The following is a 45365-nucleotide window of genomic DNA, read 5'->3' on the forward strand; positions in this document are numbered from 1 at the left end:
GTCAAGAAAAATGCGCATTAATTATTGTTATTGAGAAAATATTGTAAAAATTAGTAACAATGAGAGTCTGATATTCTCGCGTAGACAACCTTTAGCAAAACTGGCTAAAATCCCTAGAAACTTTTTAGGAACATCCATGCTTAGTATTGCCCATAGTCCGGATGCGGACGATGTTTTTATGTTTTATGCGATCGCTTTTGGTTGGGTGGATCTGCCCAAAGCTTTTAGCCACCACGCCCTAGACATTGAAACCCTCAACACCCAAGCCCTGCAGGGCGCATATGACATCAGCGCGATCTCTTTTGGGCTCTACCCACTCATCGCCGATCAATACGCCCTCTTGGGCTGTGCGGCTAGTTTTGGGCAGGGGTATGGACCTAAGCTCATCCGCAAAGCCTCTAAAAAGCTCAAAAAACATTTTAAAGTCGCTCTAAGTGGGCGTTACACCACTAACGCCTTGCTCTTTAGGCTTTACTACCCGCATGCGCGCGTGATCTATAAAAATTTCTTAGAGATTGAGGGGGCGGTCTTGAGTGGGGAGGTAGACGCGGGGGTGCTCATTCATGAGAGTATTTTAGATTTTCACCCGGATCTAGTGGTAGAAAAGGAGATTTGGGAGGTGTGGTGTGAGCTCTCTAATTCAGAATTACCCCTGCCCTTAGGCGGGATGGTACTGCGCCGCTCCATCCCCTTAATCCAAGCCATCGCCCTAGAAAAAAAACTCACCCAAGCCATTGACCTAGCCTTAGCCCACTCTGGGCTGCTCTCTACCATGCTCATAGAAAGGGGTTTAGTACGCGTACAGGCAGACAATCTAGCCACGTATTTAACACTCTATGCCAATGCAAGTCGCTTGAGTGAGGCACAGATTCAAGGGCTCAATGCCCTTTTTGATTTGGGTTTTCAACATGGGCTCTACCCCGCCCCCTTGCGCACACAGGACTATTTGATCCCAAAGCGTTACCATAGCTTGAGGTTTTCTTAAGCCATGGTTTATAGCGCGCGCTTTAGCGCGGATCACCCCCGCTATTTGGATCTGCACTTTGATCACTATGTGCCTAATCGCCCTAAAAATGTGGCACTGATCATCGCCACAGGCATGGTGGAGCACCGCAAGCACTATACATGGCTAGCTTCTAGCCTATGTACATATGGCTATGATGTCTTTGTGCTCGATCACCGCGGGCATGGGCAAAGCGTGTTAGAAGATAGCGATGAAATTTCTTGGGGAGAAATGGGAGAAAATGGGTTTGAGCATGCCGTGTTGGATTTAGCCAAATTGGCGCGCGTGGTGCACACCACCTGCCCAAAGCATAAACGCGTGCTCTTGGGGCATAGCATGGGTTCACTCTTGGCGCGCCGTCTGATCCAACATGATTATGTCCGTTTAGACGCGCTCATTCTCACAGGCACACCCACCCCCTTTAGGGGCTTGAAATGGTGTGCGCGCCTTGCTAGGGGGTTGCACGCCCTACACTGCACGCCACGATGGAATTTAAGCGTGCTTTTCAGTCTGCACCCACGCGTACGCGCCTTTGGGCGCAGGGGCGCGTGGCTGTGTAAAGACCCTAAGGTACTCAAACGCTACCACGCAGATAAAGCAAGCCGTTTCACTTTTAGTATGAATAGCTTTGCCTGTCTGCTAGAGGGCACGCATTTGGTTTTTAGTGCCCATGCCTATGGGGATAAAAACCTGCCCATCTTATTGATGAGTGGCTTAGAAGATGTGTGCGGGGGCTTTGGGGTGGGGGTGATCAAGGCTTATAATGCCTTGTGTGCACAGGGGTTTAAACAGGTCTCTTTAGCGCTTTTAGAACAAGGGCGGCATAAAATCTTTGATGAGCCCGAAAAGCAAGAGGCTTTAGAGATTTTGCTAGCTTGGCTAGATAAGCACCAACTCTAATGTTTGTTTTTCATCTGCTCAATATGCGCCACTTGGGCAAAGACGATCGCCACCGCCTCAAAGAGCATTTTAGGGATCACCTCATCCACATCCACCTCTTTGTAAAGTTCGCGCGCTAGTTTGGGGTTTTCAATGATTTCAATATCATGTTCTCTAGCGATCGCTTTAATGCGGATAGCCAAGTGTTCGATCCCCTTAGCCACCACCACCGGGGCGACATCTTTTTCATCAAAGCGGAGCGCGACCGCGTAGTGGGTGGGGTTAGTAACCACCACATTCGCGCTAGGGATGGCTGCCATCATCTTGCTCATGGAGTTTTTGAGCATGAGCTGCTTGATTTTAGCCTTGATCTCGGGGTTACCCTCTTGTTGCTTGTATTCGTCTTTAACTTCTTGCTTGGTCATTTTGAGCGAGTTGATGTATTGGCGGCGTTTGAGCAGAAAATCCAACAGCGAAGTAACCAAAAAGAGAAAGAGCAAAACCGCGATGAGCATAAGGGCTTTGTGTTCAAACCAAAGGGCTTGGTTTCTGATGTCAATGCGCGCGATTTTAGCCAACTCCCCAATAAACAAACTCACCACCACAAAGCCCAAGACAAAGGCGATACAGACTTTAGTCGTGATGAGCAAGCCATCTAAAAGCCGCTTGAGAGAAAAGAGATTTTTAAACCCATTGATGGGGTTGATTTTAGAAAACTTGGGCACGATCGCCTTAGGGCTAAAGAGCAAGCCAAATTGTATCACATTGCCCAAGAACGCCGCCACAAACACCAAAAACAAAAAGGGCAAGAGAAGCCATGCCACATCTTTGAGCAATTGCAAAGAGAGCAGGTGTAAATTATGGGGTGTGAAGTCTAGGGCGATCCAATGCAAGGCTTCTCTAAACATGTTTTCAAAACGATCCAACCACATCCCAAAGAAGGCAAACACCCCTCCAAAGCCCGCCACCAGCCCCAAAAACCCCACCACCTCCAAACTCTTAGCGACATTGCCCTCTTCGCGCGCTTTCTCTATTTTCTTGGCTGAGGGGAGTTCGGTTTTTTCTTCTTCAGCCATGCAAGCTCCTTAGGGCATGTTGGTAATCTGCATAGGTGTTACAATTACTAAACTCAGAGCTATCTGTAACCTCTATAGCCACGCTATCCACCTGCTCTAAGAGCGCATAAATGGACGCGTTGCTTTGCAAGGCATCATCGATCGCATCTAGTACACAGGGTTGCCAACACCCCACCAAGTAAAAATGCCGCGCGCTCTTGGCATACACCACACCCGCTTTTTGGGAGTGTTCACAGAGGGCTAAAATGCTTTGGGCTGAAACTAGGGGCATGTCTATAGGGATCACAAAGATTCTTTGTTGCAACTCTTCAAGCGCGCGCCCAATCCCTAATAGGGGGTTAAAGCAGTGTGGGCTTGTGTCTAAAATGTAAGCGGCTTGCAGATCATAGGGGGTTTTAGCGCTGATATACACTTGCTCAAAGAGGCGCGCCATCTTAGCGTGTTGGTAGGCTAGAAGACTGGGTTGATCGCCAAAGCGCAACAACGCCTTATCGCGCCATTGCTCCCCCACACGCATGCGCGCGCTCTTGCCTCCTGTGAGGATCACGCAGGGGATTTTGATCATGGGCTAACCAAGCCCATTTTTTTAACCCTATGTGCAAATTCGCCAAAACGCGCGTCTAAATCCTGCTTGCGTGCAATGCAAAGATCGATGAAGGTTTTTTCTTGCTCGATGCCAATGAAGGATCGCCCCAGCAAGTTAGCCGCAATCCCCGTAGTGCCAGAGCCGCTAAAGGGATCGCCAATCAAGCTATCTTCATGGCTAGCCATCAAGATCAAGCGCAAAAGCAGACTCAAGGGCTTTTGGGTCGGGTGCTTGCCCAAATGCTTTTCCCAAGGGGCGATGGCTCTCAAAGTCCACACATCGCGCATTTGCTTGCCTTGATTGAACGCTTTCATGCGCGCGTAATTGAAGATATGGGCATGCTTGGGGCTTTTTCTAGCCCATAGGATTTGCTCGCTAGCGTGCACCAGCGTGCGGCATGAGAAATTAGGCGGGGGGTTGCTCTTATGCCAAGTGATCGTGTTTAGGAGTTTAAAGCCTAGAGTTTGCAAGGCTAGCCCTAGAGAAAAGAGATTGTGCTGAGTGGCGCTGATACAAATTGTGCCTGTGGGTTTGAGCGCGCGTTTAGCTAGAGCGATCCACTCCAAATTAAAAGCATGGATGGCTTCTATGCCCTGTGCGCGATCCCATGCCCCCTTATTCACGCTCACAATTTTACCACTCTCAATAGTCAAGCCACCATTGGAGAGAAAGTAGGGCGGATCGGCAAAGATCAAATCAAAACACCCCTCCATGCGCGCCAAAACCTCCCTACAATCCTGATGATAAAGCGTGAATTTCAAATCTTCACTCACAAAAATAGGCAAGGTATTTTTCATTTCTCTAGCCTAGCATGTCCGATTAAAACTTTGGCTGATCCGCTCTGATTCAGCCCAAATTTGCTATTTTAAGAAAAACGACAGAAAGGGTAAGTGATGTTAGTAGATGGTTTTGGGCGACAAATCACTTACCTTAGAGTTTCGCTCACCAAACAATGCAATTTTAGGTGCGCCTATTGCATGCCCACCACCCCCCTAGATTTTAGCCCTCATGAAGATGTGATCGCCCTAGATCGCATGCTAGAGTTCTTAAAAGTTGCCATAGATGAGGGGATTGAGAAAATCCGTCTGACTGGGGGCGAACCCTTGTTGCGCAAGGATTTAGTGCCCTTTATTGCGCGTTTGCATGCCTACAACCCTAAGGTTTTATTGGTGCTCACCACTAACGCGTTTCTACTAGAAAAACACGCCCACGCGCTCAAAGAGGCGGGCTTGAGTCGGGTGAATATCTCCCTGGATTCGCTCAAACCTGAGCGCGTGGTGCAAATCTCTAAAAAGGACGCGTTGGGGGCTGTTTTAAGGGGCATTGAAGCGGCGTTGCAAGCGGGTTTAATACTCAAATTCAACATGGTCGCCCTCAAGGAGATCAACTCTGATGAGATTTTAGACCTCTTAGAATTTGCCCAAGAAAAGGGCGCGCAGATTCGCTACATTGAGTTTATGGAGAACACCCATGCGAGCGCGCGCTTACAGGGCTTGAGCGCGGCACAGATTTTAGAGATTATCCAGACGCGCTATGCCATTGTGGGCGCGCCCCAAAAAGAGCTAGGACCGGCACAAATTTACACCCTAGAAAATGGCTACCAATTTGGGATCATCGCGCCCCATAAGGAGGATTTTTGCAAGAGTTGTAACCGCGTGCGCCTGAGCGCAGATGGGACTTTGTTCCCCTGTTTGTACTATCAAGATAGCGTGAACGCCAAGGAGGCGATTTTGAGTACGGAGCGCGCGCGCATGCTAGGCGCGCTCAAGCAGGCGGTGGCTAACAAGCCTGAAAAGAATCTTTGGAGCGGGGCTTATCAAATTTCTGAGCGCGCATTTTATCAAACTGGAGGATGAATGGATTTACTCACACAAGCCCTAGAGGCACAGGATTTAGACGCTTCTAGTCTGGCAAGGCTATACGATTACGATCTCTATGCGTTGGGCGAGGCCGCGCATGGGATTCGCAGCCGTTTTCATGGCGATCAAGTCTTTTTCAACACCAACCGCCATCTCAATCCTAGCAATATTTGCGCGGATAGTTGCAAGTTTTGCGCTTTTTCAGCCAGCCGTAAAAACCCTAATCCCTATGAAATGGGGCATGGAGAGATTTTAGAGCAGATCGCCCAAGCCTATGAAAATGGCATTAAAGAGGTGCATGTGGTGAGCGCGCACAACCCTAATTACACCTATGAGTGGTATTTGGAGCTCTTTAGACTCATCAAGGCGCGCATGCCCCATTTGCATTTAAAAGCGATGACGGCTGCAGAGGTGCATTTTTTAAGCACCAAATTTGACAAGCCCTATCAAGAAGTGCTAGAGGACATGTTAGAAGCGGGCGTGGATTCTATGCCCGGGGGCGGGGCGGAGATCTTTGATGAGAAGGTACGCAAACGCATTTGTGGGGGTAAGGTGAGTTCAAAAAGGTGGCTAGAAATCCACCAATATTGGCATTCTTTGGGCAGAATGAGCAACGCGACCATGCTCTTTGGGCATGTTGAAAGCAAGCAGGATCGCTTAGATCACATGTTGCGTCTCAAAGCCGCCCAAAGCCCTAACGCCCTAGAGAAAAAGGGCGGGTTTAACGCCTTTATCCCTCTACTCTATCAAAGAGAACATAATTTTCTCAAGGTGGCACGCAGCCCTAGCGCGGTGGAGATTTTAAAGACAATTGCCATCGCGCGCATTGTCTTGCAAAACATCCCCCATATCAAGGCGTATTGGGCGACTTTGGGGCTCAATCTAGCCCTAGTGGCTCAAGAATTTGGCGCAGACGACCTAGATGGCACCATTGGGGTAGAAAAGATTCAATCTGCTGGGGGCGCACAAAGCGCTAGAGGGATAGCCAAAGAGGACTTGATCGCCCAAATCAAGGACGCGCGCTTTATCCCTGTGGAGAGGGATAGTTTATATAATCCTTTAAAGGTGTGGTAACACTGCCTTAAAAAAAATAGGGATCTTAGATTGCCGAGGAGCGCATTAGACGCGCAAATTCCTTAAAGATGTAGAGTCCATCGCTAGGTCCTGGACTAGCCTCTGGGTGGTGTTGTACAGAGAGAATAGGGCGATCGTGGTAGGCAACCCCTTCGATAGTGCCATCAAAAAGATTCTTATGCGTGATAGTTGCAATGCGCGCAAGACTTTCAGGCACACAGTAGTTATGATTTTGTGCGCTAATCTCAATGCGCCCCGTAGCGCAATTGAGCACGGGATGATTGCTACCATGGTGTCCAAACTTAAGCTTATAAGTAGGGTAGCCATGCGCGAGGCTTAAAAGTTGATGTCCTAAACAAATTCCACACAAGGGAATACGCGCCTCGACTAGAGATGTAATCTCTTTAATTGCCTGCTTAAGCTTGAGCGGATCACCAGGACCATTAGAAAGCAACACACCTGTAATCACTCCTCGCTTGTAATCTTCTAAAATTGTTTCCGCCTTACTTTCATGCCCATAGAGTCGCACATTCAAACCCACGGCACCCAAGTTATTTAAAATGCTTTGTTTTACGCCAAAATCCAGAACACCAATGGTCATTTGAGAAGGCGATAAGGGTTTGTAATCCAAGTTCTTAAAATCATAACGCCCGTGTGCGGGAGGGGTTGCCTTGTTAGAGACCATAGGAATTACATTAAGATCGCGCAAACGAGGAGTATTCTTAAGGATTTTTTCCAATGCGCTTTTTTCCATAGGGGTTGTAGAGATCGCAACCTGCATTGCTCCCTCATCACGCAACATGCCCACAAGTGCACGCGTATCAAGCCCGCAAACGCCTAAAACATGGATGCGCTGTAACCATGCTCCCAAACTCTCTCTAGCCCTAAAATTAGAATGCCGTGTAGGATAATGGCGCACTAAAACGCCTGAGCAATGACTAGAGGATTCTCTATCCTGTGCATTCACCCCCACTACCCCCACTTCTGGCGCACTGAAGACAACAAACTGTCCGTAGTAGCTTGGGTCGCTGATAATTTCTTCGTACCCGCTCATGGCAGTGTTAAACACCGCCTCACCCACAACTACACCGGGAGCACCAAAGCTTTGCGCTTCTAAAAAAACTCCATTTTCAAACAGCACCGATGCCATTATAAAAAGCCCTTACGTCGCAACTCCTCTTCATACATGCGTTCGAAAACCAAATCGTAGGCATCACTGCCCACAGGAAGTTTGCGCTTATAATGTTTAATCTTTTCAGCCACTTCAAACTCAATACTTTCATAGAGTTTTGCATAAGTGTCCATGGATTTAAAAATGAGGTTGCGAATCATGTTCTCTGAAACAGAAAACATGATCAGATCTGCATCTAATACATTCTCCAAGATGGCATGGGAAATGGTGTTGCAACGATCTTCCCATGTCAGAGCAAAATCCTCTTCTGAAGCGAGTTCTTTTTTGATCATCCAAAACAAGTGCCGTTCATCCATGCGCATAAACTCAATCTCATCTAGATGATCCTCCAAAAGTTCCCGTGCGCGTTCATCGATATGTGCCTCTTGTGCTACATTCTTTTGAAGCACTTGCGCCACAATCTGCGTGAGCTCCTCTAAAGTCCCTTTTAGCTCTAGTAAGGGTGAACGCACTAAATCCTGAGCGATTTTATGGACAATATAGCTAACATGATTAGATTTTAATCTCATACGCGCATCCTTAAAACGCCATTCTAACCCATGTTAGCTCAAAGATCACTGAGAAAATTTTAAGATTTGAAGAGGTTTAAAAAAATCAAAAATGGCACCATAGTGCAAATTTAGTTTTTTGCCGCGCCATATGCGAATTTAACATAAATGGCTAGACCGATAAGTAAAACGGAAACCCCGCCTGTTAGATAAACCGCATAGACGAGTTTATTGGGTTCACTGATACTAAACTTAAGCACCAACATCAAGGCTTCAATAGCTAAAGCGATGATGATCGAGCCTAAAAAGCGAATCATGGTGCGATGGATGGCATGGTGGTTATCCCCGCTGTTTTTACCCAGTACTTCTTCTTCGAAGATCACCTTCACGAGATCGATAGTGGCTAGTGCGAGTGTGAGCAAGACGATGGGGTGAAAAACCTCTTTAACATCAAAGTTATTAAAGTGGATCAGTGCATCATAAAGCGTCGAAATACTCTTGACAAACAGCAATAAAGCGACCAATCCTAGCATTAGAGAAATAGAAAAATACATCACCACGCTACCTTCAGCGAAGATTTTATAATGTTTAGAAGATGAGCTTAAAGCGATGGCGACTTTAATGGGAATATGCATGCATACCACGCAAAAAAGTTCGTTTTGACTATTGTAGATAGGATAGGCAGCTGTTACGATGAGACTGCGGTTACGGCGCGTGGGATAAGGATTTGTTAAAATACAGCGCCGTTCTGTGATCGCCTCGTGGAAATAACCATGTTCGGGCGAATTCTCTGCAAAGCTACTCTTGATCATACCCCCCTCGTCGATCAAATTTCCATTCACATCTAAAATAAAGAGATCTTCTTTAATGCGCACCTCTTGCTTGATGCGTGCGGTGGCGATCTGGACATATTTAAGGGTGGGCTCTTTGAGGTAGTTTTTGATGTTTTGTGTCAAGAGATAGGACACATAGGCATAAAGTTCGTTTTTAACCTTGATATATTCGCTGATGTCTTTAGATAACATGGCTACTCTTTGGGGGTGGGTTTTTTAAGAGCACTTTCCAAAGCTTGCAAGCTCTGTTGATAAAGCTTATTGAGTGTTTCTATGAGTGCAGTATTATAGCGTTGCTCATCGGTAGCATGGGCACTCGGGTCGCTATCTAGTGGGTTTGCCCGCCATACGGGTTCTAAAACTTGCACGTGTACCTGTATTCCACAAGGAAAGTGCGCATTTTGGATACATTCCAATGTTAAGGTGCTTTGTGCGCGCAACATGCGTAAGACACGCACGGGATCGATATAATCATTCCCACTAGCTTTGAGCATCGCTTTTGTTTCTTTAAGCGTGGGAGGAGTGGATTCAAAGGCTAAGCGTATCTGCCCTCTCAGGTGTGCGCTAGGGGCATTGGGTGTAGAAATATAGCCCAAGCGAGCTAAGAGAGTGGCGCTGTCCTTTTGAAAAGCTTGAGTGTATTTATGTTGGTAATAGGGGGGCACAAAGTCTTGCAAGAAGGTGATATTGGGATTTTGCAAGAATAAGTTCCCTTTAAAAGTGGCTTGGGGCGCTGTACTTTGATAGCGCAGGCGTAAAGATGGGTAGCTAAAAACCCCATGTGTACACCCTATACATAGTATGGCTAAAAGAAGACTCCAAACAGGGCGCATAACTCCTCCTAAGATGCAATGATATTCTCTTGCAATCTGCCATTTTCTAAAGCACAAACACGGCTGGCAATTTTCAAACTTTCATGGTTATGCGAAATCATGATCACAATGCGATTTTCTCTAAGTTCCGCGATGGTTTGGTAAATACCCTCTTGAGTATGGCTATCTAGAGCTGAGGTAGCTTCATCAAAGATCAACACGCTCGCGTTGCGATATAGTGCGCGCGCAATGGCGATTCTTTGGCGTTGCCCTCCGCTCAAATTTGCCCCAAATTCTTCTAATTGCGCTTCTATGCCCCCCATAGCCTGTACAAAATCTAACGCCTGTGCGCGTTGCAAGCAATCTAGCACACGCTCCGAGTCAATTTCTTGTCCGTAAGAAACATTTTCAGCCACGCTCCCGCTAAAAATAAAGACTTTTTGAGTAACAACCCCGATTGTGCTACGCAAACTCTTTTGTTGTAAAGAGGCAATGGGCATACCATTGATCTCAATTTCTCCGCTAGTGGGCTCATAAAGGCGCAAAATTAAATTGACTAGAGAACTTTTCCCGCTTCCACTTTTGCCTTTCAAAGCAATAATTTGATCTTTGCGCAATTCTAGACAAATATCTTGTAGGGCAAGGGGTGTAGACTCTGTGCCATAAGTGAAATTCACATGCTTAAAGGCGATATGCGCAATGGGTTCTTCTAAAATCTGTGTGCCATCTACAAGAGGACTAGTTCTCTCCAACACTTCGTGGATACGCTCACCAGCCACAAGAGCCTCCTGAAAATTAGAGAGAATACGAACCAAACGCTTTAGAGGGGTATAAAGCATAAACAGCGCAGTAATAAAAGAAAAAAATGCTCCCACGCTCATGTGCCCAGAGATCACCTCTCTTCCCCCCGAATAGATCACCAAAGCGACCAATAAAGAGCCCAAAAACTCCATCAGGGGCGAAGAAACTTCGGCATATCGAATGCTTTTCAAACTAATTTTAAAAAAAGCTTCATTTTCCTTTTGGAACGCTTGCAACTCTAAAGCTTCTCCATTAGAAGTTTTGATCACTTCCACACTATGAAAAATTTCTGATAATCTAGCAGTCATGCGTGCGTTGGTTTCTTGGTTTTCTTTGGAAAGTCTTTTGACTTTTTTGATAATCTTGTTCAGGGGAATAGCTACAAAAAGTAAAAGCAACAACCAAAATGCGAGTCTAGGACTTTGGTAAATCACCACTCCGATTAACCCTATGATGGTCAAACTCTCACGAATAGACTCAGCAAGATAATTAGAGAGGCTGGCGCGCACCAACGCGATATCATTAGTGATTCGTGCGATGAGCTCGCCCTTTTTAGTGCGGTTAAAAAACCCCAACTCCATTTGAAGCAGGTGTTCTAACATCCGCCTGCGTAATTGTTTGATGATGTCTAATCCGATGTAATTAGTAAAATAGGTTTGGATGTAAACCCCCCCGCTTTTACCTAGATACGCTAGAATCACCAAAAAGGGTAAGATGGCTAGCATGTGCACATCTTTTTTAATAAAGATGTCATCTAGGGTAGGCTTGACTAAATAAGTACCCCAAGCCGTGCTGGCAGCTACTATTAAAGAGGCGATCAGTACCAGCGCAAAATGCCAATAATGCCCCTTCAAATAGGGGGCAAAACGCCTAAAAAAGAGTTTCAAGCGCTAACCTAGCGTGTAGCCTGCATCTAGAATAGCCTCGCTAATTGCCTCTCGACTAGCGGGAGACTCAAATTCCACGCACACCTGTTTAGTATCCACATTGACTTCGATATGCTTTACACCCTCTAATTCTCCTACGAAGCGCTCAATCTTGTCTACGCAATGATCACATGTGATTTCCGGTACTGACCATTCAGCTTTCATAACTTGCCTTAATTTTAAGATGGATTCCTTTAAGTCTTTGGGCGTTGAGCACCACGCTAAGACTACTCAAGCTCATCGCCAAACTAGCTAGCATGGGACTCAACATGATTCCTGCTTTAAAAGCCACTCCACAGGCTAAAGGAATAGCAATGGTGTTATAGCTAAAAGCCCAAAAGAGATTCTGCTTAATATTGCCAATAGTGGCTTGACTGAGTCGAATTGCATTTTCTACCGCCGCAATTTCATTATTAAAACTCACCACATCAGCCACTTCTAGACTTGCATCACTCCCGCTAGCCATGACAACTGCCACATCGCTACGTGCCAAACAGGGTGCATCGTTTAAACCATCGCCCACCATCATCACTATTTCCCCCTGCGCCTTGATCTCTTCGATCTTGGCAAGCTTGGACTCAGGGCTTGCTTGTCCAATACATGCGTCCAATTTAAGTTCTTGAGCTAAAGTTTGCACATTCTCCTGTGCGTCGCCACTCAGCAACATACTTTTCAGTCCTAGAGCTTTCAAGCGCGCCAAATTTTCTTTAGCATGCACTTTAAGGCTATCTTGCAAGATCAGCGCACCTAGGATGTGATCGGTTTGTCCTTCTATACCTACAAAAACCCATGTGCCCGGCACACTCTGCGCAAAAGGGTTAGGGGCGTTGAAAAACTCCAAATTTCCTACTTTGATAATCGCTCCCTCCACGCACGCACGCATACCTTTTCCTAATACTGCGCGTCCTTCTGTAGCTTCTTTAAGCGCCACTCCCTGATCTTTGGCATAGGCAACAATACCCTGAGCTAACACATGTTCGCTCAAGGCCTCTACACTCGCGCCTAAGACTAATACTTCTGTAGCTGAAATTTCAGGAATAGCCACCACTTGTTGCACTTGAGGTTTGCCCTGTGTGATTGTGCCCGTTTTGTCAAAAACAACATAACTTACCAAGCGTGCTTTCTCTAACGCCTGTGCGTCTTTGAAAAACAAACCTAAATGACTGGCTTCTTTATGTGCCACTAATAAAGACATGGGCGTTGCTAACCCCAAAGCGCAAGGGCAGGAAATTACCAGTACGGCAATAAACACTTCTAGTGCGCGTGCAAAATCTCCTAAAACAAGCCATGCTACGAAGGCTAGACTAGCAATAGTAATTACGGCAGGCACAAAGATTCGAGCAACCTTGTCGGCTAATCTAGCGATTTGTGCCTTAGAACCTTGCGCGTTACGCACCTGCTGGATGATCTTTTGTAAAGCACTCTGTGTACTAGTATGGATAGCTCTTATACAAAATGTGCTTGTAGTGTTGAGTGTGCCTGAGAAGACATGCGCACCACTAGCCTTGTAAATGGGCACACTCTCCCCTGTAAGCATGGATTCATCAACTTCTCCCTCCCCCTCTACAACCACACCGTCTACAGGAATCACGCTTCCGGGCAAAATCTGCAAGACATCGTTCACTTGTACGTGCTCGATGAGTACCTCGATTACCTCTCCTCCCTCTATTCTTAAGGCGCTTTGAGGCTGCTTACTTAAAAGTCCTTCCATCGCTTGCAAAGCTTTATCTTTAGACCCCTCTTCTAGACGTTTACCCACCATCACAAATACTAAAATGACACATGCACTTTCAAAATAATATCCTGTGTGTGCACCCTGAAAGGCCTTGCCCAACAAAAAGAGACTATAAAGAAACGCGCTACTCGTGCCTAACGCAATTAGGCTGTCCATGTTGGGCTGACGCTCCCATAGGGCTTTAAAACCCCTGCTATAAAAATCCTTGCCCACACGCATTACAAATAAGCTTAACAAGGCTTGCAACAACCCACTCACGAAGGAATTGCGTAAAATATCGGGTAGCAACATAGGTAGATGCATCGCAACCATCGAGAGATAAAGTACGCCCAAAGTTGCTAGGATGGCGACCCATAGATGGGATTTTTTAGCTTGTGGGGGAGGGAGACTTTCTTTAGGGGTATACCCTAATTTGGTGATGATCTTAAAAATATCTTCAAGATTGGCGTGTGCGCCGTCATAAACAACAACTGCACTTTTGCTAAGCAAATCCACGCGCACCTCTTGAATAAAGCTTTTGCGTTCTAAGGCACGCTCAATGCCACTCGAACACGCGCTACAAGTCATGCCCTCAATATAAAAACGCACTTGTTGCATCAATGCTTCCGTTTTAATAAAATTCTACCCATCACAAAGAGCCAGCGCACAATACCATAGCACAGATAGAGGAACATAAAGCCACTCAGCACTTCAAGTGGCTTAATAAAGATAAGTAATAAGAAAATCAATAAAAGAACAAAAAGCTTTAGATTCCATTGCACTTTTTTAAAATTAGGGTAGCGGATGTTGCTCACCATCATCACACCCAAAAACACAATATAGGCGAGCATCAAATGCCCATACTGTTCTTTAAAAAGAGCATACTTGCGATCTAAAAGAATAGCAAGCACCACCAACACCGCACCAGTAGGAATAGGGATACCAATAAAAGAATAAGGGTCTGTAGTCTGAGTGGTAACATTGAAACGCGCCAAACGAATCGCCCCAAAGATCACAAACAAGGCACAAGCAGCCATACCCATGCGCCCGTAAGTATGTCCAATATAAAAATAAGCGATGATACTAGGAGCTGCTCCAAAAGCCACAACATCAGCTAGAGAATCAAACTCTAAGCCAAATTTACTTGTAGTGTTGGTCAGGCGCGCCACGCGTCCATCAAGCCCATCTAGCACCAAACACACCACCACAAACCAGCATGCAGTTACAAAACTTCCTCTAGAAGCATAAAACACGCTCATCATTCCCAAAAAAATACTACTTGCCGTAAAAAGATTGGGGAAAAGATAGAGCGGTTTAATGGGAAATCCTTAACTGGCGTGTTCTTCTAAAGGCACTAAGCGACTTTTTAATTGGTTAGCAACCTCGTATTCACTGATAATCTCACGTACTCTTTCACCCGTAATAACTTCTTTTTCAAAAAGTTCGTCTACCATCACCTCGATCGCTTCCTTGTAGTCGCTTAAGGTTTGTTTTACATGACTATAACGCTCTTCTAGCAAGTTTTTAATAAAGCCATCCATTTCTTCAGCCATCTTTTCGCTAAACTCACGCCCATTCCCAAAACCTCCACCTAAAAAGGAATTGCGTTGCTTTTCTAGCACCATCAACCCGCTGACATCACTCATGCCATAGTAGCTCACCATGCCCTTGATAATGTCCGTAGCTCTCTCTAAGTCGTTGCTGGCTCCCGTAGAAATCTCTTGTAAAAACACATCTTCAGCCGCACGTCCGCCTAAAAGCACATCAATCTCTGCGATGAGTTCATGTTTTTGCATGAGGTACTTATTTTCCTCTGGAGTATTAAGCGTGTAACCAAGAGCTGCCATTCCTCTAGGAATAATGGAAACTTTGTTCACCCGCGCCGAACCCTTCGTCATCTCTGAGATAACCGCATGCCCGCTTTCATGGTAGGCGACAATTTTCTTTTCTTTAGGTGAAATACGCCGACTCTTTTTTTCTAATCCAGCAATGCCCCGTTCTACTGCCTCTTTTAAATGTTGTTGTTTAACCTCCTTTTGGTTGTTACGCCCAGCCAAAAGAGCGGCTTCGTTGATAATGTTAGCTAAATCCGCTCCTGCTAGCCCAGCAGTGAGTTTGGCAATCTCCTGCAAATCCACATCATTAGCCAACTTGACCGGCTTAATGTGCACCTTCAAAATCTCCACCCGTCCGTTAAAATCGGGTTTATCCACCAATACCTGACGATCGAAACGCCCGGGTCTCAAGAGGGCAGGGTCTAGAATCTCAGGGCGATTAGTGGCAGCAAGCACAATCACGGGTGCGTTTTCTGAACCAAAGCCATCCATTTCGGCTAAAAGTTGGTTTAGAGTCTGTTCTCTCTCGTCGTTCCCGCTCACCATACCCCCTGCTGCGCGACTTTTACCAATAGCATCGATCTCATCAATAAATATGATACTAGGAGCTTCTTTTTTGGCAATGTCGAAGAGATCGCGTACACGACTCGCCCCCAAACCTACAAACATTTCAATAAAACTACTCCCTCCCATCGAAAAGAAAGGAACGCTTGCCTCACCTGCCACTGCTTTAGCTAAAAGGGTTTTGCCCGTTCCGGGAGGACCTACCAACAACACACCTTTAGGAATCTTTGCTCCTAAAGAGGCGTAACGATCAGGATATTTGAGAAAATCTACAATCTCTACAACCTCTTCTTTAGCCTCTTCATTACCCGCCATGTCATTAAAGCGCACTTTGGGCTTTTCAGCATTGATGAGTTTTTTAGAACTCCCCATACCAAAGATTCCCCCACCCATATTCTTTTGCATGCGACTTGCCATGAACATCCACAACCCTAGTATCACCAATACGGGCAAGAGCCAACCTAAAATATCCGTAAAGAAATTAGACTCACTAAAGCCCGAATAATTGATCTTTTGAGCATCTAGCAAGGGCACTAGAGAAAGGTCGGGTACGCGCTTAGCCACATAGATAGTCTTATTATTACCCTCTTTACTGGTGGCTTTGATGATGGTTTGCCCGATGCTGACATCATCCACTTCTTTATTTTCTATCAGTTGCTTAAGTTCATGATAGCTAACGCTTTTAGTGCTAGTAGAGAGAAAACGATCGCCAAAACTTCCCTCTGTGCCCATCATGCGTACCGCAACAATGGCAACAATGATAAAAACTAGAATAAGCACCAAAGGATTCTGCAACAAAGGCTTTTTAGGGTTAGGATTTTGTGATCGATCGTCCATAATATTCCTTATGAGTTAGAATGCCTACATAGGGTTAAACATACCCATTCATTTTCCTGAACCCTATGCAGAAAAGTAAAATCTTGAGAATAGATCGCTAGCACCTCGCGCTCGCAAGTGTCTAAAATACCAGATAATAAAAGCAACCCCCCTTTTTTACTTGCTTTGAGCACATCCGCATACATCTGAATAATCACACTGGCAACAATATTGATCACCACCACATCATAGGATGTACTTTCTGGTTTCTCTTGAATAGAGCCTAGCCAAAGATGCGCACATGTTAGGTGATTGCGTTTAAAATTTTTTTGGGTTTGCGCAATCGCTAGAGGATCGGTGTCGCACGCATGCGTGTATGCGCCTAACTGCGCCAAAGCTAAACTTAAAACCCCGCTTCCACAACCCACATCTAAACTTAACTTATCTCGTACCTCTAATTGAGAAATTTCTTGCAAGAGCAAGCGCGTGCTCTCATGTCTACCCGTACCAAAGGCTAAACTAGGATCAAGTATTAAAGGAATCAAGTCCTCTTGGGTCTGAGAATTCCAGCTAGGCATGATATGGAATCGACCACAAGTAATAGGCTCTACCCCCTCTTTGTAAGCCCGCACCCAGTCTAGATTAGGGTGTGCGCTACTATAGTGATAAAAGCCGATGTTCTCGCCTAAGCGTTCAGATATAGCGCAACAAAAGGCTTTAAGATGCTCCAAGAGCGCACTAGAAGACTCCCTCGAATAAACTACAAAACCCGCACTAGGAGGGCTCAAAGGGGTTTTGCCAAAGTAATGATAATCAAGAGAAGGCGCTGTCTCAATCTCTTCGATAGCGTTCTGCGTAAAATCTAAGAGACAATCAGCGAACAGCTCGGAGCAGTGTGTAGGTAAAATAAAGGTTTTAAAGTAGACATCTTGGCACACGCGCGCTACAACCCTTCAATCATTGGTTCCTAATACAACCTCTAGTTTTTCTTTAAGTACTTGGGGCGTAAAGGGCTTGACGATGTAGTTGTTCACCCCAGCTTTAAGCGCTGTAATCACCTCCGCCTTACCCCCCTCTGTGGTGATCATAATGATAGGCAAATCCTTAAAGCGCCCATCTGAGCGTACTTTTTTTACCAAATCTAGCCCATTCATCTCTGGCATATTCCAGTCTGTGATGAGTACACCGGTGGTGTCGTTGCTATCCAGCTTTCCCCACGCTTCTACACCATGCTCAGCCTCTAGAATATCTTCATAGCCCAAGCGTTGCAAGGTGTTTTTAATGATCCTTCGCATGGTCGAACTATCATCTACAACTAAAATTTTCAATCTCGCTCCTTGGTCGGCTTAGTCACATAAAACTATCCGCACATGTTAGCATATTTATACAATGGGTATCTTTAAATGAATAATGAAGTAATCCCCCCCAAATCCTCTAAAGACCAGAAGTATGTAACACTCCCACCACGCGCCCTAGAATCACAATCTCCTCTAGACTGCCAAGACGAATGGGCTTATAGACAGCGTTATCACTGATCAAGCACACTTCCGGGCGTTTGCTCAGACGCTTAACATAATACTCACCATCTAGATTTACCACATAAACAGCCCCCTCATAACAACTCCCGTCATTTTGAAAAAGCAACAAATCTCCCTCCTTGATAAGTGGCTCCATAGAATTGCCCATTGCTTGCAAGAGTCCTAAATGCTCTGTGGAAGTGATCCCAAAATGCTTTTTAAGAAAAGACTTGCTTTGAGGCAGAAACACCATGTTATCGTTATGGTTAGCATCTTTAGGCGCATGTGTCTTGATGTCTTTGATATAGGGCACCATCACCACGTCTTCCACTTCCCGATGTGTGGAGGTGAAAAAATGTAAATCCGTGTTGAGTGCGTTGGCGAGTTTCTCCAAAGTGTCTAAGGTAATATTGCTTTTCTGCTCGCTTTCATAGCGCTTAATACTCTGTAAGCTCACCCCACACTTGAGCGCAAGTTCTTCTTGAGTGAGGTTATTAGCATTCCTAAGTTGTTTAAGTTTCTCTTTGAGCATGTTAGACTCCTTTCGTAAAATCTTAGGTAAAAATCCTATACAACACTATGGTTAAAATATGGTTAAAATTGAGAAATAAGATTCTTGTTAGATTTGTATTAATATATGGCATGGGCTTGCTTGACAAACTTTAAAGACCTATGGTATAATAGCGACTTGTGAGAATTTCGGGGCGTAGCGCAGCCTGGTAGCGCACTTGGTTTGGGACCAAGGGGTCGAAGGTTCGAATCCTTTCGCCCCGACCATGCGTGCAAGAAAATATGGTGGGTGTAGCTCAGTTGGTTAGAGCACCAGATTGTGGTCCTGGGGGTCGTGGGTTCAAGCCCCATCACCCACCCCATATTCCGCTTCAAAGTTTCCCCTTTTCTTACGGCTTTTACTTTTGGCGCTTGTAGCTCAATTGGATAGAGCACCAGACTTCGGATCTGGGGGTTAGGGGTTCGACTCCCTTCAAGCGCACCACGCGCTTGTAGCTCAGCTGGATAGAGCAACGGCCTTCTAAGCCGTAGGTCGCAGGTTCAAATCCTGCCAGGCGCACCATGTTACTGATTGCTACCCTTGTATTTCCTTGCCCGATGTTAACACGCTTGCTATTAACCTAAGTGTTTTATACTCTGGGGCTATTACCCATTTGGAGTTACCATGCGATGTCCTCCCCAAGATCTAGTTAAGTCTGCCTTGAGTCTTGCCACTACTTTGCAAACCAAAATCAGCGAACACCTCAGCCACGAAGAAAAAAGCTTTCATAATAAAATGCAAAAACTCTTGGATAACCCTAAAAATAAGGTCATGCTTATTGAGCTTTTGGATCGGAGTTTTAGGTGTCAGGACAATCGCGCGCGCTTTGAGCTCATTGAGCACACCCTAAAAAAGTATGGCATTGCCGATTTCTTTAGCGCTTTTGAAAAATTTTTACTCACGGGATTCTTACATGTAGGTAAACTTGCACCCTCTATGAGTGTACCCTTTTTTGTGGATAAAATCCGCGCTAACACAAAAGCGATGGTGTTGGATGAAAGTAGCGATGCACTTAAGGCTGTGATTGACCAGCGCGAAGCTGAACAGATTGTCTTAAATGTCAATTTGATTGGGGAAGAGGTGCTAGGCGAATCGGAGGCAACTTATCGCATGCACAAATACCAAGAAGCTATTAAATCTAGCTACATCAAATACATTTCCATTAAAATCACCACGATTTTTTCGCAAATCCACCACTTAGACTTTGAATATTCAAAGGAAGAAGTAGTCAAGCGTCTGGACACTCTTTATGCTCTTGCTCTTGAACAAAAGGAACAACATGGGATTGAGAAGTTCATTAACTTAGATATGGAGGAATTCAAGGATCTAGAGCTCACCATTGCCGCCTTTATGGAATCCATTGCTAAATTTCCTATTAGGGCAGGAATTGTGTTGCAAGCATATATCCCCGATTCTTACCAGTATTTGCAAACTCTAGTCGCTTTTTCTAAAGAGCGTGTGCTTAACGATCTACCTCCCATTAAGATTCGCTTTGTCAAGGGGGCAAATATGGAGAATGAAGAGACCATTGCTTCTCTCAAGGGTTGGGAATTACCTACATTCTCCAGCAAGCAAGACACCGACTCCAATTACAATAAGATGTTAGAATATGTCCTGAGTGATGAGAATTACAAGTACATCCATATTGGTATTGCTTCGCATAATATTTTTGAAATCGCCTATGCCTACACCCGTATCCATGCCCTCAACGATCCGTGTGCCCTAGAGCATTTTAGCTTTGAAATGTTGGAGGGCATGAGTTTACAAGCGAGTCGCGAGCTAAAACAAATGCACCAACTTATTCTTTATGCCCCCGTGTGCGATATCCAACATTTTAACAATGCCATCGCCTATCTTGTGCGCCGCCTTGATGAAAACACAGCCCCTGATAACTTTATGAAAGCTTTTTTTAATCTCCAAGTCGGATCACGCGCTTGGCAGGATCAAGAAGAACGCTTCTTGAAGAGCTTAGAAAGCATGGATTCTTTAGATAACCGCACACGACGCACTCAAGATCGCAACCATCTTCAAGATGGGCATAGTACCTACCCCAATAAGCCTTTTATCAATGAAAGTGATACTGATTTTGTCTTACGCGCTAATCGCGAATGGGCACAGCGAATCGTCGATAAAACGCGCAACACTCCCCCTATTGAACTTTCTCCTATGGTGGGGAAAGCGTGTGCCACACAAGGGCTCAAGCGCCTCGATGTTTTTGATAAGATTGAGCATAAAAAGATTGCCTCAGTCTTCCTGGCTAGCGCTACGATTATGCAGGAAGCTCTGATGTTAGCACAAGCAAGTTCTTTTTCACAACGCCACCTACATGAAATCCATGCTACCTTAAGCCGAGTGGCACAAAAATTCAGAGAAAGGCGCGCTGAACTTATCGGTTTAAGTGCATTGGAGGTGGGCAAGACCTTTGTTGAAAGCGATGCAGAGGTGAGCGAAGCTATCGACTTTTTAGAGTTTTACCCCCATAGTTTGCAAACATTTTTGCACGAGTACCCCCATGTTAATTTTAAGCCTAAGGGAGTGGGTGTAGTGGTCGCTCCGTGGAATTTCCCTATTGGTATTTCTGTAGGGAGTATTGCTAGCGCACTAGCAGGAGGGAATGCGGTCATTTACAAGCCCTCTAGTATGAGTATGGTTACAGGGTATCGTCTATGCGAATGTTTTTGGGATGCGGGCGTGCCTAGAGACGCGCTCATTTATTTACCCTGCAGAGGGGTAGAGTTGAGCGCACATTTATTAAGCGATAGTCGCGTACGCTTTGCAATCCTGACCGGCTCAGAAGAAACCGCCTATGAAATGCTCAAGGCTGACCCCATGTTACACTTAAGTGCGGAAACAGGAGGCAAGAATGCCACCATTGTAACCAAAATGGCAGATAGAGAGCAGGCAGTAAAAAATGTCATTCATTCTGCCTTTAGCAATTCGGGGCAGAAATGTTCCGCCACTTCTTTACTCATCTTAGAAGAAGAAGTTTATGAAGATGCTAACTTTAAAAAAATGCTTGTAGATGCCACGCAATCCATGAGCGTAGGCGATCCTCTAGAGTTGCGCCACAAGATCGGAACTTTGGCTAGCACGCCCAGCTCTAAAGTCCAAAAAGCTCTGCATCACATAGAAGACCATGAAGAGTGGGTGCTCAAACCTGAGTTTATCCACGACAACACTCATTTAATGAAGCCTTGTATTAAATACGGCACGCGTGCAGGGGATTATACCTATCATACAGAGCTTTTTGTGCCCCTACTTTCCGTAATGAAAGCCAAAGATCTTAAAGAAGCCATAAACTTAGCCAATGGCACAGGTTATGGTTTGACAGGAGGACTAGAGTCTTTAGATGAGCGTGAATGGGAATATTTCATTGAGAATATCGAAGTGGGCAATGTTTACATCAATAAACCCACCACCGGGGCAATCGTTTTGCGCCAGCCCTTTGGGGGGGTCAAAAAGTCTGCGGTAGGTTTGGGGCGCAAGGTGGGCAGTTACAATTATGCCCTGCAATTTGTGCAAGTTGAAGAAAGCGCATCTGTACCTGTACCTAGCGATGCCCATCTTCCTTTTATCCAAGCTTTGGAAGCTTTTAATGCTAACCATAACAACGCGTTTGAAGAGGTGATTGACATGGCGCGTAATTATGCCCACCATGCTGCACACACCTTTAGCACCCCTGTAGAATTTATCCGCGTGCGAGGGGAAGAAAATTATTTTAGTTATACTAAAGTCTCTAGTGTTGGCTATCGCGTGGGAGTTGAAGATGGCGTTTTAGAACTCTTTAGCGTGGTGCTTGCCTGTGCTGTCTGTGCAATTCCGCTTACACTTAGTATCGCTAACCCCCCAACTAACCCCCATTTTAACACCTTGTTGGAATGTTTAGACAGCATGCAGCACCATTTCAAGCCAGAGATTTTTTACGAAAGTCTAGAGGAATTTAGCCAAAAACTGAGCGAGTTTGGGCGCGTGCGCTATTTTAGTCAAACTTTAGACTCGCTTTACAAGGCGAGCGCGCAAGCGGGTATCGTGTTAGCCAATGCTAAGCCCTTAAAGTGTGGACGCTTTGAATTGCTCAACTATCATTTAGAAAAATCAGTGAGCATTTCTTACCATCGCTATGGAAATTTGGGTGCAAGGGGTTTAAAGGAGGAGACCCATGCAAATTAGTTACCAGATTTTGTGCGTTTTCATTCTCTATTCGGCGCTTATGCTCTTTATTGGGTTTTATTTTTATCGTAAGAACGAGACTACCGAAGACTATTTTTTGGGGGATCGCTCTATGGGTCCAGTTATTAGCGCACTGAGTGCGGGCGCTAGCGACATGAGCGGGTGGCTCTTGATGGGTTTACCTGGAGCTTTGTATGTAGGCGGTTTGGTCAATAGCCATATCGCCATAGGGCTTACTATTGGAGCCTTTATCAATTGGTCTTTAGTGGCTAAACGCCTACGAGTTTATACTAGCGTGATTGCCAATTCTATCACGATTCCTGATTACTTTGAAACCCGTTTTAGTGATGATAAGCATATCCTGCGTCTGATTTCTGCGATTGTAATCTTGATTTTCTTTACTTTTTACGTCTCTTCGGGTCTAGTGAGTGGGGCGAAACTTTTTGAGGCAACTTTTGGAGTCCAATACGCCCATGCACTCATTGTGGGTACACTGATTATTGTTACCTATACCTTTTTGGGTGGCTATAAGGCAGTGTGTTGGACCGATCTTATTCAAGGTCTTTTGATGATGGGTGCGCTTGTGGTGGTACCCTGTGTCATGCTTTACCATTTGGGCGGATTTGGCGCAAGTTTTGAAAGCATTGCCAGCATCAAACCGGAGAATTTAACTTTTTTGAAAGGCACTTCCTTTGTGGCGGTGGTTTCAAGTTTAGCTTGGGGTTTGGGCTATTTTGGACAACCCCATATCTTAGTGCGTTTCATGTCCATTCGCTCTATTCAAGAGATTCCCAAAGCCACTACAATCGGGATCGGCTGGATGGTAATTTCTTTAGCAGGGGCATGTTTGATTGGATTATTAGGCGTGGCGTATGTAGCTAAGTTTAACCTAAGTTTAGCGGACCCTGAGAAAATCTTTATCCACATGAGTGCCACCCTTTTTAACCCTTGGATTGGTGGCGTACTCTTGAGTGCTATTTTAGCCGCAGTGATGAGTACGGCTAGTTCACAGCTTTTAGTAAGCTCTTCAACCATCGCTGAAGATTTTTACTCTAAAGTTTTTAACAAAGAAGCCCCTATTAAAAGCGTCATGCTTGTGAGTCGCGCTTCTGTATTGGCAGTGGCATGTGTAGCGTTTTTTATTTCTATGGATCGCAATGCTAGCGTGTTAAAGATTGTCTCTTACGCGTGGGCAGGATTTGGAGCTAGTTTTGGCACGGTGATTCTCTTCTCGCTCTTTTGGGAACGCATGACCAGGTTAGGGGCAATCATGGGCATGGTCTTTGGAGCGAGTACGGTGATCTTGTATGAAAAATTTGGTAAGAGTTTTTTAGATATTTATGAGATTGTGCCCGGGTTTATTGCTAGTTCGATTGCCATTGTGGTTTTTAGTTTGTTGAGCTCTGTGCGCCCGGGCACTAAGGATGCGTTCAATCAAATGTTACGTGAAATCCAAAAAGGCTAGTATGGGGGCATGCAAGTTTTGCTAACACAGCGCGGTTTTTTGTGTAAACAACGCCCGAACGCACCCACAAGCTTGAGGAGCTTGAAAGAGCCTTGCTGGTGTCGGGGTGTTGGTTACTCTTATCAATTCTTTTTTTGGTGGCGATTTGTTTTTTCTAACCCCAATTCTCTAGCTAGAAATTTGCCCGTATAGCTGCCCGTTTGGGTGTGCGTTTTAGCCACTTCTAGGGGCGTGCCCTGTGCGATAACACGCCCCCCCCCGCCCCCTCCCTCTGGACCCATGTCAATGACATGATCGGCGTTCTTGATGATGTCTAGATTGTGTTCGATCACCAGCATAGAATTGCCCAACTCTACTAGAGAATGCAAGACATTGAGCAATAATTGCACATCTTCAAAATGCAACCCGGTGGTGGGTTCATCTAAGATATAAAGCGTCTTGCCCGTGTCTTTGCGACTCAATTCTTTAGCCAGCTTGATGCGCTGGGCTTCGCCCCCGCTCAAAGTGGTCGCGCTCTGCCCTAAGGTGATATAGCCCAAACCCACCGCCGCCAGGGTTTGCAGTTTAGAGGCGATTTTAGGGATTTTGGCAAAGAACTCTAGGGCTTCTTCTACGCTCATGTTGAGCACATCGGCGATCGATTTGCCCTTAATGGTGATGGCTAGAGTTTGGGCATTGTATTTACTCCCCTTACAGCTATCGCAACGCACCATCACATCGGGCAGAAAATGCATTTCAATCTTAATATCCCCCTCCCCATGGCATTTTTCACAACGCCCCCCCTTCACATTGAAGCTAAAGCGACTCGCGCTATAGCCCAAAACCTGTGCCTCCTTGCTTTGGGCAAAGAGGAGGCGAATTTCATCCATCACGCCCGTATAGGTGGCCGGATTGGATCGCGGGGTCTTGCCAATAGGGGCTTGATCGAGATAAATCACCTTGTCCAAATGCTCTAAGCCCCGGATAACACCTTGAGCTGGGCTAGATAGCCTAGCGTGGTTGAGCGCGCTCTGTGCCATAGGCAATAGGGTTTGCAAAATGAGCGAGCTCTTGCCACTCCCACTCACCCCGCTGACACACACAAAACACCCCAAGGGGATTTGCACGCTCAAATTATGAATATTGTGGATATGCACTTGCTGGAGTTCTAAAAACCGGGTAGGAGGGGTGCTAATGGGGGGGCGTTGGATCATTTTGCGCCCACTCAAATAAAGCGCGGTGGAGTGCGCGCTTTTTAAGAGGGCTGAAACACTGCCACTAAAGATCACCTCTCCGCCGTATTTGCCCGCCTTAGGTCCGATGTCTACGATGAAATCGGCTTGTTTGATGGTTTCTCTGTCATGCTCGACCACAATGAGGGTATTGCCCTTTTGTTGCAGATGTTGCAGAGTTTCTATCAATTTGAGCGTGTCGCGCTCATGCAAGCCGATACTAGGCTCATCTAGCACATAGAGTACCCCGGTTAGCCCGCTCCCTATCTGGCTAGCGATACGGATTCGTTGACTCTCCCCCCCGCTAATGCTTCTAGCATCGCGCCCTAAAGTCAGATACCCCAACCCTACAGACACCAAGAAAGAGAGTCGTTGTGCAATCTCTTTTAAAATGGGCGCGGCAATGCGGGCGTGTTGGGGGCTTAGGTGGGCAAAGTGATCGGGGTTGTTAAAAAAGGCGTGCACGGCATCAATGGGCATCTCTAAAAGCTGGGCGATCCCCAAATTAGCCACTTTCACCCCCAAAGACGCGCCCTTAAGGCGATGCCCCTGACATGTAGGGCATGGCTTTTCGTGCATATAATTTTGCAAATCGCGCGCGTCCTTGATCGCCTCATAAGCCATCTGCACCACGCCCCTCCATGGACGCTGCAAACTCTCTTGTTTCCATGTGAAGCACACTTCTTTGGCATTGCCATACAAAAGGGCTTTTTGCTGGGCAGAACTGAGCGCGTTAAAACTCAAGCGCATGTCAATCCCATTGCTTTGGCAAAAGCCCTCAAAGAACGCCCGATAATAGCTATGCGGGTAGCTGAAAATGGCTTTGGCTTGGGCTAGGGGGGCGTTGGGCTCTAAAATTTTATGGATGTCCAAACTCAGCTTGCTCCCCAACCCCGCGCACGCCTCACACGCCCCCTTAGGGGAGTTGAAAGAAAAGCTCAAGGGTTCTAAGGGCTCAAAACTCACCTTGCAGGCAAAGCATGCCAAGTGTTCGCTGTAATGCGCGCTTTTTTGACTCTGCACATCCACAATCTCCACTTCGCCATAGCTCTCCGCCAAGGCTTTTTCAACACCGCTTGCCAAGCGCGCATGGTTGTCTGCTTGGGCTAATAGGCGATCGAGCACAAGTTTTAGGGTGTGTTTTTTGGTTTTAGACAAGGCAATTTGTTCATCTAGGCGCACCAACACCCCATCAATTTGGGCGCGCACAAAGCCTTTTAAACGCAGGGCTTGGAGTTTTTCTTTAAAGCTCCCCTTTTTGTCGCGCACAAGGGGGGCTAGGATTAAGATCGTGCGCCCCTGAAAATCGCGCATCACTTGGGCGATGATGTCGCTCGCGCTCATAGAGGCGATGGACGCGCCGCATAAATGGCAATGTTGCGTCCCCACACGCGCGTACAAAAGGCGCAAATAATCATAAATTTCGGTGATAGTGCCCACGGTGGAGCGCGGGTTTTTGCTGGTGGTCTTTTGATCAATGGCGATGGCGGGGGTCAAGCCCTCGATCTTGTCTACGGCAGGCTTGCCCACGCGGTCTAAAAACTGGCGCGCGTAGCTAGAAAGGGATTCTAAATAACGCCGTTGCCCTTCGGCATAAAGGGTGTCAAAGGCTAGGGAGGACTTCCCCGAACCGCTCAAACCCGTAAACACAATGAAGCGGTTTTTAGGCAGAGTGAGGGTGATATTTTTTAGATTGTGTTCTCTAGCCCCGTAGATAGTAATATGGTTTGGCAAGGTGCGCTCTTATGGTGAATTTTGCGGGGGTATTATACTAGAACCTTGATTTAATTGTTGTTGGCAGTTTTGTTCTTGTTACTCGCACCCTCAAATCTCTTAAACTTAACTTTTTAATAAAAGGGGTGAGTTGCCCACCTATTCCCAAGTTTGCAAAGCCTCCTCTAAAACTTCCTTAACACAGGTGATCCCCCCGGCTAGACTAAAGAGCCAGTATTTATGGGCATAAATCCATTCTAATTGTTTAGCCTGTACATCTTCTTGGGTGAATGTGGGTTTGACCACGATCTTAGCGATGTCTAGTTCTTGGTGAAAAATATAGGACTGGATCGCATCGTTAAAGCACTGGTTGAATTTGACCTCTTCAAACAAGCCCTTGAGATCGTCAATCTTTTGGCTCAAGTCTTCAATACGCTTTAAATCTAACTTTTCTAGTTCTTGCTTGGCGTTGAGTGCCTCGATCTCCTCTAAAAATGCCATCACTTCTAAAAAAAGCGCTTCGATCTTTTCCTTGCACTCTTGGGCATAGGCGATCGCCTCTAGGCAAGTCTCTCTTGCCCCTTCTAGCCATTGCGCGCTCTGCTCTGGGCTTGGGAGGGTGAGTTTTAGGGGGGGTTTTTCTTGCGTTGAAACCAAGTCCGCTTTAATGCGTGCAACCGCTTCTTTAAAGGGAAGTTCTAAAGTGCCCCTAATTCTAGCCCCGCCCTGCGTGGCGTTGATCACTTCCAAGTTATAGGGAGTGTGGTAAATATCCTTTTCAAAGAAATCTAAAAAGAGTTTCCAAACGCGTGTGCTCTCCACCTGCCCCTGCCCCCCATAGGCTTCAATGAAAATTTTCTCTCCCTCCTGCTTGGGCTTGATCTCTTGTGCCCCATAGACCGCCCCGTGCGCATGGCTCTCCCCGCTGGGCGCAAAGCTCAAATCCTGCCCGATGAACACACAGCGCTTAAAGCGCGCATGCACCACGAGCTCATAAGCCATGTTGGCTGCGCTCATGCCAATGCCCAAATAGCCATATTGGTGCAAGTTAAAGAGACTGGTATAACCAAAGGGGCGCAAACTAAATTGAGTGGTGCCCTTGCTAATGGCTTGGCGCAATGTAGGGTGTACAATGGAGGTGAGTGCAAAGATCACGCCTTCTTGCGCCTCTTTGGGGGTGTCTTGGTAGAATTTGGCACTCGCTTCCACACGCTCTAAAGAAAAGACTAAATCAGGCTTGATCCCATGCGCGTGCAAAATGGGAAAGGACGCGTCAATGCAAAAAAGCGTGGCATAGGGGGCGATCTCTTTGAGCAGGGGGAGTTGTTTATTTAAACTAGGTCCGGTAGAAACAATAATGGCGGTGTTGTAATGCGCGTTGCGCGCTTTGAGCACTTCTACAAGATGGATCAAAGTGGGGGTTTGTACCACAAAGGGCAGATTTTGTACATGGTGCTTGATCCCCACAATGGCATCTTTAGCGTCATTGCCCACCCCGATCACAGCGTTTTCTAGGGCTTTGATGAAGTGTTGGTTGATCTGAGTAAAGTCTGACTCATAGCGTTCGTAATAGGGGTGGGCGATGATGAGCTCATAGACTTTAGCGTAAATTTTAGCGTGCTTGTCCATTAAAAATAGCGAGGCGATCAAAGGGTAATTGCACGCACTGCTATGCAATAAGATAAGCCGATCGCTTTGCATTTCTTCGCTGAAGTCTAGCAAGTTCAAAACGATGAAAATAATCTCTAACTCCGGCTCGATCACCACAAGGCGTTTGAGTTGCTCCAAGCCCAAAAACAAGCGCATGAGCATCCCATTGCCCGCGCCATAGAAATAAAGATAAGGGATATAGGCGTAAGTCTTTAGCTCTTCAAAACGCGCCAAATTCTCCTCTAAGGGCTTGTGGGCAAATAAGGGCGTGTTGGTAGACACATCTACAAGATTAAACGCGTCTTGTTGTACAAAAACCTCGTACTTGAGATTGCTCTTGAGCTTAGAGAGCTCTAGGGCGAGCAGGGGATCTTTGCGTTGCAAAATCCCCAAATTTTTCTCGTAAATATTAGACAAGTCCTACCCCACCCCCTTTATTGCAAGAGTCTCAAGACATTTTGTTGCACCGCATTCGCCTGCGCCATCGCAAAGCTTCCGCTTTGGGCTAGGATATTGTATTTAGAGAAGCTCGCACTCTCCTCAGCAAAATCCACATCACGGATTTGCGATTCAGCTGCCTTCACATTCACTTGAGTTACAGAGATGTTATTAATAGTGGTAACTAACTCCATCTGTACAGAACCCAAGTCTGAGCGAATTTTATCTAGCTGGATGCGCGCGCTCTCTGCCATATCCATCACCATCATCGCCCCGCGCAAACTGGTAACCCCAGCCCCAATGCCCTTAAAGTTGAAGGCAGCTTGGGCAGCGTTGGCGTTCCCTCCGCTCGCACTGGCAGCATTGGCATCAAAAACCCCACGGATAGCCTGTAAATTCACCGTATATTCTGCCACGCCCTGGGCGGAGTGTAGCCCCACATGGCTGAAATTCACCCCGCTGACAATGATGTCGCGCGCGTCCTCCTTGGTTAGAGTCAAACGCCCCACGATGGCGTGCGCCTTGCCCGAGATGCCCCTAAAATTCCCCCCCCCAAAGACATGTCCAGAAGCGCTATCTGCATGCACAGAGATCGCCCGTCCGTCTGTGGAGCGCAAATTGATACGCCCCTCAATGTCTGTATAGGCTTCTACTCCCGTGCGTTCTTTAACGGAGTTGATCGCGTTGATCAAGCGCCCATCACGATCGTTACGCTGGACATCATTCACATTTCCGATCAACACTCCATTGATAGTCAAGCCCCTGACCGTGCCCGATTCCACAGCGTCTTTACCTGTACCCAAAACCACTGCTGTCGCACGCACACCCAAAGTGCTAGAGTTTTTGTTGATCACATTCACCAACGCACCTAGCCCCGTGCCCGCACTCGTAGAGATTTTCACGGATTCTAGCTTATAATCATTCACGGCATCGGCTTGCTTAAAATTGAGCGTTACTTCCGTAAGATTATGCGCGCCCGCGCTCACCTCCATGCCCCCCCTATCCATTGCGGAGGTTTCAAAGCGTACATGCCCGATCTTATCTGAGCCCGTAGGACCAATAGAAGCCTTGATCGTGGTGTTAGAATAGGCCCCGATCTGAAACTCTTTATTAGAAAAGCTCCCGGCCAAGAGTTGCTGCCCATTAAAGCTTGTGGTGTTGGCGATGTTGTCCAACTCTTCTAAGAGGCGTAAAATATCGCTTTGCAACGCCTTTCTAGTTTCAGCGGTCTGCCCATCTTGAGCAGCCTGCACCGCTTTTGTCTTGACCGTGTCTAGGATTTTGATCTGTTCATCCATCGCCTTATCGGCGGTTTGTACCACCCCGATGGCATCGTTAGCGTTTTTAACCGCCTGTCCCAAGCTCGCGCTTTGACTTCTCAAGCTATCTGCGATTGCCATCCCTGATGCGTCGTCTGCAGCTTTATTGATGCGCAAGCCTGAACTCAATTTTTCTAAAGAGGTAGAGAGATCGCGACTATTGCGCACCCCGATAGTATGAGCATTTAAGGCGGAGACATTCGTATTGATTCTAAAACTCATCTTTGCATCCTTTGCGATAATATGCCCACGCAAAGCAATAGCTATTCCATGTTTACATCTAATCCATGCACCAAAATAGTTTATAATGCGACAAAAACGAGGTATTTATGGGCAAACACACCAAACTCATCATTGTAGAATCCCCCACCAAAGCCAAGACAATCGCGCATTTCTTGGATAGCAGTTATGAAATCATCGCCTCTAAGGGGCATGTGCGCGATCTAAGAAAGTACGCCATGGGTATTAGTGTACAAGAGGATCGATTCATCCCCAAATACGCGGTGGATAAAGACCACGAGGCGATTGTAGCCCAAATTGTGGCGCGCGCCAAAGCCGCCCAACAAGTCTACATCGCTACAGATGAGGACCGCGAGGGGGAGGCGATTGGCTACCACATCGCCTATCTCATTGAGCAGGCTGGGCGTAAATCCCAAGACTCTTTAAAGGAAATACGCGCCCTAGAGGATCAAACCCAAAGCGCGCCTCCACATAACCCTATCTTTGCCTTCCCACGCATTGTCTTTCATGAAATCACCAAATCGGCTATTTTGCACGCGCTCAAACACCCCAAAACCCTAGATGTGCACAAGATCAACGCCCAATTAGCCCGTAGACTCTTGGATCGCATCGTGGGCTTTAGCTTAAGCTCTTTATTGGCTTCTAAGATTTCTAAGGGCATGAGCGCTGGGCGGGTGCAAAGCGCTGCGCTCAAACTCATCGTGGATCGCGAACGCGAAATCCAAGCGTTTAAACCCCTCACTTATTATGAGATTGAGGGGACGATCGCACAGGTGCGTGTGAGCTTGCAAAGCTACCAGCATGAAAAGCTCAAAAAACAAGCTCTTAGGGATTCTCAAAAAGCCTTAGACATGGTGGCTAGCTTGCGCGATCAAGACTACCAAGTCCAAGCCATTGAGACCAAAGAGAAAAACACCCCCACACCCCCCCCTTTCATGACATCCACCCTCCAACAAAGCGCCTCTAGTCAGTTAGGCTATAGCCCCTTTAAAACCATGAACATCGCCCAAAAACTCTATGAAGGGGTGATGACCCCCCAGGGGGCTAGCGGGGTGATCACCTATATGCGTACCGATAGTCTGAACATCGCTAAAGAAGCTATAGAGGGCGCGCGCGCCTTCATTGAGCAGACTTATGGTGCGCTCTATGTCCCCAAGAAGCCCAAAAGCTACACTTCTAAAAACAAGAGCGCTCAAGAAGCCCATGAGGCGATCCGCCCCACTAATTTAGCCTTCACCCCCACCATCGCTAAGGACTATCTCAAACCCGAAGAGCACAAGCTCTATCGCTTGATTTACCAACGCTTTTTAGCCTCGCAGATGAGCGATGCGCGCTTTGAAAACCAAAGCGTGTATTTTGCCCATGAAGAACTAGGGGCAGTGTTTAAAGCCAACGGGCGTAAATTGCTCTTTGAGGGCTTTTACAAAGTCTTGGGCGATGTGGATAAGGACATGCTATTGCCCGCTTTCACACTCCACCAAACAGTGCGTTTAGAGAGTTTAGAAGCTAGAGAGTGCCATACAGAGCCCCCCGCGCGCTACTCAGAGGCTTCTTTGATCAAAACCCTAGAGAGTTTGGGGATCGGACGACCTAGCACCTATGCGCCCACCATCGCCCTCTTACTCAGTCGGGATTATGTCGCCTTGCAACAAAAACAGCTCACCCCCACTTCTAGCGCCTTCAGTGTGATAGAGATTTTAGAAAAACACTTTAGCGAGATCGTGAACGCCACTTTTAGCGCGGGGTTAGAAGACAAATTAGACGCGATCGCTAGCCACCAAATCAGCTGGCAAGAGATGCTCTTGAATTTCTATACGCCCTTTATGCGCCAAATTGAAGAGGGCAAGAGTCAAATTGTCTCTCAAAAAGTGAGTATCCCTACAGGGGAGTTGTGCCCCCAATGTGGGGCGGATTTGGTGCAAAGAGTGGGCAGGTATGGCGCGTTTGTGGCGTGTAGTGGCTATCCTAAGTGCAAATACATTAAATCAGAGGAGGAGCGCACAGACTTAGGCGTGTGTGAGAAGTGTGGCGCGCCGATGGTGAGCAAGAGAGGGCGTTTTGGGGAGTTTATCGCCTGTAGCGCATACCCTACTTGTAAAAATATCCGCAATACAGAAACTAAAGACACTCCCCCCCTTGCCAAATGCCCGCAATGTGGGGGCGATGTGCGCGCCAAAAGGGGTAGAAGGGGCGTGTTTTATGGTTGCGACAATTACCCTAGCTGTAAATTCATCTCCAATTACAAGCCTGATTCTAAGCCATGTGAGGCGTGCGGAGGGTTGCGCGTTTTGAAAGAGTATAAGAAAAAACCCAGTGTGTTAGAGTGCTTACAATGCCACGCCCAAGAGGCAAGTGAGGGCGCGTGATGGGGATTGTCTTTGGTCCTTTAAAATCGCGGCGTTTTGGTTGGTCCTTGGGGATTGATTTAAGCGGGGAGAACAAGCAATGCAATTTTAATTGCGTGTATTGCGAGCTCAAGGCGCACAAGCCTGTAGATAAAATGGCGCATGTGATCCCCCTGCCAACCCTCTTAGAGGCGGTGCACACAGCCCTAAACGCCCACCAAAACACCCCCCTAGATGTGCTCACCACCACCGCTAATGGCGAACCCACCCTCTACCCCCACCTCTACGAATTTATCGCCCAACTTAAAATCCCCCCCGGGGGACCTAAAACCTTGATTTTGAGCAATGGATCGCGTTTTGGCGAGCCTGAGGTGCAAAAAGCTTTGTTGCGCTATGACATGGTGAAGTTCTCTTTAGATGCCGCTTTGCGTACAGCGTTTAAGAAGGTGGACAAGCCCAGTCGTGCCATCCATTTAGAACATATCTTAGAGGGGATTGCAGATTTTAGCGCGCGCTATGCGGGCATGCTAGTGGCTGAGGTGTTGTTGGTTAAGGGAGTCAATGATGACTTAGAAAATATCCAAGCCATCGCGCGCTTTTTGCGCCAAATTAAGCCCGCACGCGTGGATTTGAGCACCATTGATCGCCCCCCCTCTCACCATGTTCAACCCTTGAGTGCTGAGGAGCTTTTGGCGATCGCCGTGCAATTTGAGGGCTTGAGTGTGAGTTTAGCCCTGCGCACCCCCCCCTCTAACACCTTTCTTGTAAAGGCACTAGAATTGCCCGCCTTCTTGGATTTATTGGCGCGCCGCCCCTTGAGCGTGGAGGAGGCGCACAACTATCTACCCCCAGCCACTTTAGACACTCTCTTACAAGAGGGAAGAGTGCATTTGAGAAAAATCGGAGCGGTGGCTTTTTATTACCATCATTAACCAAACTTGCTATAATTCGGAAAACCAACATAAGGATGTGTATATGTGGCATAAAGTGCGCTTTGGGGTTTTAGTTGGCATGTTGTTAGCAGGGGGGTTGTGGGCGACTAGCCACCACCATAAGCATGCACATAAGAAGCAACAACAAGAAGAAAAACAGCTTGAGGGTCCCCAACCCCTTGTAAGTGATACAGAGATTGGATTACGCACTATCCCTTTAGAGGATGAAAAAGATTTAAAACTGCATTCTTATGATTTTCACAAAAAGCCCCCGGGGGAGAGCCAACGTTTTGAGCGCGCCTATGAAAACGCCCCGCCCATGATCCCCCATGACACAACCGGGCTTTTACCCATTACCAAAGAGAGTAACCAGTGTTTAGGTTGCCATGCGCCCGATGTGGCTAGCAGTGTGGGCGCGACTCCTGTGCCCAAATCCCACCTCTTTGACTTTCGTAATAATCACCCCACTAAAGATGGCAATGTAAGTGATGCGCGTTTCAACTGCACCCAATGCCACGCCCCTCAAGCCAATGCTCAGCCCCTAGTCAAAAATAACTTCAAACCCGTTTTTACTAATAAAACTTTAGAATTTCGCTCTGACTTCATGGATGTGGTCGATGTAGGGGTGAAGGGCGCAAACACAAAAGGTTCTAGTAAACCATGAAACAAGCGGGGCTTTTGCCCCTAGGAGTGATCGCACTCTTGGGGGGGTGCTGGGTGGGTGATCCTAGCGATGTGAATCCTAATTTGCCCGATGTGGATACTCTCAATGAGTGTGCTGAGATTAAAAATGAATGTGTGGGGAACAAAGACGGAGATATTCCTACAGAATCCAAACCTAAAAAGTACGGAGAATTCCATACAATTTCTCTAGCAGGAGTCAAGATGGCGCATGGGGGCAAGTTTGCCATCTCGCCTTTACCTCCCTCGGGGGGATACATGCCCTATTACCCTATGAGTCCTATGATGTACCCGGGCATGTATCCTTATGGGATGATGCATCCTATGATGGGCATGTATCCAATGGGTATGTATCCTTATGGGATGTACCCAATGATGATGGGCATGCCTATGATGTATGGACCTTGGTGGTGAACTTAGTAGATAGCGACATGCTCGGGTTTACAAAAGAGTACTAATTCCTTACCATCATCAAAGCGGTAAAGGTCGATAGAACCTTGATCAAGCACGAAATCCACGCTGCAATCGTTTAGACCAATTTCTACCCGCTGCATGTTTGGTTCTTTACGATCTGTTTTCATGCTTAAAATCACACCATTAAATGCCATAGGATCTAATTTGAGGCGTTGGGTGAAGTTGGGAATCAAGACTTCGATAACTTTGAGAGCGATCGTAATATCATCATCTATTTGATAATGTTCTACTTCTCTAGTGCTACATTTAGCTTGTACCACTACCTGATGGGCTTCAAAGTGCACTCTATATTTTCCTTGTCCTCTTTCGTGCAACGAAATCTTGCCTCTGATGCGGTTTTTAACATAAATACTCATAGATATCCTTGCGTATAATGAGAGTCTAGCCCGTTATTTTAGCATGAAAAATTTTTCAAAATACCATAAGATCGCCATGCAATCTTTTCTAATTATTTCCTATCACTAGCGCGCCAAGCAGCAGGGCTGCGCCCTCGCTTGTTAAAACGAAGGGGTTGGGCATGCTGTAAATGTCCCTACTACTAAAGAGTTGACGCTCTTGGCTAGAAAATCCCCCTTCTGGTCCGATAAGTATCCCTTGCTCTAGGCTGGTTAGTTGCGTGGTGCTTGCTTGTGCGTTGAAATCTAGCACTTTGGCATGTGGGTAGATTTGCAGAACTTCTTGAGTACTTTGGAATAATTCCAACGCCATCAAATCGCTCCGCCCACTTTGTTGGTTGGAGGCGATCAAAATTCTCTCTAGGCGTTGCATTTGGCGCGCTCCAAAGTCCCCTCTTTGGCTGTATTGTGCGTAAAAGAAGCTAATCTTGCACACCCCCATCTGATTCAAATAGGGTAACACCTTCTCAATCTCCCTATGCGCGATCAACGCCCAAATCAAATGGGTTTGGTGTGTGGGGCGTTTGGGGACATAGCGACTCTCCAATAAACGCAAACACGCGCGCTTCTTGTGCACTTCAACTTGGCTATAAAAGTATAGCGTGTCGTCTAAAAGATTTCTGAATACCAAAACATCTTGGACTTGGGTGCGTCGACTCAAATACAGATGTCTGTAGAGCTCCCCCTCTACCATGATTTCATGCTGTCCTGCTTGGGGATGGTAACTAAATTGCATTTTCTCTCTTTAGCACTTTTTGAGCGGGTTTATGATAGCATTTTACCACTCGCGCCGTGATAAGGCTAGCATTAGCATGGCTATGCTAATATCCATCTCGTAATCAAGGGGTAATACCCTTGGGGTTGGGGCATCGACCTTTGGAATAGGCAACATAAGACTCCAAACGGAGTTGTCCTGCTTGAAGCCACGATCTCCGCTAAAGTTAGAATCCCCTAACTTTAGTTATGGGGAGTATGTCAAAATCAAAACAATGGCATGGATACCTTGACATCTCCACATCTTCAAGAGGCTGTTGTCTTACTAAACATGGGCGGACCTAATCATCTGCACGAAGTAGAGCTATTCTTGCAAAACATGTTTAATGACCCCTATATTCTTTGTATTAAAAACACGCGTCTACGCCAGCTTATTGCGAAATTTATCACCAAGAGCCGTGCCCATAAATCGCGCGCTATTTATGAGCGTATCGGGGGCAAATCCCCTATTGCAGCGCTGAGTGCCCAGCTTACCCAAAAGTTAAACACGCTAGACTCTAGCAGGTATTATACCTATGCGATGCGCTACGCGCCCCCCCATGCCTTTAATGTGTTGGAACAACTCCAAGAACAAGGTTTTATGCGCCTAACCCTCTTTCCTATGTATCCGCAGTACTCCACCACTACCACCCTCTCTTCCATCCAAGATGCGTTGCGCGCACTCAAGGTTTTAGATTATACCCCTCTGCTTTCTAGTATCGAACGCTTTTATACGCATCCCCTCTATAACCAAGCCATTGTACAAAGCATTGCCCATACTTTAAAGGGGCGCGCTCCTGAAGAGTTTGTATTGATCTTTTCTGTGCATGGTTTGCCCGAGCGCATGATTTTGGAAGGCGACCCCTACCAAGCCGAGTGTATACATCATGTAAGTTTGCTCAAACGCGCGTTGCTACATGCATCTTTGCGTTTTAAGCGTATCGAGTTAGCCTACCAATCTAAGGTAGGTCCTTTAAAATGGCTAGAACCTAGCACTGAAGAAATGATCGAGCGCCACCGCAAACATAAAATTCTCATTTACCCCCTAGCCTTTAGCATTGATAACTCTGAAACAATCTATGAATTGCAAATACAATACCGCTTGAATGCGGAACGCCTAGCGGTTAGAGAATACCTCGTGTGCCCTTGTTTAAACGATCAGATTGACTTTGCTAAGGCTATCATTGATTTACTTGCCCATGCTCCGCGTACTATCCTAAGCTAAAGCTTTACTCTATAAGACTACAATGAGTGCCTCATCTAATTCAAAAAGGATTTCCATGAGTAGGTTTTTTTTGGCTGTGTTGGTGCTATTGTCCTTAACGTGTTTCGGTGTAGCGGATGACGATGCGATCAATGAAGATATGATCAGCTCCGGGAGCGCAAGCTCGCCGCAAGCCATCGAAAAAGCCAATAATTTGGACAAACAGAGTTATATGGGGCTGGAAGATGTCTTTTTAGACACCAAGACCATCGCTCCCAATGGCAAATATATGTTGCTTGTTTTTGGCAAAAATGGTTGCTCGTATTGTGAATTGCTTAAGCAGGACATCAAGAAGCACAACACTCTCAAGGATTTCATTAAAGCCAATTACAGCGCGTATTACATCAATATCAGTTATTCTAAAATGCACAACTTTAGAGTAGGGGGAGCGCATAAAAATAAAGAATTTAAGCTCCCCACCTTCGAGCTAGCATCTATTTACGATGTGAGTTCTACACCCACCATTGTCTTTGCTAATCCTGACGGTAAAACTATCTACGAACTTCCCGGATACATGCCTTATAAACAATTCTTGGCGGTCTTAGAATTCGTGGGTAAGGGTTTATATAAAGGTATTAAAGATGACAAGGAGTTTACTAACAAGTTGCGTGCCTACATCTTAAAGCGCACTAGGGAGCTCAATGCGGCTTAAAGCACTTTTAAACTTCTTTTTGGGTTCGTTTTGGATGGCAATCCCGGTGATGATCACTTACGCCACCGCTTGCGCACTAGCAACCTTTGTAGAAAACGACTATGGCACGCCCGCAGCCCAAGCGGTGGTTTACCGCACTTGGTGGTTTAACGCCTTGCACGCTTACTTGCTTGTACTCATTGTCGGATCGCTCATTAGTTCTAGGGCTTTCCAGCGCAGGCGTTGGGTGAGTATCTTTTTCCATCTCTCCTTGGTGTTGATCATTGTGGGGGCTGGGGTAACGCGTTTCTTTGGCTTTGAGGCGACCATGCACATTCGTCAAAACACCACCAGCAATAGCATCACTACCAGCGACACCTATCTCAATATTCAGGTGCGCAAACCCAATACTCCCCCTTTACATTTCACGCTTAAAAGTGCGCTTTCTCCCTTTTCTAGACATCTCCCCACAGAAAAACTCGAGGTCTATGGCAAGCCCTTGATCTTAGAACCCTTGAGCGTGCGCAAACAAAGTGCTGATAAAAGGGATAACCACTCTCTTTTAACTCTCAAAGTTACCTATGAAGGACAGAGCCACACCTATGCCATCACAGGTGGGCCCGGGATTGAAAGCCAAGATGTGGAGGCAAATTTTCAAAATGTACAAATTGCCATTAATTGGGGAGTTACCACTAAAAAACTTCCCTTCATGCTCAAGCTCAAGCGCTTTGAGCTAGAACGCTATCCGGGGTCTATGAGCCCCTCTTCTTACGCCTCTGAGGTGGAGATTTTAGACACTAAAGGACAGCTCATCAAACCCTATCGCATTTTTATGAATCATGTCTTGGATTATGGAGGGTATCGCTTTTTTCAAACCTCTTACGATCGCGATGAAAAGGGCACTGTTCTCTCTGTCAACAAGGACCCGGGCAAATCCATCACCTACATCGGTTATGCTGGTTTAATTTTGGGAGCAATTGCGCTCCTTTTTGGTAGAAACGGGCGTTTTCAAAGATTATCGCTTTTTCTCAAATCCCAAAAGATCGCTGGGTTGTTGCTCGCCTGCGTGCTGGGGTTTGGAGGGGTGCATTTACGCGCTGAAACGGCCAAGATTGACATGCACGGGGGCAAAAGCGCCTCCACTCCCTTAAATGACATGGGTAAGGTTGCCCTAGAGAAAGAAAAGATCGCCTCGCGTAACGCCCTGATTATCCAACGCATGAAAAATCTCAAGGCGCATTCTAAGGGCAAATTGGGCAAGTTCCAACGCTTGCAAGTACAAGGCTTTGATGGACGAATCAAACCCTTAGACACTTTGAGCATGGATCTCATCCACAAAATCACCCACCATGATGGTTTTAAGGGCATGGACAATATCCAAGTGATGCTAGGCATGATGCTCTATCCGGATGATTACAAGAGTATCAAGATGATCTACACTTCCACATCCAAATTACGCCAACTCTTGGGTGTGCCCAAAAACCAAGCACGTGTCGCTTTCATTGACATCTTTGGACCCCATGGATATAAACTGCAAAACTATGTCGAAGAGATCAATCAAAAAGCCCCCAAAGATCGCGATGAATTCGATAAAGATGTGCTCAGAGTTGATGAGCGCGTCAACTGGGTGTACACCATTTTTAGCGGGGCAATTTTGAAAATCTTTCCCGAAAAAACCTCTAGTTCTTGGCTTTCTCCAGCAGATGCAATTAAAAACGCAGATTCCAATCTAGCCAAAGAAGCCACGCAATTTTTGCGCGCGTTGTTCGTGGGCTTTGATGCGGGGGTGGATTCTAACCAATGGACACAAGTCAACCAAACCTTAGACGCGCTAGGCGCTTACCAGCGCGCCCATAGCACTTTGGTTTTAAGCCCCTCCAAGGTCAACGCGGAGATCTTTTTAAACCATAGCAATTTCTTTAACATGCTCACTTTGCCCTATATCTTGCTAGGCTTGCTCTTGCTAGGGGTGGTGTTAGTGGCTACTTTTCAAAACAAGCCCCCTAGGGCTTGGGTGCATTGGGGTTTTTATGGCGTGTTAGCCCTTTTGGCTTTAGCCCACACGGCCGGACTCTTGTTGCGCTGGTATGTGAGTGCGCACTCACCATGGAGTAACGCCTATGAATCCATGCTCTATATCGCGTGGGCGGCTATCATCGCTGGACTCATTTTACGCTCTAATCTAGCCCTTTGCGCCTCTAGTTTTTTGGGGGGGATCGCGCTCTTTGTGGCGCATTTGGGCTTTATGGACCCCCAAATTGGTAATCTCGTACCTGTACTCAAATCCTATTGGCTCAATATTCATGTTTCTATTATCACGGCTAGCTATGGCTTTTTGGGCTTGTGCTTTATCTTGGGGATTCTCACTCTCTTGCTCTTTATGCTCAGAAGTCCCAAGCGCCCCAATATTGACACCACAATTTGCTCCTTAAGTGCGATCAACGAGATGAGCATGATTTTAGGGCTTTTGATGTTGAGTGTGGGCAATTTCTTGGGGGGCGTGTGGGCTAATGAATCTTGGGGGCGTTATTGGGGCTGGGATGCTAAAGAGACATGGGCGCTGATTTCTATTGCTGTCTATGCAGTGATCTTACATCTGCGCTTTTTGCGCTTTGAGTTTATGCCCTTTGTCTTTGCCAGCGCTAGCGTGGTGGGTTTTTATTCGATTTTGATGACTTATTTTGGGGTCAATTACTACCTCTCAGGCATGCATAGTTACGCCGCGGGCGACCCCCTGCCCATTCCTAGCTTTCTTTACTTTTTTGTGGTAGGTACGCTCATCCTCGTTGTGATGGCGGGTTGGAAACGCCAACTTGTGATGCCTAAGCTATAGGCTTATTAATCTTAAGTGGCTACAATAGTGCGTTTCAATTTTACTCTAAGGGAGACTTGATGGCGACTCGAAAAGAACATGATTTTATTGGCGAGATGGAGATTGATGATAGCGTCTACTATGGTATCCAAACCATGCGCGCGGTGGAGAATTTCAACATCACCCACGATCGCCTGCTCAATTACCCCATCTTTATCCGCTCTTTTGCACAGGTGAAAAAGGCCGCGGCTTTAGCCAATGCAGAATTAGGGCTCATTGATATTAAGATCAAAGATGCAATTTGTTATGCCTGCGATAAAATCATTGATGGGGAGTATCAAGATCAATTCGTGGTAGACATGATTCAAGGGGGTGCGGGCACAAGCACGAACATGAACATGAACGAAGTGATCGCCAATATTGCCTTAGAATATTTGGGACATAAAAAGGGCGAATATCAATATTGTCATCCCAACGACCATGTGAATCGTTCTCAATCCACCAACGACGCTTATCCCAGTGCGCTCAAGATCGCCATCTACGAACGCTTAGATCACATGACCCAAGTGCTGAAGCTCTTAAAAGATGCCTTTGCTAAAAAAGCTAAAGAATTTGCCCATGTGCTCAAAATGGGGCGCACCCAACTTCAAGATGCTGTGCCCATGACCTTAGGACAGGAATTTGAAACTTTTGTCTCTATGGTAGAAAAGGATATTCAACATATTTTGGACGCAAGGAACTGGACGCGTGTGATCAACTTAGGCGGTACAGCCATTGGTACGGGCATTAATTCCCACCCTGACTATAAGCATATCGTAGAAAAGAAGATTCAAGAGGTTACCGGTAGACCTTTCACCATCGCCCATGATCTCATTGAAGCCAGCCAAAGTACGGGTTCTTATGTGCAAGTGAGCGGTGCGCTCAAACGCGTGGCGATCAAACTCTCTAAAATCTGCAACGATCTACGTCTGTTGAGTTCAGGACCTAGGGCGGGCTTAAATGAAATTAATCTGCCCAAAATGCAACCGGGAAGCTCGATTATGCCCGGCAAGGTTAATCCGGTGATTCCAGAAGTGGTCAATCAAGTGTGCTTTTCTGTGATTGGCAATGACTTAGCCGTGGCAATGGCGGCTGAAGGGGGGCAGTTGCAACTCAATGTCTTTGAACCTGTGATCGCTTACAAACTCTTCCACTCTTTTGTGATGTTGAATCGCGCGATCCGCACTTTGGTAGAAAAATGCATCAATGGGATCACGGCAAATGAGAAAATCTGCCATGACTATGTCTTCAATAGTATTGGTATTGTAACCGCGCTCAACCCCCATATCGGGTACGAGAAATCCGCCTCCATCGCTAAAGAAGCCTTGGACACCGGTAAGTCTGTGCATGAAATCGTGCTAGAGCGCAAGTTGCTCACCAAAGAGCAACTGGCTGAAATCTTCCAACCTGAGAACATGTTAAGCCCCCATGTCTTCAAAAAACATAAAGACTAATCTTGCGTCGTGTTTTACTTATTTTAATGGGTAGCGTGTTGCTGGGCAATGCGCATGCAGGCGTGCGCCCGCGCATGCCTTCACCCCTACCTCCTGCAAAACAAATTGTTGTGCCTCTAGAACCCTGTAATGACGATTGTCTTAAAAAACTCTATGCACATGGACAGATATTTTCTTTCATGGCGCGTTATGTGCAGGGTTTTACAGCACAGCCCCCTAAAAATACGCATGACGCGCAACTTAAAGACAATTATGCGATCGCTAATGATATCATTAATCCAAGATCATCCTCTTCGGTTGTTCCTAAGAGCTTAGAGACAGAAGCAACTCAAAACTCTCCCTATAAAGTGGCACTTTTAGTCGCTAAAGATGTGGTAGGTAAGTATAGCAATACAGCAATTAACTCCATTTTAGCCTACCTATCACTCAAAGAACAAAATTTTATCTTTAAGGTTTTTGATAGTAGAAAGGAGGACCCGGAGAGCTTAAAGCAGACTTACCAACGCATTGTGAACGAGCGTTTCCCTTTTGTGATCGCCCTGCTTACTCAAGATGGAGTGCAGAATCTAATTAGCCAAACCCCTCTAAGCTTACCCACTATTGTTCCTAGTGTGCATAAGCACCAGTTACAATGGGTTGCAGACTTGCCCTTAACATTGAATTTTGGGGGGATTGATTTTGCCCAACAGATGAGCATGTTGGTGGGTTTGAGTCAGCACAAACCTCTAGTAATTTATAATGATGATAGCTTTAGGGGGGCGATGTTGGGCAAAAGTGTTCAAGATTTAGGCGCGCCTATTGTCTACCAAGACACAATTACTTTTAAAAAAGCTAGCAGTTTTTCTTTTGAGCTGCGTAGTCAAGCTAGATATTTTAAGAATGCTGTTGTGGTTCTCAATACTCCCATTGTTAAAACAGGTTTGTTGCTCTCGCAGATAGGTATGCTTTCTCGAGCCAAACGCCCCCAAATGTTGCTTTCATCGCAAATTAACTTTAACCTCTCTATGTTCATGCTTACCCAACCTAAAGACCGCCAACATTTTTATCTTGCCAGCGCTATAGGGCGAATCAACCCCTATCTAGAACAATATGCTTCTATTTTAGGAGTGAATCTTGCCTATGATTGGGTGGGCTATACTAGCGTGGACTCGTTGGAACATATGCTCACGCGTATTTATGGTGTTCAAGAACGCTATTTTGGCGAGCCTTTGGTAGATAGACAGATTGTCTATACAAACACCATCTATACTCCGAAGGGATTAAGCTTTGCTCCTATTTCCTTAACGCCCAGTATCCCTATTGCCCAACCCCCAATACCCATTATACTTGAAGAACAAAATGATGACGATGAAGAAGAATGAGAAGTGATTCCATGCAAGTACATTTAAAACACGCCACCCCATTGAGTTGTTGCTATGAAGCGATTCGCACTTGTTACCAGAGTTTTGCTTACAGCGATGGGGGCGGACGCAAGGATTTAGAGCTCATCGATCGCGTGGCAAACAAATACCGCCACAATTCTACCCTAGAGCATTTGTTTTACAATTTTGAAATTCTAGGCATCAGTCGGGCGTGCTTGCAAGAACTTGCGCGCCATAGAATGGCGAGCTTTTCAGTCAAGTCCAGCCGCTACACTTTGAGCGAACTCAAAAGCGAGGCGAGCTTTTTACCTCTAGATGCCAACAATCTAGCGCGCGCCCAAAAGTTTTTGGTTTTCACCGGAGTAGAAGCGGTCGATCACGCCAGCGTGCAGGCTTTAGAAAATTTGCGCTTGTTAGTGAGTAGCCATGTGAAAAACGATTACGCCAAATTTGCCATGCCTGAGAGCTACAAAACTTCTCTAGCCTTCAGCGTGAACGCGCGCAGTCTGCAAAATTTTCTCTCTTTGCGCACGGATTCTAAAGCCCTTTGGGAGATTCGCCAACTTGCCTTTTCTCTCTATGACGCTCTGCCCCAAGATCACCAATATCTCTTCAACGCGTGCTTGAAGGATTCGCGCTGAAACTATACCTCGTTGACACCTTTAGTCTGCTCTTTAAGTTTTACTACCATCTGCAGGATTTACGCACTGCAGCGGGCACAAACACGGCATGGTTAAGCGCTTTTGTACGGGTTGTACAACAAGTCTATAAACTCAAAGGGGATCATGTAGTTTTTGCCCTAGAGAGCAAGGAGAACAAGCGCAAAAGCCTCTGTTCTACCTATAAGGCAAAGCGCATCGCCCCCCCCGGATTAGAGGATCAGCTGCCCATTATTTTGGAGTGGATGGAGAAAATGGGGCTAGATGTCTTTAGTGTGGCAGGGTATGAAAGCGATGATGTGATCGCAAGCTTGTGCAGTGTTTTTGCCCATGCACAGGTGCGGATTTTGAGCGCGGATAAGGATTTTTATCAATTAGTCAGCCCGCGCGTTTTTCTATGCGATCCAAGCACCCATGCCCTTAAAGGTGTAGAAGAATGTCTAGAAAAATACGGCATTTATCCCCACCAATTTGTAGACTATCAGGGCTTGATTGGGGATAGCAGCGATGGCTACAAGGGGGTGGAGGGCATTGGACCCACCTATGGGGCTAAACTCATCCAAGCCTTTGGGACTTTAGAAAATCTCTACCACACCCTAGAGACCAAAGGGATCACACAGCCCAAACTTCCTGCTAAATTGCAACACGCGCTTTTAAGGGATAAAGAGCAGGCGTTTTTGAGCCGCCAGCTTGCCACTTTGCACACCACACTTTTTAGCCAGCCCCCCACCTTACAACCCTTGCCCCAAGAAAACCCCCTATTGCGCATCACAGACGCTCTGCAACATTACGAAATGTTCGCCCTGCTCAAGCAAATCAACCCCACCCCCAAAA

General features: G+C 46.4%; 37 protein-coding genes and 4 tRNA genes. 21 read left to right on the plus strand and 20 right to left on the minus strand.

The window, feature by feature from the left end:
* Nucleotides 1-136 precede the first annotated feature (136 nt).
* Complete coding sequence (locus C6G87_RS04435; protein WP_104752329.1) at nt 137-985, plus strand: menaquinone biosynthesis family protein; 849 nt, start codon at nt 137-139, stop codon at nt 983-985.
* A gap of 3 nt (nt 986-988) precedes the next feature.
* Nucleotides 989-1903 (plus strand): alpha/beta fold hydrolase, encoded by a 915-nt coding sequence (locus C6G87_RS04440; protein WP_104752330.1) that lies wholly within the window; start codon nt 989-991, stop codon nt 1901-1903.
* On the opposite strand, the gene flhB is transcribed toward C6G87_RS04440, so the two are convergent.
* Genes flhB through C6G87_RS04455 form a run of 3 tightly spaced genes read right to left on the minus strand, consistent with a single transcriptional unit; the run spans nt 1900 to nt 4341 of the window.
* On the minus strand, nt 1900-2958 hold the full coding sequence (gene flhB, locus C6G87_RS04445; RefSeq protein ID WP_104752331.1) for a flagellar biosynthesis protein FlhB: 1059 nt from the start codon (nt 2956-2958) through the stop codon (nt 1900-1902). The genes C6G87_RS04440 and flhB overlap by 4 nt on opposite strands.
* Nucleotides 2951-3523, minus strand: coding sequence for an NTP transferase domain-containing protein (locus C6G87_RS04450; protein WP_104752332.1), 573 nt, complete (start codon nt 3521-3523; stop codon nt 2951-2953). The genes flhB and C6G87_RS04450 overlap by 8 nt, the downstream gene beginning before the upstream one ends.
* Nucleotides 3520-4341 (minus strand): DNA-methyltransferase, encoded by an 822-nt coding sequence (locus tag C6G87_RS04455; protein WP_104752333.1) that lies wholly within the window; start codon nt 4339-4341, stop codon nt 3520-3522. Before C6G87_RS04455 ends, C6G87_RS04450 begins: the two co-directional genes overlap by 4 nt.
* A gap of 96 nt (nt 4342-4437) precedes the next feature.
* On the opposite strand from C6G87_RS04455, the gene moaA reads away from it, so the two are divergent.
* A complete protein-coding gene (gene moaA, locus C6G87_RS04460) occupies nt 4438-5400 on the plus strand; it encodes a GTP 3',8-cyclase MoaA (RefSeq protein WP_104752334.1) in 963 nt (320 codons plus the stop codon).
* Nucleotides 5401-6477 carry an aminofutalosine synthase MqnE gene (mqnE, locus tag C6G87_RS04465; protein ID WP_104752335.1) on the plus strand — a complete coding sequence of 359 codons (1077 nt, stop codon included), beginning with the start codon at nt 5401-5403 and terminating at the stop codon, nt 6475-6477.
* Between the two features lie 25 nt (nt 6478-6502).
* On the opposite strand, the gene carA is transcribed toward mqnE, so the two are convergent.
* The 12 genes from carA to C6G87_RS04525 form a co-directional block, all read right to left on the minus strand.
* The gene (gene carA, locus C6G87_RS04470) at nt 6503-7627 is read right to left on the minus strand and encodes a glutamine-hydrolyzing carbamoyl-phosphate synthase small subunit (protein WP_104752336.1); all 1125 of its coding nucleotides are present in this window, start codon (nt 7625-7627) and stop codon (nt 6503-6505) included.
* Nucleotides 7627-8178, minus strand: coding sequence for a DUF507 family protein (locus tag C6G87_RS04475; RefSeq protein WP_104752337.1), 552 nt, complete (start codon nt 8176-8178; stop codon nt 7627-7629). The genes carA and C6G87_RS04475 overlap by 1 nt, the downstream gene beginning before the upstream one ends.
* A gap of 110 nt (nt 8179-8288) precedes the next feature.
* Nucleotides 8289-9182: a PDC sensor domain-containing protein gene (locus C6G87_RS04480; RefSeq protein WP_104752338.1), complete on the minus strand. Its 894-nt coding sequence runs from the start codon at nt 9180-9182 to the stop codon at nt 8289-8291.
* Between the two features lie 2 nt (nt 9183-9184).
* Complete coding sequence (locus C6G87_RS04485) at nt 9185-9823, minus strand: hypothetical protein (protein WP_104752339.1); 639 nt, start codon at nt 9821-9823, stop codon at nt 9185-9187.
* Between the two features lie 8 nt (nt 9824-9831).
* On the minus strand, nt 9832-11490 hold the full coding sequence (locus C6G87_RS04490) for an ABC transporter ATP-binding protein (protein ID WP_104752340.1): 1659 nt from the start codon (nt 11488-11490) through the stop codon (nt 9832-9834).
* 3 nt (nt 11491-11493) lie between these two features.
* The gene (locus C6G87_RS04495) at nt 11494-11694 is read right to left on the minus strand and encodes a copper ion binding protein (protein ID WP_104752341.1); all 201 of its coding nucleotides are present in this window, start codon (nt 11692-11694) and stop codon (nt 11494-11496) included.
* Nucleotides 11684-13861, minus strand: a complete 2178-nt coding sequence (locus tag C6G87_RS04500) for a heavy metal translocating P-type ATPase (protein WP_104752342.1) — start codon at nt 13859-13861, stop codon at nt 11684-11686. The genes C6G87_RS04495 and C6G87_RS04500 overlap by 11 nt, the downstream gene beginning before the upstream one ends.
* Nucleotides 13861-14562 carry a CDP-diacylglycerol--serine O-phosphatidyltransferase gene (gene pssA / locus C6G87_RS04505; protein ID WP_199767636.1) on the minus strand — a complete coding sequence of 234 codons (702 nt, stop codon included), beginning with the start codon at nt 14560-14562 and terminating at the stop codon, nt 13861-13863. Before pssA ends, C6G87_RS04500 begins: the two co-directional genes overlap by 1 nt.
* 9 nt (nt 14563-14571) lie before the next feature.
* Nucleotides 14572-16479: an ATP-dependent zinc metalloprotease FtsH gene (gene ftsH, locus C6G87_RS04510; protein ID WP_104752344.1), complete on the minus strand. Its 1908-nt coding sequence runs from the start codon at nt 16477-16479 to the stop codon at nt 14572-14574.
* 8 nt (nt 16480-16487) lie between these two features.
* Complete coding sequence (gene prmA / locus C6G87_RS04515) at nt 16488-17396, minus strand: 50S ribosomal protein L11 methyltransferase (protein ID WP_104752345.1); 909 nt, start codon at nt 17394-17396, stop codon at nt 16488-16490.
* A gap of 15 nt (nt 17397-17411) precedes the next feature.
* Nucleotides 17412-17786 carry a chemotaxis response regulator CheY gene (locus tag C6G87_RS04520; protein ID WP_104752346.1) on the minus strand — a complete coding sequence of 125 codons (375 nt, stop codon included), beginning with the start codon at nt 17784-17786 and terminating at the stop codon, nt 17412-17414.
* 106 nt (nt 17787-17892) lie between these two features.
* Nucleotides 17893-18507: an XRE family transcriptional regulator gene (locus tag C6G87_RS04525; RefSeq protein WP_104752347.1), complete on the minus strand. Its 615-nt coding sequence runs from the start codon at nt 18505-18507 to the stop codon at nt 17893-17895.
* Nucleotides 18508-18675: 168 nt separating this feature from the next.
* Between C6G87_RS04525 and C6G87_RS04530 the strand changes: the two genes are divergently transcribed.
* From C6G87_RS04530 to putP, 6 genes are all read left to right on the plus strand, one after another.
* Nucleotides 18676-18752 (plus strand) — tRNA-Pro (locus tag C6G87_RS04530).
* Nucleotides 18753-18770: 18 nt separating this feature from the next.
* Nucleotides 18771-18847, plus strand: a tRNA-His gene (locus C6G87_RS04535).
* A 45-nt stretch (nt 18848-18892) separates the two neighbouring features.
* Nucleotides 18893-18969, plus strand: a tRNA-Arg gene (locus C6G87_RS04540).
* A gap of 1 nt (nt 18970) precedes the next feature.
* Nucleotides 18971-19047: transfer RNA gene (locus C6G87_RS04545), tRNA-Arg, on the plus strand.
* Nucleotides 19048-19149: 102 nt separating this feature from the next.
* On the plus strand, nt 19150-22695 hold the full coding sequence (locus tag C6G87_RS04550; RefSeq protein WP_104752348.1) for a bifunctional proline dehydrogenase/L-glutamate gamma-semialdehyde dehydrogenase: 3546 nt from the start codon (nt 19150-19152) through the stop codon (nt 22693-22695).
* The gene (gene putP, locus C6G87_RS04555) at nt 22685-24160 is read left to right on the plus strand and encodes a sodium/proline symporter PutP (protein ID WP_104752349.1); all 1476 of its coding nucleotides are present in this window, start codon (nt 22685-22687) and stop codon (nt 24158-24160) included. The genes C6G87_RS04550 and putP overlap by 11 nt, the downstream gene beginning before the upstream one ends.
* 122 nt (nt 24161-24282) lie before the next feature.
* On the opposite strand, the gene uvrA is transcribed toward putP, so the two are convergent.
* The 3 genes from uvrA to C6G87_RS04570 form a co-directional block, all read right to left on the minus strand.
* On the minus strand, nt 24283-27105 hold the full coding sequence (uvrA, locus tag C6G87_RS04560; protein WP_104752350.1) for an excinuclease ABC subunit UvrA: 2823 nt from the start codon (nt 27103-27105) through the stop codon (nt 24283-24285).
* Nucleotides 27106-27243: 138 nt separating this feature from the next.
* Complete coding sequence (locus C6G87_RS04565) at nt 27244-29151, minus strand: motility associated factor glycosyltransferase family protein (protein WP_104752351.1); 1908 nt, start codon at nt 29149-29151, stop codon at nt 27244-27246.
* A gap of 17 nt (nt 29152-29168) precedes the next feature.
* Nucleotides 29169-30713, minus strand: a complete 1545-nt coding sequence (locus C6G87_RS04570) for a flagellin B (protein WP_104752352.1) — start codon at nt 30711-30713, stop codon at nt 29169-29171.
* Nucleotides 30714-30820: 107 nt separating this feature from the next.
* Between C6G87_RS04570 and topA the strand changes: the two genes are divergently transcribed.
* The 4 genes from topA to C6G87_RS04590 are packed head-to-tail and all read left to right on the plus strand — an operon-like array spanning nt 30821 to nt 35103.
* Nucleotides 30821-33097: a type I DNA topoisomerase gene (topA, locus tag C6G87_RS04575; RefSeq protein WP_104752353.1), complete on the plus strand. Its 2277-nt coding sequence runs from the start codon at nt 30821-30823 to the stop codon at nt 33095-33097.
* Nucleotides 33097-34008: a radical SAM protein gene (locus tag C6G87_RS04580; RefSeq protein ID WP_104752354.1), complete on the plus strand. Its 912-nt coding sequence runs from the start codon at nt 33097-33099 to the stop codon at nt 34006-34008. Before topA ends, C6G87_RS04580 begins: the two co-directional genes overlap by 1 nt.
* 43 nt (nt 34009-34051) lie before the next feature.
* Entirely contained in the window at nt 34052-34672 is a 621-nt protein-coding gene (locus C6G87_RS04585; protein ID WP_104752355.1) for a nitrate reductase cytochrome c-type subunit, read from the plus strand.
* Nucleotides 34669-35103: a U1 small nuclear ribonucleoprotein gene (locus tag C6G87_RS04590; protein WP_104752356.1), complete on the plus strand. Its 435-nt coding sequence runs from the start codon at nt 34669-34671 to the stop codon at nt 35101-35103. The genes C6G87_RS04585 and C6G87_RS04590 overlap by 4 nt, the downstream gene beginning before the upstream one ends.
* A 2-nt stretch (nt 35104-35105) precedes the next feature.
* Here C6G87_RS04590 and C6G87_RS04595 read toward each other — a convergent pair whose 3' ends face one another.
* Nucleotides 35106-35519: a hypothetical protein gene (locus C6G87_RS04595; protein WP_104752357.1), complete on the minus strand. Its 414-nt coding sequence runs from the start codon at nt 35517-35519 to the stop codon at nt 35106-35108.
* Between the two features lie 88 nt (nt 35520-35607).
* Nucleotides 35608-36294: a 16S rRNA (uracil(1498)-N(3))-methyltransferase gene (locus C6G87_RS04600; protein ID WP_104752358.1), complete on the minus strand. Its 687-nt coding sequence runs from the start codon at nt 36292-36294 to the stop codon at nt 35608-35610.
* Nucleotides 36295-36552: 258 nt separating this feature from the next.
* On the opposite strand from C6G87_RS04600, the gene hemH reads away from it, so the two are divergent.
* The 7 genes from hemH to C6G87_RS04635 all read left to right on the plus strand — a co-directional run.
* The gene (hemH, locus tag C6G87_RS04605; protein WP_104752359.1) at nt 36553-37536 is read left to right on the plus strand and encodes a ferrochelatase; all 984 of its coding nucleotides are present in this window, start codon (nt 36553-36555) and stop codon (nt 37534-37536) included.
* Between the two features lie 55 nt (nt 37537-37591).
* Entirely contained in the window at nt 37592-38227 is a 636-nt protein-coding gene (locus C6G87_RS04610) for a SoxW family protein (RefSeq protein ID WP_104752360.1), read from the plus strand.
* Nucleotides 38217-41039, plus strand: a complete 2823-nt coding sequence (locus tag C6G87_RS04615) for a cytochrome c biogenesis protein CcsA (RefSeq protein ID WP_104752361.1) — start codon at nt 38217-38219, stop codon at nt 41037-41039. The genes C6G87_RS04610 and C6G87_RS04615 overlap by 11 nt, the downstream gene beginning before the upstream one ends.
* A gap of 59 nt (nt 41040-41098) precedes the next feature.
* Entirely contained in the window at nt 41099-42511 is a 1413-nt protein-coding gene (aspA, locus tag C6G87_RS04620; protein WP_104752362.1) for an aspartate ammonia-lyase, read from the plus strand.
* 2 nt (nt 42512-42513) lie between these two features.
* On the plus strand, nt 42514-43872 hold the full coding sequence (locus C6G87_RS04625) for a transposase (RefSeq protein WP_233709008.1): 1359 nt from the start codon (nt 42514-42516) through the stop codon (nt 43870-43872).
* Nucleotides 43873-43883: 11 nt separating this feature from the next.
* Nucleotides 43884-44513 (plus strand): FAD-dependent thymidylate synthase, encoded by a 630-nt coding sequence (gene thyX / locus C6G87_RS04630; RefSeq protein ID WP_104752363.1) that lies wholly within the window; start codon nt 43884-43886, stop codon nt 44511-44513.
* On the plus strand, nt 44492-45365 hold an 874-nt coding region (locus C6G87_RS04635; RefSeq protein ID WP_199767635.1), incomplete at its 3' end, for a 5'-3' exonuclease. The genes thyX and C6G87_RS04635, both read left to right, overlap by 22 nt.

The organism is Helicobacter baculiformis (genome assembly GCF_900197685.1).
Classification (GTDB): Bacteria; Campylobacterota; Campylobacteria; order Campylobacterales; family Helicobacteraceae; genus Helicobacter; species Helicobacter baculiformis.

Excerpts from the sequence above, each read along its gene's own strand:
- C6G87_RS04580 (WP_104752354.1), top strand. The coding sequence starts at position 33,097 with ATGGGGATTGTCTTTGGTCCTTTAAAATCGCGGCGTTTTGGTTGGTCC.
- ftsH (WP_104752344.1), bottom strand. The coding sequence starts at position 16,479 with ATGGACGATCGATCACAAAATCCTAACCCTAAAAAGCCTTTGTTGCAG.
- C6G87_RS04435 (WP_104752329.1), top strand. The coding sequence starts at position 137 with ATGCTTAGTATTGCCCATAGTCCGGATGCGGACGATGTTTTTATGTTT.
- C6G87_RS04615 (WP_104752361.1), top strand. The coding sequence starts at position 38,217 with ATGCGGCTTAAAGCACTTTTAAACTTCTTTTTGGGTTCGTTTTGGATG.
- C6G87_RS04525 (WP_104752347.1), bottom strand. The coding sequence starts at position 18,507 with ATGCTCAAAGAGAAACTTAAACAACTTAGGAATGCTAATAACCTCACT.
- hemH (WP_104752359.1), top strand. The coding sequence starts at position 36,553 with ATGGATACCTTGACATCTCCACATCTTCAAGAGGCTGTTGTCTTACTA.
- C6G87_RS04450 (WP_104752332.1), bottom strand. The coding sequence starts at position 3,523 with ATGATCAAAATCCCCTGCGTGATCCTCACAGGAGGCAAGAGCGCGCGC.
- putP (WP_104752349.1), top strand. The coding sequence starts at position 22,685 with ATGCAAATTAGTTACCAGATTTTGTGCGTTTTCATTCTCTATTCGGCG.
- aspA (WP_104752362.1), top strand. The coding sequence starts at position 41,099 with ATGGCGACTCGAAAAGAACATGATTTTATTGGCGAGATGGAGATTGAT.
- C6G87_RS04570 (WP_104752352.1), bottom strand. The coding sequence starts at position 30,713 with ATGAGTTTTAGAATCAATACGAATGTCTCCGCCTTAAATGCTCATACT.
- C6G87_RS04550 (WP_104752348.1), top strand. The coding sequence starts at position 19,150 with ATGCGATGTCCTCCCCAAGATCTAGTTAAGTCTGCCTTGAGTCTTGCC.
- C6G87_RS04480 (WP_104752338.1), bottom strand. The coding sequence starts at position 9,182 with ATGTTATCTAAAGACATCAGCGAATATATCAAGGTTAAAAACGAACTT.
- C6G87_RS04440 (WP_104752330.1), top strand. The coding sequence starts at position 989 with ATGGTTTATAGCGCGCGCTTTAGCGCGGATCACCCCCGCTATTTGGAT.
- C6G87_RS04455 (WP_104752333.1), bottom strand. The coding sequence starts at position 4,341 with ATGAAAAATACCTTGCCTATTTTTGTGAGTGAAGATTTGAAATTCACG.
- C6G87_RS04495 (WP_104752341.1), bottom strand. The coding sequence starts at position 11,694 with ATGAAAGCTGAATGGTCAGTACCGGAAATCACATGTGATCATTGCGTA.
- thyX (WP_104752363.1), top strand. The coding sequence starts at position 43,884 with ATGCAAGTACATTTAAAACACGCCACCCCATTGAGTTGTTGCTATGAA.
- topA (WP_104752353.1), top strand. The coding sequence starts at position 30,821 with ATGGGCAAACACACCAAACTCATCATTGTAGAATCCCCCACCAAAGCC.
- C6G87_RS04475 (WP_104752337.1), bottom strand. The coding sequence starts at position 8,178 with ATGAGATTAAAATCTAATCATGTTAGCTATATTGTCCATAAAATCGCT.
- carA (WP_104752336.1), bottom strand. The coding sequence starts at position 7,627 with ATGGCATCGGTGCTGTTTGAAAATGGAGTTTTTTTAGAAGCGCAAAGC.
- moaA (WP_104752334.1), top strand. The coding sequence starts at position 4,438 with ATGTTAGTAGATGGTTTTGGGCGACAAATCACTTACCTTAGAGTTTCG.
- C6G87_RS04595 (WP_104752357.1), bottom strand. The coding sequence starts at position 35,519 with ATGAGTATTTATGTTAAAAACCGCATCAGAGGCAAGATTTCGTTGCAC.
- C6G87_RS04590 (WP_104752356.1), top strand. The coding sequence starts at position 34,669 with ATGAAACAAGCGGGGCTTTTGCCCCTAGGAGTGATCGCACTCTTGGGG.
- mqnE (WP_104752335.1), top strand. The coding sequence starts at position 5,401 with ATGGATTTACTCACACAAGCCCTAGAGGCACAGGATTTAGACGCTTCT.
- C6G87_RS04600 (WP_104752358.1), bottom strand. The coding sequence starts at position 36,294 with ATGCAATTTAGTTACCATCCCCAAGCAGGACAGCATGAAATCATGGTA.
- C6G87_RS04485 (WP_104752339.1), bottom strand. The coding sequence starts at position 9,823 with ATGCGCCCTGTTTGGAGTCTTCTTTTAGCCATACTATGTATAGGGTGT.
- C6G87_RS04610 (WP_104752360.1), top strand. The coding sequence starts at position 37,592 with ATGAGTAGGTTTTTTTTGGCTGTGTTGGTGCTATTGTCCTTAACGTGT.
- flhB (WP_104752331.1), bottom strand. The coding sequence starts at position 2,958 with ATGGCTGAAGAAGAAAAAACCGAACTCCCCTCAGCCAAGAAAATAGAG.
- C6G87_RS04585 (WP_104752355.1), top strand. The coding sequence starts at position 34,052 with ATGTGGCATAAAGTGCGCTTTGGGGTTTTAGTTGGCATGTTGTTAGCA.
- C6G87_RS04500 (WP_104752342.1), bottom strand. The coding sequence starts at position 13,861 with ATGCAACAAGTGCGTTTTTATATTGAGGGCATGACTTGTAGCGCGTGT.